Here is a 56728-nt window from a genome sequence, read left to right on the forward strand (position 1 = left end):
AGGCCCGCGGCGACCGGATCGATCGTGTGCAGATGGGCGATGGTTTCGTTCATCGCTTCGAAATAGCGGCGGCGGTCTGCGGTGGGGACGTCGGGGAAGGTGCCGTCCCAGATGACGCGGCCTTCCACGCAATCCATCACATAGAACCATGTGCCGATCACCGATTCGTCGGTGCACAGGCCGAAGGTTTCGGCGACGGGGAAGCCCTGTGCGAACAGGGCGGTGATCACCTTATATTCGCGATCCACCGCATGGGCGGATTTCAGCAGGGTGCCGGGCGGCTTGCGGCGCAGCACATAGGCACGTTTGGGGGTGATCAGCTTGTAGGTGGGGTTGGACTGGCCGCCCTTGAACTGGCGGACTTCCAGCGGCCCGGCGTAATCGCGCACATTGGCCTGCATCCAAGCGTCGAGCGCGGCTTCATCGAAGCGATGGGCCTCGCGCACCTCTGCGGTGCCCGAAAATTGTTCCTGCCGGCTGGCCATCCTGTGATCCTTCCTTGTGGCGGCTGATAGGGACGTCAGCCGTCTGCCCGTTCGCGGGCGATTTCGCGCCAGCCGATATCGCGGCGGAAGAAGCCATCGGCAAAGCTGATCTTTTCGACGGCAGCGTAAGCCGTGGCGACGGCCTGTGCGACGGTAGGGCCGCTGGCGGTGACGCCCAGCACCCGGCCGCCGCTGCTGATCAACTGGCCTTGGGCATCCAGCGCGGTGCCGGCGTGCAGCACGCGCGCGCCTGTGGCTTCGGCGGCTTCGAGGTTGCCGATAGGGCCGCCCTTGGCCGGAGTGCCGGGATAGCCTTTGGCGGCCACCACGATCACGGCGGCGGCGGCGGGCTTCCAGCGGGCGGTGTGCCCTGCGAGTTCGCCGTTGGCGGCGGCCAGCAGCAGGTCCGCGAGGTCGCTGTCCAGCAGCGCCATCAGCACCTGGCATTCGGGATCGCCGAAGCGGACATTATATTCGATGAGGCTGGGGCCGCTGTCCGTGAGCATCAGCCCGGCGAACAGCACGCCGGTGAAGGGGGTGCCGCGCGCAGCCATGGTGGCGAGCGTCGGCTCGATGATCTCGGCCATGGTGCGGGCCTGAAGCTCGGCTGTGAAGACACGCGCCGGGGCATAGGCCCCCATGCCGCCGGTGTTGGGGCCGGTGTCTCCGTCACCCACGCGCTTGTGATCCTGTGCGGCGAGCAGGGGCAGGGCGGTTGTGCCATCGGCGAGGACGAAGAAGCTGACTTCTTCGCCGACGAGGCATTGTTCGATCACCACTTCCGCACCGGGTGAAACAAAGAGATCGCGCAGCGCGGATTCGGCTTCGGCGTGGGTGGCGGCGACGGTGACGCCCTTGCCGGCCGCCAGCCCATCGGCCTTCACCACCACGGGCAGCGGGTGTGCGGCGGCATAGGCCAGCGCCGGTTCCAGCGCGTCGAAGCGGCGATAGCGGGCGGTGGGAATCTGCGCGTCGTCACACAATTGCTTGGTGAAGGCCTTGGAGGCTTCGAGGCGGGCGGCATCTGCACTGGGGCCGAACACCGGGATCTGCGCGGCGCGCAGGGCATCCGCCACGCCAGCGGCCAGTGGTGCCTCCGGGCCGATCACGACGAGGCCGATCCGTTCAGCCCGTGCAAAGGCGGTGACGGCGGCGGGATCGAGGATGTCCAGCGCCGGGAGAGGGGTGGCGACGCCTGCCATGCCGGGGTTGCCGGGGGCCACGAACAGGCGGGCGCAGAGCGGCGAGGCGGCGAGCTTCAGGGCGAGGGCATGTTCGCGGCCGCCGCTGCCGAGGAGAAGGATGGGGAAGGCTGTTGAGATGGACATGGCGGGCGGCTTAGGCGTTGCAGGCGCGCGATGGAAGCGGCGCGTTCAATCGGCGGCGATGCGCAGTTCGCTGATGCGGCACACGTCCACGCCCATGCGGATCAGCGGCTCGCCGCTGGCGAACTGGAAGCGCATGTCGAACAGGCAGGCGGATGAGCCGTCATCGAAATTGACCATGGCCGACTGGCCCGGCGCGATGGCGGCCTTGCCGAGCCAATCGTGGCGGCCGAAATAGCGCGCCCCCTTGCGGGTGGCCTTGATGCGCCAGATCGGGCGATCGGTTTCATTGATGACGGAGACGGCGCGGTTGCGGCCATCGTTGCTGGCGCCGGGGCCGCCTTGGGATGCGGGGATGACCTCTGCCGTGGCGGCGCGGTTGCGGCCACCCGGCATCAGGGCGAGCGCCGCGCCCGCCAGCGCGAGAAGGGTCGCCACGATCAGGCTTGTGGTGACGGTGCTGCGCGACATGCTTCGGGTTTCCGGCCCCTGTAAGTTCAGGCCATGGCCTAGCAAAACGCGCGGCGGGTTTGAAGTGGCGCGCTTGCGGGTTTATGTCGGGCCGCATGGCATCGGCAGCCCCAAACATTCCCGAATTCTCCGTGTCTGAACTGGCGCACAGCGTGCGGCGCACGCTGGAGGACCGGTTCGGGCTGGTGCGCGTGCGCGGCGAACTTTCGGGCTTCAAGGTCTATGGATCGGGCCATGCCTATTTCGACCTGAAAGATGCCGACGCCGTGCTGGCGGGGGTGATGTGGAAGGGCAATTATCAGCGGCTGGGCTTTCGCGGGGAAGACGGGCTGGAGGTGATCGCGACGGGGAAATTGTCCACCTATGGCAAATCCTCGCGCTATCAGCTGATCGTCGAGCGGATGGAGGTGGCGGGCGTCGGCGCGCTGCTGAAGCAGATCGAGGAGCGGCGGCGGCGGCTGGAGGCCGAGGGGCTGTTCGATCGCGCCGCCAAGCCGCCACGGCCGTTCCTGCCCGCGCATATCGGCGTGGTGACGTCTCCGCAGGGGGCGGTGATCCGGGATATATTGCATCGCCTGCATGACCGCTTCCCGCGCCGGGTGACTTTGTGGCCGGTGCCGGTGCAGGGCGATGGCGCGGCGGCGCGGATCGCGGCGGCGATCCGGGGGTTCAACGCCATGCCGCAGGGGCAGCGGCCGGATCTGCTGATCGTGGCGCGCGGGGGTGGCTCCATCGAGGATCTGATGGCCTTCAACGAGGAGGCGGTGGTGCGGGCGGCGGCGGCCAGCGCGATTCCGCTGATTTCGGCGGTGGGCCATGAAACGGACACCACGCTGATCGATTACGCCTCTGCGTTGCGCGCGCCGACGCCGACGGCGGCAGCGGAACTGGCGGTGCCGGTGCGGGCGGATTTGCTCGAGACGCTGGCCGATCTGGGGCTAAGGGCGCAGCGGGCGGAGCGGCGGGCGCGGCTGTTGCGGGCCGAGCGGCTGGGCGCGCTGGCGGCGCGGCTGCCGCGCCCGGCGGCGATCGCCGGGATGGCGCGGCAGCGGCTGGATGACGCAGGCGAGCGGTTGCCGCGCGCGTTGAAGGGGCGGGTGCGGTTGCTGCGCACGCGATTCGAAGCGGTGGGCGGGCGGCTTTCCGTGCGGCTACTAACACAGGAGGCCGCGCGCGAGCGGGCGCGGCTGGAGTCGCCCCGGGTGACGCCGAACCCGGCGCTGCTGAGGGCACGGCTGGCGGCGGCGCGGGCGGCGCTGGCCTCTGGTTTCCGGCTGGCGGAGAGCCTGTCTCCACAGGCGGTGCTGGCGCGGGGCTTTACGATGGTGCGGTTGCCGGATGGCTCGCTGGCGCGCAATGCTGCGGTTGCGGCGGGCGCGGCCGAGCTTCGTATCCTGTTTGCAGACGGAGATGTGGCCGCGCGTCCACTGTCTGGCCCGGACGCAGGGCCGGCGGTGAAACCGAGGCCTGCCACCCCGCGAGCATCCGGTGGGACGCCCGGCGACTCTCAGGGTGATCTGTTTTGAATTCCGAATTCTGAAGGATGACGCACATGTTGAACTTCTCTGCCGGACGGCCCGCGAAAATTCGTTATCTTTCAGGGAGTTTCAAGATCATCTCTGACGGAGACCATGTGCTGTGCGCGGTTTCCGGGCAGAAGATCCCGCTGTCTCAACTGCGCTATTGGAGCCATGTTCTGCAGGAGGCCTATGCCTCTGCCGAGCTGGCGGCGGTGCGCTATGCCGAAGCGCGGGAAAAGGGGCTGATCTGAGCGATAGGCCCTGTGTAGGCGGGGATTCGCCGCCGCATTTCGCCACTGTGGCGCTTTGGCAACAGGCGCGCGCAACTATCGGGCGAACCCTCTATGCTGCTTTACAGCATGATGGCTTTTTGGTGAAACCTCCGATCAAGCCAAAAGGCCGACGGTCGGATTCCACATTCTTTTAGGGTTTGTCCCCTGAAGCGCGTGTGAACGATCCGGAACAAAGCAAGGCGTTTCCAGGTGGAGGGATAACCGGCGTTTGCGCCGAGCCGCCTGGAATGCTTCAAAGGAAGGACTGACATACGTGACCCAAATTCTCTGGCACAAGCGCGCCGCCCTTAAGGGCTCGGTCGCTTCGGCTGCTGTCGGCATCGCGATGCTCGCTGGCCCGGCAGCTTTTGCACAGTCCACTGCGGCGGCCGAAACGGCCGACACCGAAACCATCGTGGTGACGGGTTCGCTCATCAAGAACCCGAACCTCGATCGCGCCACCCCGGTGACCGTGACGTCGGCTGACGAAATCAACCTGAAGCAGGTGACGAACGCCGAGCAGGTTCTGCGCGACATCCCCGGCATCGTTCCGTCCATCGGTTCGGCCGTGAACAATGGCAACGGCGGTGCGTCGTTCGTCAACCTGCGCGGCCTGGGTTCCAACCGGAACATCGTTCTGCTCGACGGTCAGCGCCTGGTGCCGGCCGAACTGAATGGCCGTTTCGACCTTAACAACATCCCGCTGGCTCTCATCGAGCGCGTGGACGTGCTGACGGGTGGCGCTTCGACCACCTACGGTGCCGACGCCGTTTCGGGCGTGGTGAACTTCATCACCCGCCGCGACTTCACCGGCGTGGAGCTGAATGCCAACTACGGCCTGACGCAAAAGGGCGACGGCCAGACGCTGAACCTCGACCTCACCACGGGCGCCAGCTTCGACGATGGCCGCGGCAACGTGACCCTGAGCGTCGGCTATCAGGAATCCGATCAGGTTCTGCAGGCCGACCGCGACTTCTCGCGTTATTCCTATGACAGCTTCTTCGGGTCTGCCGGTGGTTCGGGCACGTCCAACCCGTCGCGTTGGTCCAACATCAACCCGACCGCCGGGAACCTGATCCAGAACCCGCTTGAAGGCGCTCAGATCTGCAACGTTCCGAGCGACCCGAACCTTCCGGTGATCCCGGGCGCGCCGAACTGCGTCAACCCGCAGGGTGGTCAGCGTCAAATCACTGCCGACGGCACGGCGTTCCGCCCGGGCACGGCCTATGATGCGTTCAACTTCAACCCGTACAACGTGTTCCAGACGCCGTTCAAGCGCTTCAACATCTATGCGGCCGGCCGCTATGAAGTGAACGAGAATCTGGAATTCTACACCCGTGCGATCTTCTCGAAGAACAAGGTGCAGACAATCATCGCCCCGTCGGGTGCGTTCGGTTTGTCCGTCGTCGTCCCGCTGAATAACCCGTTCCTGACGACCGCTCAGCGCAACGCTTTCTGTAACGTCGATATCAATTCTGGTGTTGGTTACACCCCGCGCTTTACGGCCGCCGAGTGTGCAGCGGCTGCCAATCCGAACCTGAAGCCGGGCGATGCAGACTATCGCAGCGTGAGTGCGGTGGTTTCGCGTCGGAACGTTGAAGGTGGTCCGCGGATTTCCACCTATGACACGACCTTCTTCGACTATCAGGCGGGTCTGCGTGGTGCGATCACCAGCACGATCGATTATGATGTGTCGGGCAGCTACGGCGAATCCGACAACGTTTCCACGGCCGATGGCTACTGGCTGAACTCGCGCGTTCGCCAGTCGATGCTTGCGAACGCCGCGGGCTGCTTCGACACGTCGAACGGCTGCGTTCCGCTGAACCTGTTCGGCGCGACCGGTTCCATCACCCCGGCGATGAATGACTTCCTGAACGAAGCGTCCACCACCAGCAACCGCTTCACCCTGGCGCAAGCCAAGGGTAGCATCTCGGGTGACTTCGGCGTCGGCAGCCCGCTCGCGTCCGACGCGCTCGCCTTTGCGGTCGGCGCTGAATGGCGCAGCTACTCGGCCACCCAAAAGTCCGACCTGCTGTCGCAATCGGGCGATCTGGGTGGTGCCGGTGGTGCGGCTCCGAACATTTCGGGCGGCTTCAACGTCTATGAACTGTTCGGTGAAGTCATTGCGCCGCTGGTGCAGGACAAGCCGTTCATGGAAGACCTCACCTTCGAAGGTGGTGTGCGCTATTCCAGCTACACGGTGGATGCGCCGACGAACCCGACGTTCGACACCTGGACCTGGAAGGTGGGCGGCAGCTGGTCTCCGGGCTTCGGCCTGAAGGTCCGCGGTAACTACGCCAAGGCCATGCGTGCCCCGAACATCGCCGAGCTGTTCTCGCCGGTGAACACGGGCCTGACGAACCTGTCCGACGATCCGTGCGCCAGCCTGAAGGACAATGGCGACTCGCTGGGCCGTCCGACCCCGACGGGTGAATTGCTGGCGATCTGCCTTGCGCAAGGTGCTCCCACCACTTCGATCGGTGCCATCTCGGTTCCGACTGCTGGTCAGGCCAACGCGACCTTTGCCGGCAACGCAGCTCTGAAGCCGGAAAAGTCGACCTCCTGGACGCTGGGCGCAGTGTTCGTGCCGCAGTTCGCGCCGGGCCTCAGCCTGACCGTGGATTACTATAATATCGTAGTGACCGACGCGATCACCTTCCCGACGCCGAACGACGCGATCGAAGCCTGCTTCGGCACGGGTTCGACCCCGGCAGCTGGTGCTCACCTCACCGAGGCCTGCACCAGCATCCGCCGTTCGGACGCCACCGGTTCGCTCTCGGGTGACTCGGCTGAGGTTGGGGGCCTGTTCCTGCCCTATTCGAACCTCGGCCGTCTTGAGACGGACGGTGTCGACTTCACGCTGAACTATGGCACCGATTTCGGTGCCGTGGGCTGGAAGATCGCGCTGACCGGCAACTGGACGGGCAAGTCCGTCTTCCAGGCAACGCCGACATCGTCGTCTATCGATTGCGTGGGCAAGTTCGGCACGAGCTGCGGTTCGATCCAGCCGGATTGGTCCTGGTCGGTGCGGAACACCTTCACGATCAGCGACTTCGACATCTCGTTCCTGTGGCGTCACCTGTCGAGCGTGACCTACGAAGGTGCAGGCGACGTGAACACGGAAGCCTATTCTGGCACGCTGACCGGCGGCAACCTTGCTGGGCAGGAAGTGGACTTCAACCACATCCCGGCCTACAACATCTTCGACCTGTCGGCGCGGTTCCAGGCGAGCGAGACCTTCACGTTCACCTTCGCGATCTCCAACCTCTTCGACAAGCAGCCGAAGGTGGTCGGGAACTCGATCGGTTCCACCTCGTTCAACAGCGGCAACGTCTATCCGTCGACCTACGACGCTCTGGGCCGTCGCTTCAACGTGGGCGCCCGCATCCGCTTCTAAGCGGCTCGGACACCGAAGACACAGCGAGGGGCGGTCCGAAAGGACCGCCCCTTTCTGCATTCGGAGCTTTACGCGGCTGCGTAAGGTAACCGCTGTGGCCGGGGTAATGTGGAACCCACCGGGCGAAATGATCTTCGATCAATAGGATCCAACCGGATTCTGCAGCAGTTCAGGCGGGATTTCGATCAGGGATCGGCGGAGCGGCTTTTTTAACCAGCCGGACCTGCCGGGATCGCTGTGTCAGGGGCTTCTCCGGACGGAGCAAGCGTGACCGGTGGGCGCGGCAGGGCCTTCCGACGCCGACCTCTTGAGCGTTCAGCCGAGCAGGGGGGCGGGGAGTTCCAGCGCGATTGCATGTGTGCGGGCGAGTTCAGCGGCCCAGATGCCAACCTTTTGCACTTCGTCGGCATGGGTTTTCAGGCCGAGTTCGCGGTCTGCGCGGCGATCGTCTGCGGTGAAGCTGCCGCCCGTCTTGCTGTTGCGGGTAAAGGCGGGGCCGCCGACGATCTCGTCGATCTGCGCGGCAGACAGCGCCAGTGTGAAATGGGCGGCCAACGCGGCCAGCGCATCGGCCGGGCGGGCCATCAACTGTTCGCTGTCGAGCGTGCGGATGCGATCACCGAACTGGCCGGCCAGTGCGGCGAACTGGCGTTGTTGCCCCAGCCAGCAGAGCGCGGCGATCTGGATATCGGTGAGCTTCAGCAGCTCGTCGCCCTGCAAGCCGAACTCCAGCAGCCCTTCGCGCCGCAGTTTCACGAACAGGTCGCGCACCCACAGACGCCCCCACAATCCTTTGCGAGCTATGGAGCCAAGGAAATCCTCCAGCGGCGCGTGCAGCAGCAGCGCCCGCGTCTCCGGACGCATACCCAGCATTGCCGGCGCGAGCGGATTGACGAGGTTGGACGGCTTGATCACAACGGCTTCGCCCGGTTGCCACGGCCGCGCCAGCAGGTTCAGCCCCTGATCCAGCACCATGGCGACCCGCGCACCCTCGACAGGGCCGCGATGTCGCCAGCCGACGATGTCATTTAGCAGCACAGGTTCGCTGAGCCCCATGGCAACACCCTCGCGATCCAGCGCGCGCACCAGCAAGGTGGAGCAGCAGAAGGCGGAATGGAAGATATAGCGCAGCGGGGCGGGTGGTATGGCGGCAGCAAGTGCAGCGGCTCGGCCCAGTACGAACGGCGATTTCGCGGCGGGCAGATTTTCGTCTGTCAGGAAGGGGATGGCGCGATGTTGTTCGCGGGGAACGCGCACGAACTGGAAGCGATCGCCGACAGCATCATAGCGGTGGGCGAGCCATTCGGGATTTCGCGACGGATTGTCTGCTTCGGCCATACCGGGCTGATGGCATGGTGCGACGGATGAGCGCAATCGCCCTTCTTGTGCCGCCCATGGGCGGGGCCTAGGACAATCGTTCAATCTGGCCGCAGGATGATGTGGGATGGCGTCGAACGCGAGAAACCTGGACCAGCTGTTGCGCGGCGCGATGGCGGCGCGACAGGCGGGGGATCGAGCGCAGGAACTGGCGTTGCTGACGGAGGCCATGCGGTTGGACGGGGCGCATCCGGTGGTGTGCAACGCGCGCGGGCTGCGGGCGTTGGCCGACGGCGAGTTCGATCTGGCCGCGCAATTGTTCGAACATGCGCTCACGGCGGACCCGGGGCAGCAGCCGTTGCTGATGAATCTGGCCGCCGCCCGGCATGGGCAAGGCGATAAGACGGGCGAACTGGAGGCCCTGAAGGCAGCGATCGCGGTGGATCAGCGGCACCTGATGGCGCAAATCCGGCTGGCCGACTGGTATGAGAATGATGGCAATCTGCCCGCCGCTGCCGAGCATTGGCACAATGTGCTGGCGATGGCGCCCATGGCAGACGATCTGCCCGAACCGCTGATCGCGCGGATCGAGGCCGGGCGGCGCTTTGTTCAGGCGCAGAATGCCGATTTCGCGGAGAAGCTGGAGGCGGGGCTGGCGCAGGCGCGGGCCGGGGTGGATAAGACCAGCAGCAGGCGGTTCGGGGCCTGTGTGGATGCGATGCTGGGGCGGCGGCGCATCTTTGCGAACGAATGTTCAGGGCTGCACTATCCCTTTCTGCCTGCAGATGAATTTTTCGAGCGACGGCTGTTTCCATGGATGGCCGAACTGGAATCCCGCACCGATGTGATCCGCGCGGAGTTCCGCGCGCTGGCGGCCGGAATGTCCGACGCGATCCGGCCTTATGTGCGGCAGGAGGCGGGAACGCCTGCGAACAAGTGGAGCCCGCTGGACAATCGGCTGGACTGGGGGGCGTGTTTCCTGTGGGAGTATGGCGCGCCCAATCAGCCGGTTCTGGATGCCTGCCCGGAAACGGCGCGGGCGTTGGCGGCGTTGCCGCGCAATCATATTCCGGGCCGGGCACCAAGCGCCTTCTTCTCTCTGCTGAAGCCGCGAACGCGAATTCCGCCGCACACCGGAGTGACAAACACGCGCGCCATCATTCACCTGCCGCTGATCGTGCCGGGTGATTGCGGTTTCCGGGTGGGCGGCGAAACACGGCAGTGGCGCGAAGGAGAGGCCTTCGCGTTCGACGACACCATCGAACACGAAGCGTGGAACGACGGCGATGAGTTGCGCGTGGTGCTGATCTTCGACGTGTGGAACCCGCATCTGAGCGAGGAGGAGCAAAAGCTGCTGGTGCAGTTCTTCGCGGCTGCGGATGCGGGCGGGCACAATCCGGCTGGCATGTCGCGCGGAGGCTGATAGACACGGAGGCCCCCTTTTGGCGGGGCTTGTTGTGTGGAGATGTTGATGCGTGCGCTGATTATCCTGTCTCTGTTGCCCCTGCTGGCGTTGCCTGCGCTTCCGGCCGCCGCCCAGAAGGCGGATCAGGCTGTGGACAATGGCGATCTGGATCCACGGCATCCCGATTTCGTGCGCTGCCGGAAAATGCCGGTGCCCGGCTCAACATTCCAGAAGAAGCGCATCTGCAAATCCAACCGGGACTGGCAGCGGGACCTTGAAGAGGCGCGCGGCCAGACCGACGACATGGCGACACAGGCGCGCAACAGCCGCAAGGATTGTTATGGCAGCGGCATTTATTGTTGATCGCGCCGACGGGCTTTGGCTGCGGCTGAACGCAAATGGCATTGCGGCGAGTCGCTAAATCGGCGAGACTCTGTTAGCATGTGCAACATGTGGCCATGGACTCGGTGTGTTCGGCGCACCGTCCGTGTTGCCGATCCTGTTCTGGAGGTTTGAATGCGGACTGTTCTGACTGCCGCCGTGCTGTTGGCCGCCGGCGTTGCCTTTGCCCCCGTCGCGCCGCTGCACGCGGCGCCCTCGACGGAAACCGGCGCGGAAAAGCTGGATCCGAAGGATCCCAACTATGTTCGTTGCCGCAAGATTCAGGTGACGGGTTCGCTGGTGAAGAAAGAGCGTATTTGCCGGACCAACGCCGAATGGGCGCGCGCCAGCGAAGATGCGCAGAAGAACGCCGGTGATCTGATCGGGCGGAATCGCACCGGGACCAACGGGCAGTAAGCCCGGGTGAGGGTTGTAGGGGTGGGGATGTTGGCGGGTTTGACCCGGCGTTGACACCCCCCTCTCCATCTCTCCCCCTTGCAGGGGGAGAGCGCCTCGTAGCGCCGCAGGCAATCGAATCTCGTTACGTCCACGACGTGGGAGTTGCAGCGCTCCGCCAATTTTGAGGGTGCAGGGAAATCACTTCCCTGCCGGGTTCCAAGGGCAGAGCCCTTGGTTCTTTCTTTTTACTGGCAACGCAACAGGGCGCAGAGCCCAAGGCCCCGCGCCCCGCGTGGGGTTCAGGCGGCTGCCTGAACCCCGGCTTCGGTGGAGACAGCCAGTTGTAGCTGGCCGTCTCCGTCTGTCACGGTGACGGTTGCGCCATCCGGCACGTCGCCTGCCAGCAGCAGTTCGGCCAGCGGGTCGACCAGATGCTTCTGGATCGCCCGTTTCAGCGGCCGGGCACCATAGACCGGGTCATAGCCGACGCGGGCCAGCCAGCTTTGCGCGCCTTCGCTGAGGACGAGGGAAATCTTCCTGTCTTTCAGCAGCTTGCGCACATGGTTCAGCTGAATGTCCACGATCGCGCCCATATGTTGCAGGGCGAGGCGGTGGAACAGGATGATTTCATCCAGCCGGTTCAGGAACTCGGGGCGGAAATGCCCGCGCACCACGTCCATCACTTGCGCCTCCGCCTGTTTCACATCCGCGCCATCGGGCAGGGCGGCGATGAACTGGCTGCCGAGGTTCGAGGTGAGGATGATCAGCGTGTTGGAGAAATCGACGGTGCGGCCCTGACCATCCGTCAGGCGGCCGTCATCCAGCACTTGCAGCAGGATGTTGAAGACATCGCTGTGCGCTTTCTCCACCTCGTCGAACAGCACCACCTGATAGGGGCGGCGGCGGACGGCTTCGGTGAGGACACCGCCTTCGTCATAGCCGACATAGCCCGGAGGCGCGCCGATCAGGCGGGCGACCGAGTGTTTTTCCATGAATTCGGACATGTCGATGCGGACCATCGCATCGGATGAATCGAACAGGAAATCGGCCAGCGCCTTGGTGAGTTCCGTCTTACCGACGCCCGTCGGCCCCAGGAACAGGAAGCTGCCGAGCGGCCGGTTGGGATCCTGCAACCCGGCGCGGGCGCGGCGGACGGCCTTGGAAACCGCCTTCACCGCATCATCCTGCCCGATCACCCGCTTGCCGAGTTCGGCTTCCATGTTCAGCAGCTTCTCGCGCTCGCCCTCCATCATTCGCGTGACGGGGATGCCCGTCCAGCGGGAGACGACGGCGGCGATGTCCTCGCTCGTCACTTCCTCACGCACCATGGCGGATTCGGAGGCCTTTTCGGCGTCCGCCAGCTTCGCTTCCAGATCGGGGATCACGCCATAGGTCAGCTCTCCGGCGCGGGCGAAATTGCCCTGCCGCTGCGCCTGCTCCACTTCGAAACGGGCCTGATCCAGCGCCTCCTTGATCTTGGTGGCGTTGGAGAGCTTCTCCTTCTCGCCCTCCCAGCGGGCGGTGAGGTTGCCGGCTTCCAGTTCAAGGTCCGCCAGTTCGGCTTCCAGCGTGGCGAGGCGGCCGCGCGAGGCGTCGTCCTTCTCTTTCGTCAGCGCTTCACGCTCGATTTTCAGCTGGATGATGCGGCGATCCAGCGCCTCGATTTCCTCGGGCTTGGATTCCACCTCCATGCGCAGCCGCGAGGCGGCCTCGTCCATCAGGTCGATGGCCTTATCGGGCAGGAAGCGATCGGAAATATAGCGATTGGAGAGCGTCGCGGCGGAAACCAGCGCGCTGTCGGTGATGCGAACCCCATGATGGAGCTCATATTTTTCCTTCAGGCCGCGCAGGATGGAGATGGTATCTTCCACCGTCGGCTCGCCCACGAACACGGGCTGGAAGCGGCGCTCAAGTGCCGCGTCCTTCTCCACATGCTTGCGATATTCATCCAGCGTGGTCGCGCCGATCACATGCACTTCGCCCCGGCTGAGCGCGGGCTTCAGCAGGTTGGAGGCGTCCATCGAGCCTTCGGATTTGCCCGCGCCCACCAGCGTGTGCATCTCGTCGATGAACAGGATCACCTGCCCCTCGGCGGCCTTCACTTCGTCGATCACGGCCTTCAGCCGCTCTTCGAACTCGCCGCGATATTTCGCGCCCGCGATCAGCGCGCCCATGTCCAGCGCGAACAGTGTCTTGTCTTTCAGGCCATCCGGCACGTCGCCCTTGGCGATGCGCAGGGCGAGGCCTTCGGCGATGGCGGTTTTGCCGACGCCGGGTTCGCCGATCAGCACGGGGTTGTTCTTGGAGCGGCGCGCCAGCACCTGAATCGTGCGGCGGATTTCCTCGTCGCGGCCGATCACCGGGTCCAGCTTGCCGTCGCGCGCGACCTGCGTGAGATCGCGGCCATATTTCTTCAGCGCGTCATAGCTTTCCTCCGCCGACGCGGAGTGCGCAGCGCGGCCCTTGCGCAGCTGCTCGATGGCGGCGTTCAGGCCCTGCGCCGTCACGCCCGCCTCTTTCAGCGCCTTGCCCGCCTCTGTGTCGGGCGCGAGCGCCAGCGCCAGCAGCAGCCGTTCCACGGTGACGAAGCTGTCGCCCGCCTTGCTGGCGATCTGCTCGGCCTGATCCAGCAGGCGCGCGACATCCTGATCCCATTGCATCTGCGCCCCGCTGCCGGACACCTTCGGCAGCTTCGAAACCGCCGTGTCCACCGCGACGCGGGCGCGCTTCGCGTCTCCGCCAGCGGCCTGAATCAGCCCGGTCGCCATGCCCTGATCATCATCCAGCAGGGCCTTCAGCAAATGCCCCGTGGTCACGCGCTGATGCTGTTCGCGCAGCGCGATGGTCTGGGCCGCTTGCAGGAAACCCTTGGCCCGGTCGGTGAATTTCTCGATGTTCATGCCCGCTGGAAACTCCTTTTCCCGACCAATGTAGTGTTGTATTTTTGCCACACAACAGGTCTGCCACAAGAATCGACAGCTGGTTTCCCCCGCCGCGCGATGCTTGGCTGCCGCCCAGCATAAAAATGGGGAGTGAGGCGATGAAGGGCAACCGTCTGTGCGCGATGCTGGGCATCGATCGGCCGATCATTCAGGCACCGATGGGGTGGATCGCGCGGAGCCAGCTGGCCTCTGCCGTGTCCAACGCGGGCGGGCTGGGGATCATCGAGACCAGTTCCGGCGAGCTGGACGCCATCCGCGGCGAAATCGCCAAAATGCGGCAGCTGACGGACAAGCCCTTCGGCGTGAATGTGGCGCAGGCATTTGTGCGCGACCCGGATATCGTGAAATTCATCATCGGCGAAGGCGTGCGCTTCGTGACCACCTCCGCCGGGGACCCAAACCGCTTCTGCGGCGAGCTGAAGGCCGCCGGGCTGACGGTGTTCCATGTGGTGCCCAACCTCGCAGGCGCGCTGAAGGCGCTGGAGGCAGGCGTGGACGGGCTGGTGGTGGAAGGCGGCGAGGGCGGCGGCTTCAAGAACGGCCGCGATGTCTCATCCTTCGTGCTGCTGCCGCTGGTGCGCAGCATCACGGATAAGCCCATCGTCGCGGCAGGCGGAATGTTGTGCGGGCGGACAATGGCCGCCGCCTTCGCACTGGGTGCGGACGCGATCCAGCTGGGCACCCGCATGGTGAGCGCCGAGGAAAGCCCCGTGCACGCGAACTGGAAAAACGCCATCGTTGCCGCGCGCGAGACAGACACGGTGTTCCTGAACCGCCACGGCCGCGGCCCGGCGCTGCGTGCCCTGCGCACGGAAAAAACCACTCGGCTGGAGCTGGAACCCGGGGGCAATATCATGGCCGAATTCGGCCACGCGCTGGACCTCTATTTTGGCGGGGATATGGAGGCCTCCATCGCACTGTCCGGGCAAGTGGCCGGGCGGATCGACAGCGTGCGGCCGGTGAAGGCGATTCTGGACGAGATCATGGCGGAGTATGCGGAGGTGGTGGCCGGGTTGCCTCGGTAGGTTGGGGGTGTTTGCCTCCGGCGGCCAAGGGCTTCGCCCTTGGAACCCAGCAGGGAAATGATTTCCCTGCACCCCCAACATTGGCCTCGCGCTCCAACTCCAACGTCGTGGACGTGATCAGATTTGATTGCCTGCGGCGCTACGGAACTCTCTCCCCCTGTAAGGGGGAGAGTTGGAGAGGGGGTGTCAACGCTGGGCCTGATCCGCAACCGTCGAACAAGCGCGGCGGGAAGCGCCGCAGGCACTAATCTCTAACCTCGCGCCAAGCCGAGAACCCCCACCCCAACCCCTCCCCTGACAGGGGAGGGGCTAAAACGTCGGGGATGCGAGCGGCGTCACGCCCCTGCCGGGGTGAAGGGGCAGAGCCCCTTCGAAAACCTCTACGCCGTCCGCTTCCGATCCAGCCACGCGAACACCAGCCCGCCCACCAGCCCGCCCAGGCTCATCACCAGAAACCCGGCCGGGGTGCGGGCGCCTGCCAGTGGGGAGAAGCCGAACGACAGGCGCATGGCGGCGAGTGCGAGGGCGATCGCGGCCCAGCCTGCCAGCGGGTAGGCGAAGGGGGCGAGCCAGCCTGCGCGCGGGCGCAGCCATCCGGCGATCAGGAAGGCGATCAGCAGCGAGCCGAGCACCACCGGGCCGAGCGTGGGGATGAGGCCGACGAAATCGCGCAGCATCGCGCCGAGGCGGATGTGGATCGGCAGGTTCGTGCCCAGATCCGCCAGCGCGGCCTGCACGAACAGGCTGTGGCCAAGGCTGACGAGTGCGGTTGTGACCAGCGCGGAGATCAGAAAGGCGAGAAGCCGCCGCCACCATGTTTTCATGCGCCCAGCTTTCCGATCAGATCGTGCATATGCTTGTTCCCTCGCCCGGATTGCGGCAAGTCTAGCGGAGAAATCGGCGGGACGGGAGAGTGGATATGCATGTGCTGAAGGCTCTGTCCGTGGCGTTGGCCATGCTGGTTGCCGGGCCGGTGGCGGCCGCCGTGGAGCCGCGCGTGGAACTGGTGGCGACGGGGCTGAATCACCCGTGGAGCATCGCTTTCCTGCCGGGCGGCGGCGTGCTGGTGACGGAGCGCAACGGCGGGCTGCACCGGCTGGAGGGCCTGCGCATGAGCCGGGTGAGCGGTGTGCCGCCCGTGTTCAACGACGGGCAGGGCGGGCTGTTCGACGTGGTGGCCGATCCGGGCTTTCAGCAAAATGGCATCATCTACCTGAGCTATGCCCATGGCACGCGATCCGCCAATGGCACGCGAATCGCGCGGGCGAAGCTGGTGGGCAATAGCCTGCTGGAGGTGACGCCGATCTACACCGCGACTCCGCTGAAACGCGGCAATGTGCATTTCGGCGGGCGGATGGCCTTTCTGCCGGACGGGACTTTGGCCTTCACCACCGGCGACGGCTTCGATTTCCGCGAGCAGGCGCAGCGGCTGGACAGCCCGCTGGGCAAGGTGATGCGCATCACGACGGACGGGAAAGTGCCGCAGGACAACCCCTTCCTCACCGATTCGGCGGCTCTGGGCACTATTTACAGCCGGGGCCATCGCAACCCGCAGGGGCTGGCGTTCGATCCGGTTCGCGGCCTGTTGTTCGAGCATGAGCATGGCCCGCGCGGCGGTGACGAGGTGAATGTGATCCGGCCGGGCAAGAATTACGGCTGGCCTGTCGCCACCATGGGGCTGGATTATTCCGGCGCGACCGTTTCGCCCTATCGCCGCTATCCGGGGATGGAGGACGGACTGGTGGTGTGGGTGCCGTCCATCGCGCCGTCAGGGCTGGCAGTCTATCGCGGGGCGATGTTCCCGGAATGGAACGGCGATCTGCTGGTGGGGGCGCTGGTGGACAAGGAGGTTCGGCGCGTGCGGCTTTCGCCCGAGGGCAAGGTGCTGGGGCAGGAAAGCCTGTTCCGTTCCATCGGCGAGCGGATTCGCGATGTGCGGGTGGCACCCGACGGGGCGATCTGGGTGACCACCGACGACGACAAGGGCAAGGTGCTGCGCATCAGCCGCTAAAACGCGGCCGTCAGGCGGGCGGGTTGTTCGCCTTCCAGTCCGCCGTGACGGCTTGCAGAAACTCGGCGCCCGGCGTGCTGGCGACCAGCATTTTCAGGAAATGCCGGATCGCGGCCAGCCGCCTTTCGCGGTTGGCGGCAATGCTGTCCTGCTGAAGCACCCCTTCCAGCAGATAATGCACGATGTCGCGCGAGAGCTGGAAATCCTCCGGATCGTAGCTGCCTTCGGGTAGCACCCGTTCGGCGGCGGCGCGGCGGCTTTCATCGAACGCGACCAGCACCGGGCTGGTGATCGACCGCAGTTCCGAGTCTGTCCGGGCGGCGGCGACCAGTTCGGTGAAGGCGGCGAAATCCGGGCCTTGCAATTGGTTCCACAGCGTATCCACCAGCGCGGCGCGGACCGCCTGCCCCTTGTAGCCCGGCTCGATACTGATGTCTGCCAGCGCGGCTTCGAAGACTTCGATCCGCTGCCGGGCCAGATGGTGGACGGTGGCCTTCACCAGTTCCAGCCGCGATCCGAAATGATAGAGCATCGCCGGGCGGGTGAGCCCGGCCCGCTCCGCCACCGCCAGAGTGGAAAAGCGCGAATAGCCCTGCGTGGCCAGGATATCCCGTGCGGCGTCCAATATCCGTCGGCGCGTGCTTCTGCTTTTGGCCAGCTCGTTGCCGGTCAACGCGGTTGGATCGGGGACGGATTCCAGAAAATTTTTCGGTTCGTTACGCAATACAGCCCCCCAAGCAGAAGGAAATTCAATCTATAGCGACCATCCGCCTAATATGCGAGCCGTATGCGGCGCGCTTCAAGCCAGATGAATTCCATGCGAATATTTCCGATCCGGTGTGATCGAGCGCGATCAGGCCGCCATTTCCGCCGAAGGATTTTACGCGCTGCAGCATGGTTTCTGCGGCTGTTCCAAGCTGGATGTCGCCATAGCGAAGTTGCGCCGCCACATCGCCTGCACCGCCCGCGCGGATGAAATGTTCCCCAACGCCGGTGCAGCTGATGGCGCACAGATCATCCGCCCATGTGCCCGCGCCGGGCAGCGGCGTATCCCCCACCCGGCCGGGGCGCTTGCCATAGATGCCGCCGGTGGAGGTGGCGGCGGCAAGGCGGCCTTCGCGATCCAGCGCCACCGCGCCCACCGTGCCATGGCCCAACGCATCCGCCGGAACATCCAGATCTTCAGGCTCCACGCCGATCGCCAGCCGGAAGTAATCCCGGTCGTTGCCGATTGCGGGCAGGCCGATATCGCGGGCGAAGGCGGTGGCCCCGGCGCCCGCCAGCAGCACATGCGGGGTGCGTTCCATCACCGCGCGGGCAGCGTGGATGGGGCTACGCACATCCTGAATGGCAGCGACGGCCCCTGCGCGGCGGCTGGGGCCGTCCATGATGCTGGCGTCGAACTCCACCTCTCCGGCGCGGTTCGGCGGGGAGCCACGACCTGCGGTGTAAAGGCCGGAAGCCTCCAGTTCGGCGACGGCCCATTCCACCGTATCCAGCGCGGACGCGCCTTCAGCCAGCCGGGCTTCGGCTGCGGAGACCAGTTCGCCGAGATGCGCCTCAACGGGGCGGTAGTCGCGACCGGGGGTTACCCCGGCCCCCCCATGCAGCGCGATGGCCCAGCGGGATGTCATGGCACAGGGCTAGCGCCAACGGCCGTGCCTGCGCAAGGCTCAGTTGGCAGCTTTTAGCAGCTCCCGTGCCGTAATCATGCGCATGACTTCATTCGTGCCTTCCAGAATGCGGTGCACACGCAGATCCCGCCACAATTTTTCGATTGGATAATCCATCAGATAGCCATAGCCGCCATGCAGTTGCAGCGCGCGGTCCACCACGGCGGAGCCGGTATCGGTGGCGAAGCGCTTGGCCATGGCGGCGAACTTCGTCTTGTCCGGCGCGCCCGCCGTCACCTTGGCGGCAGCGAGGTAGAGCAGCGCCCGGGCGGCCTGCAATTCCGTTTCCATATCGGCCAGCGTGAACTGGGTGGCCTGAAAATCGGCGATGGCCTTGCCGAACTGGCGGCGATCCCGAACATAGGTCAGCGTTTCGTCGATGGCGCGCTGCGCCCCGCCCAGCGAGCAGGCCCCGATGTTCAGCCGCCCGCCATCCAGCCCCGCCATGGCGATGCGGAAGCCTTGCCCTTCTTCGCCGATCAGGTTTTCCGCGGGCACGCGCACGCCGTCGAAATGCACCTGCGCGGTGGGTTGGCTGCGCCAGCCGAGCTTGCGCTCGTTCGCGCCGAAGGAGACGCCGGGCATGTCCTTCTCGATGGCGAGGCAGGAGATGCCGCCCGCGCCGTCGCCGCCGGTGCGGACCATGGTGACATACAGGTCGTTCGCGCCGCCGCCTGAGATGAAGGCCTTGGAGCCGGTGACGATATAATCGCCGCCATCCTTCACGGCGCTGGTTTTCAGCGCCGCCGCGTCAGAGCCCGCCCCGGGTTCGGTCAGGCAATAGCTGGCGATGATATCCATCGGGATCAGGCTGGGCAGATATTTCTGCCGCACCGTTTCACTGCCGAAGCTGTCGATCATCCAGCTGGCCATGTTGTGGATGGAGATGAAGGCCGAGGTGGAGGGGCAGCCATAGGCCATCGCCTCCATGATGAGCGCCGATTCGAGGCGGCCGAGGCCGATGCCGCCCGACTCTTCGCGCACATAGATGGCGCCGAAGCCGAGCTCTGCCGCCTTGCGAATCGTTTCGCGCGGGAAGTGATGCTCCTCATCCCAGCGCGCGGCATGCGGGGTGATTTCGGCGGCCGTGAAGCGGCGCGCGGTGTCCTGGATGAAGATCTGGTCTTCCGTGAGATCAAACTGGGTCATATGGCTGCCTTAGACATATTTGCGCCGCCGATGCACCCACAGCAGTCACAGGTTTCGGGCGCGTGCGGCGTTGACCTTGGCGGTCGTCTTCGCTATGGCGCGCGCTCTTGTCGGCGGTTTTCCGCTGGCTGCATGCTATTCCGTTCTTTTAAGGCTGATCCGATGAAGCGCACCTACCAACCTTCCAAGCTCGTCCGTGCGCGCCGCCACGGCTTCCGCGCCCGCATGTCGACTGTTGGTGGTCGCAAGGTGCTGGCCCGCCGTCGTTCGCGCGGCCGCAAGGTTCTCTCGGCCTGAGCCGAGTTGCCCGGCTTCTGCCGGACATCTTTCATGACGGATGATCGACACGCGGCTGGGCTGACCCCGGCCGCGTTTCCTTTTGCCCCAATCTCCATCGCCCGAATCAAGGTGCGGCGGGATTTTCTGGCCGCCAATTCCGGCATTCGCGTGCCGATGCCGCCCTTCATCCTGCTGGTGAAGCCCACCGCGCTGGGCGTGCCGCGCGCCGGGTTTACGGTGACGAAGCGCATCGGCAATGCGGTTGCCCGCAACCGGGCGAAGCGGCGGTTGCGCGAAGTGGCACGGCTGGCGATGCCGGGGCTGGCGGTTCCGTCTGCCGATCATATCTTCATCGCGCGGCCGCAGGAGGCCGAGCTTCCGTTCGAGGAGTTGCTGGCGATGACGGTGAAGGCGCTGGAAAAGGCGCAGAAGAAGGTGGCGGCGGCATGAAGCTGGCCGAACTGCCCGCCCGCGCCATCGCCGGGCTGATCCGGCTGTATCAGCTCACGCTCTCCCCCTTGCTGGGGCCGAGCTGCCGATTTTCGCCCAGCTGTTCCCATTACGGGATCGAGGCCCTAAAGCGGCACGGGCTGCTGGCCGGATTGTGGCTGACAGTCCACCGGATCGGCCGTTGCCACCCCTGGGGCGGATCGGGCCACGATCCGGTTCCAGACCAGTTCCATTTGTTCCGCCGGGCACAGCGCCCGGCCATCCGGGAAGAGTGAGCCTGAGCCAGTGACCCAGGAAAACCGCAACCTGATCCTTGCCGTCGTGCTGTCGGCACTGGTGCTGTTCGGCTGGACGTTCGCGTCTGAACGGCTGTTTCCCGCGCCCAAGACGCCGCCCGCCGCAACGGCGACGGCTGCGGCGGGCGGCGGGCCGGTGCTGCCCGGCGCTGCCGCCAATGTGCCGGTGGTGGCCCCTTCGGCCGACACGCTGGCGGCGGTGGGCGCACGGGTGCGGATCGAAACGCCGCGGCTGGAAGGCTCCATCAACCTCACGGGCGCGCGCTTCGACGATCTGGTGCTGAAAGACCATCTCGTCAGCCTGCCGCCTTCCAAGCCGATCCGGCTGTTCTCACCTTCGGGTTCGAAAGACGCCTATTTCGCCGGTTACGGCTGGGTGGGGCCGGGCGCGCCGCCTGCGGACGCTGAGTGGACGGCGAATGCCGCCACGCTTTCTGTGGGCAAGCCCGTGACGCTCAGCTGGCGCAGCCCGCAAGGGCTGATCTTCCAGCAGATCGTTTCCGTTGACGCGAATTTCCTGTTCACCGTTGAGCAGCGGGTGGCGAACGCCTCTGCCGCGCCGGTTTCGCTGCGCGCCTTTGGCTATGTGAACCGCACGGGGCGCGGGCCGGACAAGAATGGCATCAACCTGCATGTCGGCCCCATCGCTGTGCTGGACGGCAAGCTGCTGGAAGGCGACATCGATTACGACAAGCTGCGCGACAAGGGCCCGCAGACAATCAATTCCAAGGGCGGCTGGCTGGGCATCACCGACAAGCATTGGCTGGCGGCGCTGATCCCGGATCAGCAGGCGGCGATCGAAGCGCGCTTCACCGCCGCCGACGCCGAGCGTTATCAGGTGGACTGGCTGAAAGCCCCCGCCACCGTGAACACAGGCGAAGCCGCCATCACCACCAGCCACCTGTTCGCGGGTGCGAAAGAAGTGCGGCTGTTGAATCAGGTGCGCGACGAACTGGGCGTGCCGCTGTTCGACCGGGCGCTGGCCTGGGGCTGGTTCTGGTTCATCGCCCAGCCGATCTTCGGGCTGCTGGCGTGGCTCTATGGGCATCTGGGCAATTATGCGCTGGCCATCGTGGGGCTGACGCTGATCGTGCGCGCCGTGCTGTTCCCCATTGCCAACAAACAATATGCCAGCATGGCCAAGATGCGCATCTTCGCGCCGAAGATGAAGGAAATTCAGGAAAAATATAAGGACGACAAGCAGAAGCAGCAATTCGAGCTGATGGAGCTGTACAAGAAGGAAAAGATCAACCCGCTGGCGGGCTGCCTGCCCATTCTGCTGCAGATTCCGATCTTCTATGCCTTGTATAAAACCCTGCTGATCACGGTGGAAATGCGCCACCAGCCCGCATTCCTGTGGATCAAGGATCTGGCCGCGCCCGATCCGTTGACGCCGCTGAACCTGTTCGGGCTGCTGCCGTTCGATCTGCCGCCCTTCCTGCATCTGGGCATCCTGCCGATCATCCTGGGCGTGACGATGTGGGCGCAGTTCAAGCTGAACCCGCAGCCGATGGACGAGATTCAGGCCAAGGTGTTCGCCTTCATGCCGTGGATCTTCATGTTCATGATGGCCCCGTTCGCGGCGGGCCTTCAGATCTACTGGATCGTGAACAACCTTGTTTCCATCCTGCAGCAGTGGATTCTGCTGAAGAAATATCCGGCCCCCGCGCCGGCCCCGGCGGCGACCAAATGACGGACGCCGAACAGGCCGACCTGATGGAGGAAGCCCGGCGGCTGTTCGCCGGGCCGGTGGAATTCCAGCTGTCTGCGCCGAAGCTGCAGTTCCTGCCGGATGCAGACCTGCCGGAGATCGCCTTCGCCGGGCGCTCCAACGTGGGAAAATCCAGCCTGATGAACGCTTTAACGGGGCGCAACGGGCTGGCGCGCACCTCTAACACGCCCGGCCGCACGCAGGAACTGAACCTGTTTCTGGTGGGTGATCCGCCGGTGCTTCGGCTGGTGGACATGCCCGGTTATGGTTATGCCGAAGCGCCGAAAGACATGGTGCGGCAATGGGCGCATCTGGTGAATGATTATCTGCGTGGCCGCCCCACGCTGAAGCGGGTGCTGGTGCTGGTGGACAGCCGCCACGGGCTGAAGCCGGTGGACCGGGAGATCATGGCGCTTCTGGACAAGGCGGCCGTCAGCTACCAGATCGTGCTGACCAAGGCGGACAAGATCAAGCCGACGGCGCTCGCGGTGGTTTCGGCGCAGGTGGCGGAGGAGGCGCGCAAGCACCCCGCCGCCCACCCGCTGCTGATCCCCACCAGCAGCGAGACGAAAGACGGAATTGCCGACCTGCGCGCAGCCGTGGTGGCCGCCGCCTTTGCCTGAAAGGAAGCCGGGGAATGCAGCCTGATCTGCCGCCTGAAGCCCGTGTTCTGGGATTGGCCGGGGACTATTTCATCAGCCGCGCGCTGCATGTGGCGGCCGAACTGGGGCTGGCAGATGCCATTGCCGATCAGCCGTTGAGCGCCACGGCCATCGCCGCGACGGTGGGGGCGGATGCCGGTGCCGTGGAGCGCATCCTGCGTGCGCTGGAAACGCGCGGGATCTTCACCCGCACGCCCGAAGGCTGGGCGCACAGCCCCGCGTCTGACCGGCTGCGCCGCGCGCACCCGCAGACGCTGGCGGATTTCGTGGGCATGCTGGGCAGCGAGGCGAACTGGTTGTCTGCCGGTGCGATGGCCGATGGCGCGCGCCATGGGCATTGCCCGGCGGAACAACTGTTTGAAGGCGGGCTGTGGGGGCATTTCCGCCGCAACCCGGCGGAAAGCGCGCAGTTCGATGCAGCGATGCTGGCGAAATCCCATGCGGAGATCGCGGGCGTGACTCCGGTGCTCGATCTGGAAGGTGTATCCCTGCTGGCGGATGTGGGCGGGGGGCGCGGGCATTTTCTCTGCGCGCTGCTGGATCGTCACCCCGCCCTGCAGGGGCTGCTGCTGGATCAGCCGCAAGTGGTGGCGGGCGCGCTGCCGCATCCCCGCATGCAGACGGCGGGGCTGGATTTCTTCGCGGACGATCTGCCGGTGGCAGACGCCTATCTGCTGGCCAATGTGATCCATGATTGGGACAAGCCGCGCGCACTGGCCATCCTGCGGGCCGTGCGGGCGGCGGCACCCGCCCATGCGCGGCTGCTGCTGGTGGAGATGGTGTTGCCGCCCGTGCCGGTGCCGCACCCCGGATTCTCGCTGGACATGGTGATGCTGGCGACGACCGGCGGCGAAGAGCGCGACGCGGCGGGCTATGCCGCGTTGCTGGCGGAAGCGGGCTGGGCCATGCAGGGGGTGACGCCCACGCAATCGCCGGTTTCGATTGTGACGGCAGGCCTGATGGCCGCGAAATAAGGCGCGGCTGGTTGCTGAATTGCTGTTAAAAGGCCGAAAGCCTTAAGGGGAGATTGAATTGAAGGCTCTGAGTGCATTCACCGTTGGCGGGCAGACGTTCCTGCCGCTTGTGGAAGGCGGCAAGGGTGTGTCCGCCACGAACCATGCCTCGGCCGGGGCGTGGGCGAAGGCGGGCGGGATCGGCACCGTTTCCGGCGTGAACGCCGACAGCACGGACGAGAATGGCGACATCATCCCGCAAATCTATCACAGCCGCACCCGCGAGGGGCGGCATGAAGAGCTGGTCGCCTATGGCATCAGCGGCGCGGTGGAGCAGGTGCGCCGCGCCTTCGATATCGCGGGCGACGAAATCCGGGCCGGTCGCGGCGCGCTGAACATCAACGTGCTGTGGGAAATGGGCGGCGCGCAGCGGATATTGGAGGGCGTGCTGAGCCAGACCAAGGGCATGCTGCACGGCGTGACCTGCGGCGCGGGCATGCCCTATAAGCTGTCTGAAATCGCCGCACGGCATCAGGTTTATTATTACCCGATCATCTCCTCCGGCCGGGCGTTCCGGGCGTTGTGGAAGCGGGCCTATTCCAAGGCCAGCGAATGGCTGGGCGCGGTGGTGTATGAAGACCCATGGCTGGCGGGCGGACACAATGGCTTGTCCAACGCGGAAGACCCAAGGCAGCCGCAAGACCCTTACCCCCGCGTGAAGGAACTGCGCGAAGTGATGCGCGAAGGTGGCATCCCCGACAGCGTGCCGATCGTGATGGCAGGCGGCGTCTGGTATCTGCGCGACTGGGCGGACTGGATCGACAACCCGGAATTGGGCGCGATCAGCTTCCAGTTCGGCACCCGCCCGCTGCTGACGAAGGAAAGCCCCATCCCCGAAGGCTGGAAGGCGCGCCTGCCGACGCTGGAGGAAGGGGATATCCTGCTGCACAAATTCTCCCCCACCGGCTTTTATTCCAGCGCGGTGCGGAACACGTTCCTGCGCAACCTTGAAGGGCGATCACAACGGCAGATCGCCTTCAGCACCGAGGCAGCCGGGGATCATCAATACACGCTGGACGTCGGCGTGGGCCGCAAGACCTATTATGTGACGCGGGACGATCTGAACCACGCGCGCGAATGGAACGGCGCGGGCTATGATACCGCGCTGAAAACGCCGGACAATACTTTGGTGTTCGTCAGCGCGGCGGAATCGAAGGTGATCCGCAAGGATCAGGCCGATTGCATGGGCTGCCTGTCCCACTGCTCGTTCAGTGCGTGGAAGGATCATGACGATCACACCACCGGCTACCTCGCCGATCCGCGCAGCTTCTGCATCCAGAAAACCCTGCAGGATATCGCCCACGGCGCAGACCCGGAGAACGAGCTGATGTTCGCCGGCCACGCAGCGTTCAACTTCAAGACCGACCCCTTCTATTCAAACGGCTTCGTGCCGACGGTGAAGCAGCTGGTGGATCGGATCCAGACGGGGGATTGACGCGGGGGCGCTGGGGGTTCGCCTCCGGCGGGGAGGGCTCTGCCCTCCACCCGGCAGGGACATGATGTCCCTGCACCCTCAAAGTTGGCGTTGTGCCTGAACTCAAGCGCCGTGCGGATGATCGGATTCGATTGCCTGCGGCGCAACCCAGCCCTCTCCCCCCGCTGGGGGGAGAGTTGGAGAGGGGGGAGCAACGCCGGGCCAAACCCATCACCCTCCCCACACCCACAACCGTCACCCCGGACTTGATCCGGGGGCCAGCTGTTATTCGGCAACGTGGGAACAGAAAAGCTGGACCCCGGATCAAGTCCGGGCTGACGCCGCGTTTGCGGATGCCGTGAGACCAGCGATCCACCGCCCGCGCCTCTCATCGATGACAGCCTGCCGCAACGGAAGGGCGCACTGCGCGTTGACTCGTGCCGCAGCCTTCCCCATGGGTTCCGCGCAAATTCATGTGACCGGGGAGCGATCTGCCCATGAAAATTCTCGTGCCCGTAAAGCGGGTGGTTGATGCCAATGTGAAGGTGCGGGTGAAGCCCGACCAATCCGGCGTCGAACTTGCCAATGTGAAGATGAGCATGAACCCCTTCGACGAGATTTCCGTCGAGGAAGCGGTTCGGCTGAAGGAAAAGGGTGTGGCGACGGAAGTCGTCGTCGTGTCCGTCGGCCCGGCGCAGGCGCAGGAAACGCTGCGCACGGCGCTGGCGATGGGCGCGGACCGCGGCATTCTCGTGACGACCGACGGCCCGACGGAAAGCCTCGCGGTTGCGAAGCTGCTGGCCAAGATCGTGGCCGAGGAAGCGCCCGGCCTGGTGATCCTTGGCAAGCAGGCGATCGACGACGACGCCAACCAGACCGGGCAGATGCTGGCCGCGCTGCTGGGCTGGGGGCAGGGCACCTTCGCCTCCAAGGTGGAGCCGACTGCCGACACCGTGTCTGTCACGCGCGAAATCGACGGCGGGCTTGAAACCGTCGAGCTGAAGCTGCCGGCCGTGGTGACAACCGACCTTCGCCTGAACGAGCCGCGCTATGCCAGCCTGCCGAACATCATGAAGGCCAAGGCGAAGCCGATCGCGAACAAGACGCCCGCCGATTATGGCGTGGACGTGACGCCGCGCCTGACGACGCTGAAAGTGACCGAGCCGCCCAAGCGCAGCGCGGGCATCAAGGTGAAGACTGTCGACGAACTGATCGAGAAGCTGAAGAATTCGGGAGTGATCGCATGAGCGTTCTGGTTCTTGCCGAACATGACAATGCGTCTTTGAAGGACGCGACGCTGAACGCGGTGACGGCTGCCAAGGCGCTGGCCGGGTTCGCCGGTGGCGACGTGCATGTGCTGGTGGCGGGCAAGGGCGCGCAAGCCGCTGCCGATGCCGCCGCGAAGATCGACGGCGTGGCCAAGGTGTTGCTGGCCGACGATGCCGCCTATGGTGACGCGCTGGCCGAGAATGTCGCGCCGCTAATCGCCGGGCTGCTGGCCGGTTATGATGCGCTGGTGGCCCCGGCCACGTCGCGGGGCAAGAACATCGCCCCGCGCGTGGCGGCGCTGGCCGATGTGGCGCAGATTTCCGAAATCCTGTCTGTCGAAGCGGCCGACACCTTCACCCGGCCGATCTATGCCGGGAACGCCATCGCGACCGTGAAATCGGCCGATGCGAAGAAGGTGATCACGGTTCGCGGCACCGCCTTCCCCAAGGCGGCCGCCACCGGCGGTTCGGCGGCTGTCGAAGCGGTTTCGGGCAGCGGCGACGCCGGGCTGTCCAGCTTCAAGGGTGCGGAACTGACGGTTTCCGCGCGGCCGGAACTGACGGGCGCGAAGATCATCGTCTCCGGTGGCCGGGCGCTGGGGTCTGGCGAAGCCTTCACCCAATATATCGACCCGCTGGCCGACAAGCTGGGTGCAGCCGTTGGCGCGTCACGCGCGGCGGTGGATGCCGGTTATGTGCCGAACGACTATCAGGTGGGGCAGACGGGCAAGATCGTCGCGCCGGAACTTTATGTCGCCATCGGCATTTCGGGGGCGATCCAGCATCTGGCGGGCATGAAGGATTCCAAGGTGATCGTGGCGATCAACAAGGATGAAGAAGCCCCCATCTTCCAGGTGGCGGATTACGGCCTTGTGGGCGATCTGTTCACGCTGGTGCCGGAGCTGACTTCGAAGCTCTGAGCCTCTCGACGGCGCTGTGCCAAGGCAATAGGCTCCCCCGGAACTATCCGGGGGAGCCTTTGCATGTCTGGAACGGTGCTTGTGACGGGGGCGTCCGGCTATATCGCCGGGTTCACCATCCGGCAGTTGCTGGCGGAGGGCTGGCAGGTTCGCGGCAGCATCCGCAACCTTGCCCGCGCGGACGAGGTGCGCGCGACGCTGGGGGTTTCGGCGGCGGAGTTGCCGCTGGTTGCAGTGGATCTGCTGTCGGATTCGGGCTGGGCGGAGGCTGCCGCCGGTTGCACGCACCTGCTGCACATCGCCTCCCCGGTGCTGGCGGGCGTGCCGACGCATGAGGATGATCTGATCCGGCCCGCGCGCGAGGGGGCTTTGCGGGCGCTGGCGGCGGCGAAAGCGGCGGGCGTCGGCCGGGTGGTGCTGACGAGCAGCGTGGCGGCCATCACCTATGGCCATGGCAAGACGGACAAACTCTATACCGAGGCGGACTGGACCGACCTCGCCTCGCCCACCACCGGGGCCTATGCGAAATCCAAGACCATCGCCGAACGCGCCGCGCGGGACTGGATGGCGGCGAACGGCGCGGGGATGGAGTTTGCCACCATCAACCCCGGCATGGTGCTGGGGCCGGTGCTTGGCCCCGATTTCTCCGCCTCTCTGGAAGTGGTGAAGCGGCTGATCGACGGCTCCATGCCCGGCCTGCCGCATGTGGGCTTTTCCATCGTCGACGTGCGCGAGGTGGCGGATGCGCATGTGAAGGCGCTGACGGTGCCGGGGATCGACGGCGAGCGCTTCATCGTCGCCGGCGACGAATTCCTGTGGTTGGACGAGATCGCCGCCCTGCTGAAAGCGCGGCTGGGGCCGCGCGCGGCCAAGGTGCCCAGCCGCCGTCTGCCCGATTTCGTCGTGCGGCTGGCCAGCCTGTTCAGCCCGCCGCTGCGCTTCGTGGCATCGGAACTGGGACGCCGTCGGGCGCTGAGTTCGGCCCATGCCAAGGCGCGGCTGGGCATCCGGTTCCGCGCGTCGGCAGACAGCCTTGCTGATGCCGCGAATAGCCTGATTGACGCAGGGATTGTGAAGGTGTGACTCCGGCGCTAACCCCGCCCTGACAGCAGCGAAAAGGATGGGCGAATGAAGGTTGGCGTGATCGGCGCAGGCATCATGGGATCGGGCATCGCGCAGGTGGCCGCCGCCGCAGGCCATGGCGTGACGCTGTCTGACATTGCGCTGGACCGCGCCGAAAAGGGCAAGGCGGGAATCGCCAGGCAGTTGGACCGGCTGGTGGCCAAGGGCACGCTGGACGCCGCCGCCGCAGAGGCCACGCTCGCCCGCATCACGCCTGCCGGGGACAGCGCCGCTTTGTCCGACGCGGATTTCGTGATCGAGGCCGCGACCGAGGGCGAGGAGCTGAAAAAGAAGATCTTCGCCGGGCTGAAACTGGCCCCGCACGCCGTGCTGGCCAGCAACACCTCCTCCATCTCCATCACCATGCTGGGCACCGCGACGGACCGGCCGGACCGCTTTCTGGGCCTGCACTTCTTCAACCCGGTGCCGGTGATGAAGCTGGTGGAAATCATCCCCGGCCTCGCCACCTCGGCCGAAACCCGCGCCATCGCCCGTGATTTCATCGCCACGCTGGGCAAGACCCCGATTGTTTCCGAAGACAGCCCCAGCTTCATCGTCAACCGGGTGCTGTGCCCCATGCTGAACGAGGCGATCTTCGCGCTGGGCGAAGGTGTGGGCAGCGTGGAAGACATCGACACCGGGCTGAAGCTGGGCGCGAACCACCCCATGGGGCCGCTGACGCTGGCGGATTTCGTGGGCCTCGATACACTGCTCGCCATCATGCATGTGATGCAGAAAGCCACCGGAGACCCGAAATACCGCCCCGCGCCGCTGCTGACCAAATATGTGGAAGCCGGTTGGTATGGCCGCAAATCCGGCCGGGGATTCTATGATTATTCCGGCGAAAAACCCGTTCCCACGCGCTGATCCCGTTGCCCCCAAAGGAGGTTCCTGATGTTGAAGGCAGCCCTTCCGATTTCCGCCCTGCTCTTGCTGGCTGGTTGCGCCAGCAACAATGACAGCCCCGCCAACCGCACCGTCTGGGTGGAGGACGGACCGCCGGTGAACTGCATCAACCGCAATCAGGTGCGCAGCTTCCGCGTGATCGATGACCGCACCATCGATTTCGAACGCAACCGCAATCAGGCCTGGCGCAACAACCTGCCCATGCGCTGCAGCGGCCTGACTTTCGGACAAGCGATCCAGATCAACAGCCGCACCAGCCAGATCTGCAGCTTCGACAGCATCACCCCCCGATCCATGGGCAGCGGCCCCAACGCCATGCGCTGCCAACTGGGCCAGTTCCAGCCGATGAAGCGCGTGCCCGTGCCGGAAACCAAGCCGGCGGGGTGACGTTGAGGGCAGGGGGCTTTGCCCCCTGTACCCCCAGCAGGAGGGTGACCCTCCTGCACCTCCGAAGTTTTTGAAAAAGAATAATATTCTTTGCAGAGCCGTTGGCCTGCACCGCCGCTCATCTCCCCCGCTCAGGCTGAGCTTGTCGAAGCCCGTGGAGAATGCACTCTGGCTCGGCCGTTGTGCTTTCACGTTCGGGGCTTCGACAAGCTCAGCCTGAGCGGGCGGAGAGGCGGCAGGATAGAAGACAGGCAAGCGCTGGCTAAAGCCAACATCTGCCGGGAGGCCTTTTAAAAAACTTCGGGGGTCAAGGGGCGTCACGCCCCTTGCGGGGTGCAGGGGCAGAGCCCCTGCCTCCACCGTCACTCGTCGTCGAGGATTCGCGGCGGGGCGCGGTCTTCGAGGTCGCGGGCGACTTTGGGGGTGCGCAGCAGGGCGTCGATGCGGGCGGCTTCGGCGTAGCTGTCGTCCACTTTGAAGTGGATGTCGGCGGCATATTTGGTGTTCACGCGGCGGGCCAGTTCGCCTTTCAGCTGGCGGGCGTGGCTGTTGAGCGCGCGCAGAACCGCTTCCTGATCGGCGGGTGTTGCGCCCACGGGCATGATGAAGGCGGTGGCGTGGCGCAGATCGGGGGAGACGCGCACTTCGGAGACGGAGACGATGTGCTTATCCAGCACATCGTCCCGTATGTCTCCGCGCGCCAGTACGTCGGCCAGCACGTGGCGCATGGCCTCGCCCACCTTCAGGGTGCGGACGGAGCGGCCGTCCGCCGAGGAGTGTCCGCGTTTCACAGCTGGCGCAGACGCTCTTCGATTTCGAAGGTTTCGATGGTGTCGCCTTGCTGGATGTCCTGGAAGTTTTCCAGGCCGATGCCGCATTCATAGCCCTTTTCCACCTGCGTGACGTCGTCTTTGAAGCGACGCAGCGAGGCGATGGAGCCATTGTAGACGATGACATCGTCGCGAAGGACGCGGGCCTTGAGGTTCCGCTTGATATAGCCTTCGGTGACGAGGCAACCGGCGGCCTTGCCGAACTTGCCCGCCTGGAACACTTCGCGGACATCGGCGCGGCCGACGACATTTTCGAAATATTCCGGCCCCAGCTTGCCGGCCATCCCGGCCTTCACTTCATCGATCAGGTCGTAGATGATGTCGTAATATTTCAGCGGCACCGCGCCGGCGTGGGCAGCTTCGCGGGCCTTGGCGTTGGCGCGCACATTGAAGCCGATGATGACCGCGCCGGAGGCCCGGGCGAGCGTGACATCGGATTCGGTGATAGCCCCGACTCCCGAGTGCAGCACGCGCACCTTGATTTCGTCTGTGGAGAGCTTGTTGAGCGCCGAGACGATGGCTTCGGTGGAACCGTGGACATCCGCCTTGACGACGACGGGGAATTCCATCGCCTTCTTCTCGGCGAGGCCTGCGAACATGCTTTCGAGGCTGGCAGGCGCCGCGGTGGTGCGCTTCGTCAGCGCGACCTGCTGGCGGTAATCCGCGACTTCGCGGGCGCGGGCTTCATTTTCCACGACCGAAAGGATGTCGCCGGATTGCGGCACGCCGGACAGGCCGAGCACTTCCACCGGCATGGAGGGGCCGGCTTCCTTGATGGTCTGCCCCTTGTCGTTGACGAGGGCGCGGACCTTGCCCCACTCCACACCGACGACGAAGATGTCGCCAGCGCGCAGGGTGCCGCGCTTGACGAGAACGGTGGCGAGCGGGCCACGGCCCTTGTCCAGCTTGGCTTCCACCACAATGCCTTCGGCCATCCGGTCCGGATTGGCCTTCAGCTCCATGATTTCGGCTTGCAGCAGGATTTTTTCCGTCAGTTCGTCGAGGCCGGTTTTCTTCAGCGCGGAGACTTCGACGTCCTGCACGTCGCCGCCCATTTCCTCCACCTGGATGTCGTGCTGCAGCAGTTCGGTGCGCACGCGGTTCGCGTCTGCGCCGTTCTTGTCCATCTTGTTGATGGCGACGATCATCGGAACGCCCGCCGCCTTCACATGGTTGATGGCTTCGATCGTCTGCGGCTTGATGCCATCGTCTGCCGCCACCACCAGCACGACGATATCCGTCGCCTGCGCGCCGCGGGCGCGCATTTCGGTGAAGGCTTCATGGCCCGGCGTATCGAGGAAGCTGATCTTGTCGCCGGATTTCAGCGTGACCTGGTAGGCCCCCATATGCTGGGTGATGCCGCCGGCTTCGCCCTTCACCACATCGGTGCCGCGCAGGGCATCCAGCAGCGAGGTCTTGCCGTGATCGACATGGCCCATGATGGTGACGACGGGGGGGCGCGGCTTCAGATGTTCGTCCGCGTCGGCCTCGCCTTCGATGCCGATTTCCACGTCGCTGTCGGACACGCGCTTGATGATGTGGCCGAATTCGGTGACCAGCAGTTCGGCGGTGTCCTGATCGATGAACTCGTTCATCGTGGTGGGCATGCCCATCTTGAACAGGGCCTTCACCAGATCCGCGCCGCGTTCGGCCATGCGGTTGGCCAGTTCCTGCACGGTGATGGCTTCGGGCACCTGCACTTCGCGGCTGGTGCGCGCCTGCGCGGCCCCGCCGCCGCCATGGGCGGAGCGCTTCTGCTTTTCATTGGCGCGCCTGAGCGAGGCGAGCGAGCGCGAGCGCACGCCGTCTTCGTCACCCAGCGCGCGGTTGATGGTGAGCTTGCCCGAGCGGCGCTCGTCGCCGCGGCTGCGCGACGGCTTGGCAGGCTCGGGCGCGCGGCGCACCGGGCCACGGCCGGGGGCCGCCCCGCGCGGGCGGTCGTCGTCGTCTGCTTCGGCGGCGGGCGGCGGCGGAGGCGGGGCCTCTGCGGCGCGCTTCGCTTCCTCGGCGGCGCGGGCGGCTTCCTCGGCTTCGACTCGGGCCTTTTCCTCCAGCCGCGCGGCTTCGGCTTCAGCTGCCTCGGTGCGCTCGCGGTCTTCGCGGATGCGGACTTCCTCGGCGCGTTGCAGACGCTCTTCCTCGGCGAGGCGCATCATCAGCTGCGTCCGCTCACGCGGGGTCAGCTTGGGATTTTGCAGCGCCTTTTGCACGGCGGTGAGTTCGGGCTTTTGCGGCGCGGGCTTGGGGGGCGGCGCAGGCGCGGGTTTCGGCGCTGCGGCGACAGGAGCGGGCTTGGGCGCTTCGGCCACGGGCGCGGGCTTCGGTTCCGGCACGGGGGCGGGTTCCGGTTCCGGCGCAGGGGCGGCTTCCACCGCCACGGGTTCGGGCGCGGGTTCTGGCGCAGGCGCAGCTTCCACGGGCGCGGGGGCTTCGGCTTCCACCGGCTTCGGCGCGGGCTTGGCCGGTTCACCCTTGTTCAGCGGCTCGTCCGTCACGACCACGAACGGCGGCGGCGGGGCCACCGGCATTTGCGGCTGGGCAGGCGCGGGCGCGGCGACGGGCGGCTCGGGCGGCAACGGGGCCTCGACGGCCGGTGCATCCACCAGCACATCGTCCATCTCCGCTTCCTCAGAAGCGGGGATCGGGTCTCCGGGTTTGCGGAACACCCGGGCCTTCTTCGTTTCCACGACGACCTTGTGCGTGCGGCCATGGCTGAAGCTTTGCTTCACCTGGCTCACTTCAGTCGTGCGCTTTACGCCGAGTTGCGGCCGGAGGCCCAGCTTCGGCTTTTCGTCTTCGCTCATTCCCGTCCTTCGTCGTTCCGCCGCTCGGGAAGGCCCCGACCGTCGTTTGAAATATTGCTGTTGCCAAGAAAGGCAGCCCAGCGCGCAACCTCGGTTGCGATCCGCGCCGCTGCCTTGCCATTGGTGACGCCCGAATGCACTATATTCTCACGCCCGAGCGACCGAGACAAGGCGTCCCGCCCGGCCGGCAGCGTGAGAACCTCCGCCATATCGCCTTCGTTGCGGTCATAAGAGCCGACGCGGAAGGCCTGATTCAGTTTCGACGTTCCATCGTCCGCCGCATCGGCTGCGTGCATCAGCAGGTAAACCCGCCCGGCGCGCGCCCATTCGGCAATCTTGTCTGACCCGAATATAAGATGCCCGGCGCGATGTTCGAGACCCAGCCTGTCCAGCGCGCGGCGTTCCAGCCCGTCGGCGATGCGCTGCGGCAGATCGGCTGGCACCTCGACGGGTTGGCGGAAGGCGCGGGCGAGCGCGCCCTTCAGCTTGCCCTTCGCCAGCGCCGATTCCAGCGCGGGTTTGTCCACCCCGATCCACGCCCCCCGGCCCGGCAGCTTGGCGGCCAGATCGGGCCATGCCGCCCCGTCCGGCCCCAGCGCCAGCCGGATCAGCGATGCACGTTCGCCATGCACCCCCGTAAGGATGCATTTCCGCTCAGGCGTGTGCCCGAGGGGAAGATCGACTTCTACAGTCGCATCTGGGGTGTCATTGGAGGACATACGCGGTTGCGCCCTCCCTGACTGCGGGGTGGATGGGGTGGCTCATCTCAGGCCTCGGTTGCCTCGTCCGTCACTTCATCGGCGAACCAGTGCTGGCGGGCGGCCATGATGATGGCGTTGCCGTCGTCCTGCGAAATGCCGAACGAAGCGAGCAGCCCGGCCGGAATTTCGCGGCGCTTGTCGCCCTTGCCGATCAGTTCGTCGGTGGAAAGGTCGGCGAGGTCGTCCAGCGTCTTGATGCCCTTGCTGCCAAGCCGCACCAGCATTTCCTCGGTCAGGCCGGGGATTTCCGACAGCGCATCTTCCACGCCCAGCGCGCGACGGGCGTCGCGGTAGCCGGATTCGCGGCGCTCCAGCGCTTCCACCGCGCGGCTTTGCAGCTCGGCGGCGACGTCTTCGTCCAGACCTTCGATGGAGGCGAGTTCGTCGGCCTCCACATAGGCCACTTCCTCAAGGCTGGTGAAGCCTTCGGCGACGAGCAGCTGGGCCAGCGTTTCGTCCAGCTCCAGTTCCTTTTCGAACAGTTCGGAGCGCTCGACGAATTCCTTCTGCCGCTTTTCGCTTTCGGCGGCTTCGGTCATGATGTCGATCTGGTGGCCCGTCAGCTGCCCGGCGAGGCGGACATTCTGCCCCCGGCGGCCGATGGCGAGGCTCAGCTGATCGTCCGGCACCACCACTTCGATGCGGGTGTCCTCCTCGTCGATGACGACCTTGGAAACTTGCGCCGGTTGCAGCGCGTTCACCACGAAGGTCGCAGTTTCGGGCGACCAGGGGATGATGTCGATCTTTTCGCCGGCGAGTTCCTGCACCACCGCCTGCACGCGGCTGCCGCGCATACCGACGCAGGCGCCGACCGGATCGATGCTGCTGTCGTGGCTAAGCACGCCGATCTTGGCGCGGCTTCCCGGATCGCGGGCGCAGGCCTTGATCTCGATGACGCCGTCATAGATTTCCGGCACTTCCTGCGCGAACAGCTTCTTCATGAAATCGGGGTGGGCGCGCGAGCAGAAGATCTGCGGCCCGCGATTTTCCCGCCGCACCAGCGTGATCAGGCTGCGCACACGGTCGCCCACGCGCAGCACTTCGCGCGGGATTTGCTGGTCGCGGCGGATCACGCCTTCGGCGCGGCCCAGATCGACGACGATGTGCCCGAATTCCACCCGCTTCACGAGGCCGGTGATGATCTCGCCCTGACGATCCTTATACTCGTCATACTGGCGCTCGCGCTCGGCATCGCGCACCTTCGTCACGATCACCTGCTTGGCGGCTTGCGCGGCGATGCGGCCGAACTCGATGGGGGGCAGCGGGTCGACGATGAAATCGCCCAGCTTCACGTCGGATTCGCGCTCCTTCGCGTCGACGAGGCTGATCTGCTTGAAATAATCCTCGGGTTCTTCAACCACTTCCAGCACGCGCCACAGGCGCAGGTCGCCGCCACGCGGATCGATCTTGGCGCGGATGTCATTCTCGGCCCCGTAACGGGCGCGGGCGGCGCGCTGGATCGCCTCTTCCATCGCCTCGATCACGATCATGCGATCGATCGACTTTTCGCGGGCGACCGCATCGGCGATCGCGATCAGTTCGGCCTTGTTCGCAGCAATGGGGTTCATGCTCGTCCCTCAGTTCCTGATCTGGTCCGGCTCGTCGCCGGAATCGTCTTCAAATTCGTCAAACTCGTCCGCGCCTTCGTCCGTCAGCAGCGTCGCGGTTTCGGCGATCAGCCGGTCCGTCAGCAGCAGCTTGGCGGTGCGGATCGCGGCGAACGGCAGGGCGACTTCGCCCAGCCCCTCCACCTCGATGCGGATATCCTCGCCGCTGGTGCCTTTCAGCGGCCCCTGAAAGCGCTTGCGGTCCGCGCCGTTCATCGGGATTGCTTCGGCCAGTTCCAGCTTGGCGTCATGCCCGGCCCAGCGGTCGAAATCCTTCAGCCGCGTCAGCGGCCGGTCGATCCCCGGCGAGGAGACTTCCAGCATATATTCGCTGTCGATCGGGTCCGTCTCGTCCAGCAGCAGGGAGATTTTGCGCGACACGCGGGCGCAATCATCCACCTTCATCTGCCCGGTGGCGGGATCTTCCAGCATGATCTGCAGCGTAAGAGACGGCCCTTCGATCAGCGCCACGCGCACAAGTTCGAACCCGGCATCGGTGACGATGGGTTCGATCAATGCGGTCAGCTGTTCGAGATTGGCCATTCGTTTCTCCTGCACCCGACTCGCAAAGCCCTTTTGGCCCCGCGGCCGTTGGGCCGGAGGTTCCTGTGAGGCTGGGCTGTCAGGAAGTGAGGGGCATATACGTTGCTTGTGCGGTTGCCGCAAGTGCCGGGGCAGTGCATAGCCCGCCCGCCATGCAACAACTCGTCATCGCCCTGCCGAAAGGCCGAATCCTGAAGGAAGCCCTGCCGCTGCTGCGGGAGGCTGGCATCCATCCGGAAGCCGCGCTGTTCGACGAGGACAGCCGGGCGCTGCGCTTTGCCACCAACCGGCCCGATGTCTCGGTGATCCGCGTGCGCAGCTTCGATGTGGCCACCTTCGTGGCCTTTGGCGCGGCGCAAATCGGCATCGTCGGCAATGATGTGCTGGCCGAATTCGATTATTCGGAGCTTTATTCGCCGGTCGATCTGGGCATCGGCCGCTGCCGCCTTTCTGTCGCGGAACCGCTGGGCACGCCGCCCATCACGTCGGAAAGCCATGTGCGGGTGGCCACCAAATATCCCCACCTCACCAAGCTGCATTTCGCGGGGCAAGGCATTCAGGCCGAGTGTGTGAAGCTGAACGGGGCGATGGAATTGGCCCCGCTGCTGGGCCTCGCCCCGCGCATCGTCGATCTGGTCTCCACCGGCAAGACGCTGAAAGAGAACGGCCTTGTTGAGCGCGAGGTGATATTGGAAGTCACTTCCCGGCTGATTGTGAACCGGGCCGCCTTCAAGACCATGCCCGAAGTGGCGCGGCTGGTGGATGCATTCCGCGCCGTGCTGGGTAGGGCGGCGGCCTGATGCAGCGGCTGGACAGCCGGGACGCCGGATTCGCGGCCAGCTTCGCCGCGCTGGTGGCCGACACGCGCGAGCCGGACCGGGGCGTGGCAGGGCAGGTGGCCGCCATCCTTGAGCGGGTGAAGCGCGAGGGCTTCCGCGCGGTGGCAGACCTGACGGAAAAGTTCGACCGCGTGCATCTGAGCGCGGGCAGCGCGGAAATCTCCGCTGCCGAACGCCGCGCGGCCATCGCCCGCGTGCCCGCCGATCAGCGCGCCGCGCTGGAACTGGCCGCCGCGCGAATCCGCGCCTTCCATCAGGCGCAGCGCCCGGCCGACGGCAGCCACAGCGACGAAAGCGGCATCCGCGCGGGCTGGCGCTGGACGCCGGTGGAGCGCGCCGGCCTCTATGTGCCGGGTGGCCGCGCGGCCTATCCCTCCTCCGTGCTGATGAACGCCATTCCGGCGCAGGTCGCGGGCGTGGACGAGCTGGTGATGGTGACGCCCACGCCCGGCGGCGAGCTGAACCCGCTGGTGATGCTGGCGGCCGAACTGGCGGGCGTTGAGCGGCTGTTCCGCATCGGCGGCGCGCAGGCCATCGCCGCGCTGGCGTTCGGCATCGATCCGCTACCGAAATGCGACATGATCGTGGGGCCGGGCAACGCATGGGTCGCGGAAGCCAAGCGGCAGCTGTATGGCACCGTCGGCATCGACATGGTGGCCGGGCCGTCGGAAATTCTGGTGATCGCCGATGCCTCCGCCCGGCCGGACTGGATCGCCGCAGACCTGCTCTCGCAAGCCGAGCATGACCCGGTGGCGCAATCCATCCTCATCACCGACAGCGCCACACTGGCCGACGCCGTGGCCGACTGGGTGCAGAAGCTGCTGCCCACCCTTTCCACGCAGGAAGCCGCGCGCGAAAGCTGGGACGATTATGGCGCGATCATCCTGATCGGCGACATGGCCGAAGCCCCTGCACTCGCCAACGCGCTGGCCGCCGAGCATGTCGAACTGATGCTGGCCGATCCGCAGCCGATGTTCGCCGCCATCCGCCATGCCGGATCGATCTTCCTCGGCACCCACACCCCAGAACCCATCGGCGACTATATCGGCGGACCCAACCACGTCCTCCCCACCGGCCGCCGCGCCCGCTTCTCCGGCGGGCTGGGCGTGCACAATTTCATGAAGCGCACCACATGGCTGGACGCCGGCGAACAAGGCTTCGCCGCCGTGGCCGACGCAACCGCCACACTGGCCGACGCCGAGGGGCTGCCCGCACACGCGCTGTCTGTGCGGATCCGGCGGGGGTGAGCGGGCTGCGCGGGTAGAGCGGGTATTCGCGCGCCGGGGGGGCAAGGTTCTGCCCGTTGGCGGTACGGCTCCCCGGTTTTTTGCCTCCGGCGGGCAGGGAAATGATTTCCCTGCACCCTCAACATTGGCGTCGCGCGGCAACTGCAGCGTCGTGGACGTGATCAGATTCGATTGCCTGCGGCGCACCGCGGCCCTCTCCCCCGTGCCAAGGGGGAGAGTTGGAGAGGGGGTGTCACCGCCGGGCCTGATCCACAACATCCCCACAAGCCCGCTATCATCCCAACCCACTTTCCAACCCGCTCAGGCTGAGCTTGTCGAAGCCCCCAACGCGAAAGCGCAACGACTAAGCCCGGGTCACACCACATGGGGCTTCGACAAGCTCAGCCTGAGCGGGGAAGGGTGACGGGACCACTGCCCAAAAGCGCCGCAGGCAGTAAACCCCCACCCTCGCGCCAAGCGGAGAACCCCCACCCCAACCCCTCCCCTAAAGGAGGAGGGGCTAAGTAAAAAGTTCGGGGGTGCAGGGGCGTCACGCCCCTGCCGGGGTGAAGGGGCAGAGCCCCTTCGGTTACCTAATCACCCCCGCTTGCGAACCGGCTTCTTCGCAGGCGGTATCTGCACCGGCTCCGGCTTGGCGGCGGTCGGGGCGTTGGCGCGCATCAGCAGTTGCAGGCACTCCCCGGCGGCGAAGTCGCGGCCGTCTGGCAGGCGGGCGTCGGCGTGTTTCGCCAGCGGGGCGGCACCCGGTTGCGGGTAGAACCACAGGTCCAGAATGCAGCCGCCTGCAAATTGCAGCTGGCGGGCTTCGCCTTCGCGCTTGTCCAGCCGGGGTTTGCCCAGCAGGTTGAGTGCGGTTTCGGCAGGGTGGCCCAGCAGCAATTCCATGCCCGGCGGCGGGGGCGGGGGCGGGGATTCAAGGGGGACGGCGGGGGCCGTGGCGCAGCCGGCGAGCAAGGCGAGGCCGAGGAGGGGAGCGATCCGCATGGTGTCTGCGTCTAGCCTTGGGGGCGGGGCAATGCTAGCGGCCGGAAAACAGCCTTCCGCATCAGGAGACCGACTTGTCCGACCCGTATGACGTGATTGCGATCGGAAACGCGATCGTCGACGTGCTTTCCGCGCATCCGGATGAATTTCTGGCGGAGAAGGGTATCCCCAAGGGGTCCATGCGGCTGATTTCCGCCGTGGAAGCCGCCGAGCTGTATTCGAAGATGGGGCCGGGGCGCGAAGTGTCGGGCGGCTCTGCGGCCAACACCTGCGCCGGGATCGCCGCGCTGGGTGGCAAGGCGGCGTTTGTGGGCCGGGTCTCCAACGATCAGCTGGGCAAGGTGTTCGCGCATGACATCCGCGCGGCGGGCGTGGACTATCGCACGCCGCCCGCCGAAAGCGGCCCGCCCACCGGCCAGTGCCTGATCATCGTCAGCCCGGATGCGCAGCGGACGATGAGCACCTATCTGGGATCCTGCCAGGAGGTGGACGAGCCGGACGTGGACGAGGCGATGGTGCGGGCCGCGCAAGTCACCTATTTCGAAGGCTATCTGTGGGATCCGCCCGCGCCGATCCGCGCCATCCGCAAGGCCAAGGCGATTGCCCGCGACGCCGGGCGGCAGGTGGCGCTGACGCTGTCTGACGTGTTCTGCGTGGAGGGGCATCGCGCGGAATTCATCGAGATGATGAAGGCGGGCCTCGTCGATATCGCCTTCGCCAACGAGAATGAGGCCAAGAGCCTGTTCCAGACGGAGAGTGCCGAGGCCGCCATCGAGGGGCTGGCGCAGATCGTGCCGCTGGCGGTGGTGACGCGTTCCGACAAGGGGGCCGTGGTGGTGCAGGGCGCGGCGCGGGTGGAGGTGCCGATCACCCCTGCGCTTCGCGTGCTGGACACAACCGGCGCGGGCGACCTGTTCGCCGCCGGCTTCCTGACAGGCCATGCGCGCGGGCTGTCGTTGAAGGACTGCGCGGTGATGGGCACCATCGCGGCCGCCGAGATCATCGAACATTATGGCGCGCGTCCGGAAGCGGATTTGCAGGCGCGGGTGCGCGCGGCGGGGATCGCCCTTTAGATCGGCGGAATGGTGGCGAGGTGGACGGAGACGGCCGCCATCGCCCAATCCCTGAACTGCGGCAGCACCACGGCGCAGGCGGCCGGGTTTCCGGCCTGGAAGCAGCCCATGGCGGCATCCGCCGGCACCACCAGCCCGCTGCGGATGGCGCTGACTGCGGCATAGCTGCGGCCGCGCGTCATGTGGGTGAGGAAGACATAATCGGTGCGCAGCTGGTTGGGGCCGACCTGCTGCGGCGCGCCGAACGCCTTGCGGTTCACCATGAAGCCGTCCGGCCGGGAAACCGGGGTGAGATAGGTGAAGCTCGGGTCCGGCGGCAGGCCGGCCGGGAAGATGGCGGCGAAACTGTGTTCGAACATCTGCGAGACATTCTGGATTTCGGCCTGCATCGCCGGGCCGGACGTCTGGCTGGCGCGGTGGGTGACGATGCTGATGCCGACATGCGGGCCAACCTGCACGATGCAGCCGACCGCGCCGGGCGTGATCGCCGAGCCAGCGGGCAGGGGAATCGCGGCCCCGGATTCCAGATCGACCCAGACATCGAAACGCGCTTTGTCGGGATCGCCCAGTGCGCCGCCGACTGCGCCCAGCACCTGTTGCAGCCCGCGCGGATCGTCGGTGCCGCGCGACAGCTCTGCCAGTGAAACGGTGCGCGAGCGGGTGAGCTGGAACGGGCCGCAGGCCACCTGCTGTGTCTGCGCCTGCGGGGCCTGATCGGCGAAGGCGAGGCCGCTGCTGCGGGCGAGCGCCTTCACCGTGGCGACCGGCCGCCAGTTGCCGCCCTGAACCAGATAGCGCGCCCGCACCGCCCAGACGATGCCGCTGGCCCCGTCCTGCAAGCCGCCTGCGCCGATGGCGACGACGCTGCCATCGGAGGAGAGCAGCGGCGCGCCGGACAGGCCGGAGACAAGGTTGCCGTCCAGCCGGAGGATCGCGGTGTCCAGCCGCCATGGGCCATTGGCCTGAATCTGCTGGCTGATGTGCGCGGGCAGCATGTCGCGCAGTTGCGCGCCGGGTTCCTGATTGGCCGCGGTGACGGTGAGCAGCTTGTCGTCTGGCGTGGGCGCGCCCACCGCATAACCCACGGCGGCGACGCGGGAATGGACGGGCGGCAGCGCCTCGCGGATTCTTACCGGGGCGAAGCCGCTGCTGGCGGACAGCCGCAGGATCAGCAGATCTTCCGAGACCAGCTCGCGTTCCGGGGAGGCGATGATCGGGGCGCGGCCGGGGAATTGCACCCGCATACGCTGGCACCCGGCCACAACATGCCGCGCGGTGACGACGCGGTTGGAATCCGGCCAGACGAAGGCGGTGCCGGTGCGGGTGCCGCCGCTGCCGCATTGTTCGGCGATGACTTGCCCCACCTGCTTCAGCGCGGCCTGCACCAGCGCCGGGGAGGGGGTTTGCGCGGCGGCGGTTGCCGCCGCGAGGGCAGCAAGGGCAATCGCGGCGAGGCGCGCGATCACCGCGCCGCCGCCGGGCCGCAGCGGCGCTGGTAGGCGGCTTCTGCAAAAGCGGCGCGTTCGGCGGCGGGCTTCGCCTTGCCTGCCCGGCCGATGGAGGCCCATGGCTCGGCGGATTGCGCCATCGCCTCCAGCCGCTCGTTCGGATCGGGGATGTAGCGGGCGTTCAGCAGGCCGCAATTGGCGTCTGCGCTGTCCTGATTGAAGTTGAAGGCGAAGGGCGAGGTGGCGGGCACGGCGGTGGGGGCTTCCACATCTGCCAGAAAGCCGGTGCGCAGCCCCAGCTGTTCGTAAATGGCGAGATCCTGCGCCTTGTCCGGCGACAGGCCGCCTGCTTCGAACCGGGCGACGCGCTGCTGGAAATCCGGGCCGAGCGAGCCATGGGCACGGACCGCGATGCCCGCCAGCAGCGCCGCCGTCATGGCGAGGCCGAACCCCACCATCCGCGCGCCGCTGACATTGGCCCTGAGCGCGCCGATGCTGCCGCCGAAGCCGAAAAAGGTGACGAGCAGCGCCAGCACCGCTGCTGCCGCCGAAGCCGCGATGGGGCTGGCCGACAGGCCGACCAGCAGCCCGACAAGGCCGCCAAGCGCCGCGCCCGCCAAAATATTGAAGGCGGTGCCGCCCTGCGGGCCTGTGTCGCGCGGGGCCGAGTCGGCTTGGTCGGGCATAGCGATCCTCCTTCGCCGACTATGGAAGGCCTGCGAGGGAAGGCAAGGCCCTTCCCCCGGCCTTTACAGCGGCTTCAACTGGCTGAAGGGGGTGTCCTTGTCCGGCCGCAAGTCTCCGGGAAGGCCCAGCACGCGTTCGGCGATGATGTTGCGCAGGATCTCGTCCGTGCCGCCTGCGATGCGAAGCCCGGCTGACCACATATAGCTGCCCTGCAGCTTCTCGAGGTCGGAGCCGGGTTCGACGGCGAAACCGGCGGATTCGGCCAGATCGAGCGCGAAGGCGGACATGTCCTGCAGCGTCTTGGCGACGACCACTTTGGAGATGGATTGCTCCGGCCCCGGAATCTGCCCGCGCGAAAGGGCGGAGAGCGCCCGCATCTGCGTGAGGCGGATGCCTTCATCGGCGATATAGGTATCCGCGATACGGTTGCGCACGTCCGTCTGCTGGATGGCGGGGCCGGTGTCTGTCTCCAGCGAATTGGCGACGTTCAGCAGCGTCTGGTAGCCGGGCGCGTTGCGGGGCTTGCCGCCCACCGCCAGCCGTTCGTGCATCAGCGTGGTGAGGGAGACCTTCCAGCCTTCGCCCACCTCGCCCAGCCGGTGCGTGTCTTTCACGCGCACATCGGTAAAGAACACCTCGTTGAAATCGCTGCCGCCCGACATCTGCTTGATGGGGCGCACCTCCATGCCGGGGGCGTGCATGTCCACGATGAACATGGTGAGGCCCTTGTGCTTGGGCGCATCGAAATCGGTGCGCGTCACGACGATGCCGAAATCGGACTTGTGCGCGAAGCTGGTCCACACCTTCTGGCCGTTGATGACCCATTCGTCGCCGTCCTTCACCGCCTTGGTGCGGATGGAGGCGAGATCGGAGCCCGCGACCGGCTCGGAAAACAGCTGGCACCAGACTTCCTCGCCCCGCAGCGCCTTGGGCACATAACGGGCGGCGATCTCCGGCGAGCCGTGGGTGAACACAGTGGGGATGCACATGCCAAGGCCGATGGAATAGAGGCCGGTGGGGACGAAGGTGCGGCTTTCTTCCTGATTGAAGATGATCTGGTGCATGGGCGTCAGGCCCTGCCCGCCGATCGCCTTGGGCCAGGTGATGCCCACATAGCCGGCTTCGAACTTCTTCAGTTGCCATGCCTTTGAGCGGGTGACGAAATCCTCCAGCGCCCATGGTTTGGCGGGGGGCTGGAGATATTCGGCGGCGGCCTCTGCCAGCCATGCCTTCACCTTGGCGCGGAATTCGGCCTCGGCGGCCGTGTCATTGAAATCCATCGTTCGTCCCCCATTAGGCCGCAGCCCGGTTGCGCTGTTCCAGCGCCCGGACGAGACGGTCGGACCAATGTGCGCGGCTGCCGATGAGGGCGGCCAGCAGGCGGTTGCGGCGGTAATAGAATTGGCAGTCCTGCTCCCATGTGAAGCCGATGCCGCCGTGCAGCTGCACCGATTCCTCGGCCGTGAACGCCAACGCATCGAGGCTGGCGACGCGCGCGGCGGAGGCCGCCTGCGCCAGTTCGGGGGCGTCTGCCTCCCACGCCCAGCAGCCGTGTAGGGCGTGCGCGCGGGCCAGTTCGGCCTTGATGAACATGTCCGCCAGCTTGTGCTTCACACCCTGATAGCGGCCGATGCGCTGGCCGAAGGCGACGCGATCCTTCGCATAGGCGACCGTCATGTCGCGCGCGGCATCGGCCGTGCCCAGCGCTTCCCATGCGGACAGCACGGCGAGGCGCTCCGTCAGCTTCACCCAGTCAGCCGCCGTGCCCAGCCCTTCCGCCGGGGTTCCGGCGAAGGAGAGGGTAGCCGAGGGGCGGACGAGATCGAGCGTGTCCTGCTTCTCCCGCGTCACGCCCTCCAGCGATGCGATCGCCATGGCGGGTCCGTCCGGCGTAGCGATGGTGACGATGGCGACGGTGGCCACCAGCCCGTCGATCACCGGGGATTTGCGGCCGCTGAGCTTGCCGCCCTCCAGCTTCGTGGCGGGGGTTTGCAGCGGCGAATTGGGGCCTTCGGCCCATGCGATCACGCCGACAGCTTCGCCAGAGGCCAGCTTCGGCAGCCATTCGGCCTGTTGCGCCGCGCTTCCGGCGATCAGTAGCGCCTCGATGGCGGACAGCGTGGACATCAGCGGCACGGGGGCGAGGCTGCGGCCGATTTCCTCGGCCAGCACACAGGCTTCATCCGCCCCCAGGCCAAGGCCACCATGCGCTTCGGGCACGCGGGCGGCGGGCCAGCCCTGCTCCACCACCTCGGCCCACAGTTTGGCGTCGTGCGTCTGCCCGCTGTCCATCACCTTGCGGGCGGCCGATGGCCCGGCGCGAGCATCCAGAAATTTGCGCGCCGCCTCTTTCAGGGTCTTGGCGTCATCCGACAGGTCGAAATTCATGAACCTCTCCTCCGGGCACCGGAGTAATGCGGGAGAGGCTGTTCAGCCGCCTGTCGATTGCGCCAGCCTTTGGTTGGCGATTATGTTCTTTGCAAACTCGGCGGCTTCCCGGCCGTACCCGCCGCTCTCCTCACTCCGCTCAGGCTGCCCCCCCGCTCAGGCTGAGCTTGTCGAAGCCCAAGGAGCATGTCCCCCATCTCAGCCATTGCGCTTTCACGTCCGGGGCTTCGACAAGCTCAGCCTGAGCGGGTGGAGGCCTGTTTGCAGAAGATGCAATCGCCCTTTGGCCGCTCACCACTTCCCGCTGCTGCCGCCGCCGCCGAACGAGCCGCCGCCGCCTTTGAAATCGTCGTCGTCATCCTTGTTGTGCTTGTGGCGGTGGAAGAAGCCGCCCTCTTTCTCGGCTTGTTCCGCTTCCTCGCGGCGGCGGCGTTCCTCGCGCTCCGCCTTCGAACTCTTGCGCACGCCACCGCCCAGCAGCGACAGCAGGATGAACAGCACAAGGATGATGACAATGGTGAGAAGGATCATGCCGCCCTCATCGATCGTTCCCGATACCATTTGGTGATGACATATTTGGTGCCTCTATAGACCTTCATGCCGGAATGCAGCGTGGCATAGTTGGGGCGGCCCTGACCATCCAGATTGCACCAGGCCAGCAATTTTCCGGTTTCCGGCTGGAAGATCTTGCCAATCTCTTTGAAGCGCGTCGCGCCGCCTTCTTCAGGTTCGTTCAGATAGACCATCATCGTCCATGTGCGCTGGCCGCCGATACGGGTGTTGGTTTCCCAATCCGGCCCGCTCGATTCGAAGTAATCGGTGTGTAGCTTGAATTCCTGCCCCGGCGCATAGCGCTGGCCCTGCAGCACCTCGCCATGATCGGCCGGCTGGCCAGAGGTGGCGTCCAGCAGGGCGTTCACCCCGTCCACCAGTGGGTCTCCGCCGAACAGGTCGCAGGTTTCGGAGGTGCGGTTGAACGGGTCTCCGTTCGCATCGGAGATGGTGGAGGGGCGGCGGCTGGCATCGATCCGGGCCATCAGGTTCGCGCAGGTGGTGGGATCAAGGAAGTTCTTTTTCTGGTAGAGGGTGAGCTGCTTGCCGGGGAATTTCTGGCAGCCGGTGAAGGGCGGGGGCGAGGGAAGGGGCTGGCTCATGGCCCGGTCCGATAGCCGATCTGTCGGGGTGTGTCAGGCGGTGGGTTTGGTTGTGTGGGCTTTTTCGGGGTGTTCCGCCTATCTCTCCACCAACCACACCGTCACCCCGGACTTGATCCGGGGTCCAGCTGGTCTTCTTCGACGTTGGAGTAGAAAGCGGGGCCCAGGATCAAGTCCGGGGTGACGGTTGTGGGTATGGGGATGGTTGTGGATCAGGCCAACCGGTGACACCCCCTCTCCAACTCTCCCCCTTGCAGGGGGAGAGAGCTTCCGTTGCGCCGCAGGCAATGAAATCTCATTCACTCACACGGCGCTGCAGTTCAGGTGCAGCGCAAATATTGAGGGTGCAGGGAAATCATTTCCCTGCCGGGTGCAGGGCAGAGCCCTGCCCGCCGGAGGCGATATCCCTTACGCCGCCGCGCGTGCCGCCTCTCCCGGCCATCTCGCCCACAGCGCTTTGCGCTTGCTCTCCACCGCCTGTTCGGCGGCTTCTTTCACCGGGCCGAAGCCGCGGATGTCCAGTGGCAGGCGGGCGATTTCGGCGGCCAGTGCCAGATTGTCGCTGGTCAGGCCTGCCAGCAGCTTGTCCACCTCCGCTTCGTAGGCGGGGATGGCTGCCTGCTCGCGCTGCCGTTCGGCGGTGCGGCTGAACGGATCGAAGGCGGTGCCGCGCAGGCCTTTGCCGGCGGCGAGCAGCTTGAACAGCGGCTCGATCAGCCAGCCGGGCATGGCGTATTTCTTCGGGCGGCCGGTTGCCGGATCGGTCTTGGCGAAGATCGGCGGGGAGAGGTGATAGCTGCGCTTGCTGGCCTTGCTGAAGGTTTCGCCCATCAGCTGGTCGAAGCGGCCGTCCGTCATCAGCCGGGCGACTTCATATTCGTCCTTATAGGCCATCAGCTTGTGCAGGCTGCGCGCGACGGCTTCGGTGAGGGCTTCGGAGCCGGGGCGCAGCGCGGTTTCTGCGGCGCGGGTTTTGCCCACCAGCGCGCGGAAGCGGGCGGCCCATTCGGCGTTGCCCCATGCGGCAAGGTCTGCCGCGCGGGCGTCGATCCGCGCATCCAGCGTCTGCGGGGTTTGCGGGGCGGGGGCCAGCAGCGCCTCCACCTTGGCCGGATCATGCGCCAGCAGGCGGCCGAGGTTGAACGCCTCCTTGTTGAATTTCACCGCGACGCCGTTCAGTTCGATTGCGCCCTCCATGGCCGTCAGCGGCAGCGGAATCAGCGCCTTCTGCCAGGCGTAGCCCATCAGCAGGATGTTGGCGGCGATGGCGTCGCCCATCAGCTGGGTGGCGATGCGTTCGGCGGCCACGAAGTCATGCTGCTTTGTGGCCTGCTCAACCGCCTTCACCACCTGGGCTTCGCGGAAATCCAGATCGCGGTTGCGCACGAAATCGGCGGTGGGGGCGATGTTCGCATTGGCCACCACATGGGTGCGCACGGGTGACATCAGGTTCTGCGCGGCCTTGTCCGTGGCGACGACGGAATCGCAGGCGATCACCAGATCGGCCGCCCCGGTCATGATGCGCGGCCCCAGCAGTTGGGCGTTGGAGGGGGCAAGGCGCACATGGCTCCATACCGCGCCGCCCTTCTGGGCGAGGCCCGCCATATCGGCCGTGGTGGAGGCGACGCCCGCCAGATGCCCGGCCATCCCCAGCAGCGCGGAGACGGTGAGCACGCCGGTGCCGCCGATGCCGGTGACGAGGATGTTGCTGGCCTGCGTGAGCGCGGGCACCGCCGGTTCGGGCAAGGCGGCGAAATCCAGCGCGCGCTTTTCCGGCTTGCGGACCTCTACGCCTTCCACGGTCACGAAGCTGGGGCAGAAGCCCTTCACGCAGCTGAAATCCTTGTTGCAGCTGGACTGGTTGATGCGCCGCTTGCGGCCGAACTCAGTCTCCAGCGGCTCCACGGAGACGCAGTTGGATTGCACGGAGCAATCGCCGCAGCCTTCGCAGACGGCGGGGTTGATGATCACCCGCTTGTCCGGATCGGGCATCAGCCCGCGCTTCCGGCGGCGGCGCTTTTCGGCGGCGCAGGTCTGATCATAGATGATCACGGTGCAGCCCGGCGTCGCGGCGGCAGCTTGCGAGATCGGGTCCAGCTGCGCCCGATCATGCAGTTCCACGCCTTCGGGCAGATAGCCCGCCGGGTAGCGGGAGAGATCTTCCGTCAGCACCCAGACCTTCTTCGCGCCTTCGGCCAACACCTGGCGGGAAACTTTGCCCACCGTCAGCTGGCCTTCCACCGGCTGCCCGCCGGTCATGGCGACGGCGTCGTTGAACAGGATCTTGTAGGTGATGTTCACGCCCGAGGCGATGGCCTGACGGATCGCCAGCAGGCCGGAATGTTCATAGGTGCCGTCGCCCAGATTGGCGAAGATATGCTTGTCGGCCACGAAGGGGGCCTCGCCCACCCATGTCACGCCTTCGCCGCCCATTTGCGTGAAGGTCTGCGCCCGATCCATCCACAGCGCCATGATGTGGCAGCCGATGCCCGCCAGCGCGCGGCTGCCTTCGGGCACTTTGGTGGACGTGTTGTGCGGGCAGCCGGAGCAGAAATAGGGCGAGCGTTTGGTGGGCGTGCTGAACTTTGCCAGCAGCGCCTCGCGCTTCTCGAAATAGGCCAGCGCATTTTCGATGCGGTCGGTCTTGTGGAAGTGGCTGAGGCGGCGCGCGATCACCTTGGCGATCATGCCGGGCGTCAGTTCATTGTCGGGGCTCAGCAGCCATTCGCCGCTTTCGTCCTGCTTCCCCACCACCTGCGGACGCACGTTCGGCTTCCAGTTATACAGCTGCCACTTCAGCTGATGCTCGATGAATTCGCGCTTTTCCTCGATGACGAGCACTTCCTCCAGCCCCTCGGCGAAGGCACGCACGCCGTCCGGCTCCAGCGGCCATGGCATGCCGACCTTGTAGAGCCTGAGGCCGATGTCGGCCGCGACCTTCTCGTCGATGCCCAGTTCCTCCAGCGCTTCCAGCGTGTCGGCGAAGGCCTTGCCGGTGGTGAGGATGCCGATGCGCGGGCGCGGGGTGTCCCACACCAGCCGGTCGATGCCGTTGGCCTTGGCAAACGCCATGGCCGCGAAGCCCTTGTAGCGTTGCAGGCGGGTGTCTTCGTCGCGCCAGATGTCGTTCGGGCGGATGTGCAGCCCGCCTTCGGGGAAATCGAACGGCGGCAGAATGATGCCGCGCCGCTCGTTCGCGGTGTCCACCGTGGCGGAGGTTTCCACCGTGTCCGCGGTGGCCTTGAAGCCCACCCATGTGCCGGCAAAGCGGCTCATGGCGATGCCCAGCAGGCCATATTCCACGAATTCATGCACGGAGGACGGCGCGAGGAAGGGCACGAAGGCAGCGGAGAAATTATGATCCGACTGGTGCGGCAGGGTGGAGGATTTCGCGCCATGATCGTCCCCCACGATCGCCAGCACGCCGCCGTTTTTGGAGGTGCCCGCGGCGTTGGCGTGCTTCAGCACGTCCATCGCCCGATCCAGCCCCGGCCCCTTGCCATACCAGAGGCCGAACACGCCATCGACGGTGGCGCGCGGGTTCAGATCCGTCATCTGCGAGCCCCAGACGGCGGTCGCGCCCAGTTCCTCGTTGATGCCGGGCACGAACTGCACATTGGCGGCCGACAGGCGCTTTTTCGCGCGCCACAGTTCCTGATCGAAGGTGCCGAGAGGAGAGCCGCGATAGCCGGAAATGAAGCCGCCGGTGTTCAGGCCCGCAACGGCGTCGCGCGCCTGCTGCACCAGCGCGAGGCGGACGAGTGCCTGCGTGCCCGAGAGGAAGATGCGGTCCGCATCCAGCGCATAACGATCATCCAGTGAAACAGACGTTTGCGCCGGGCGCTGCGAAGCGCTGCCGGCGGTCAGAATCTCGGCCATGTCTCTCTCCCAATATGGGTCAATAATACTGACCTTTCTGTTGGAATGCAATGATTCGCGCCAAACGCCGGATCAGGGCGCTTGCGCAGGCGCGTTGCCCTGTTATAAGCCCGCGCTTCGATTTCTGGCATCGAGTGACGACCCTGCCGGGTTGTCGAGGCGGGTGTGGCGGAACTGGTAGACGCGCTGGTTTTAGGTACCAGTGTTGAAAGACGTGGGGGTTCGAGTCCCTCCACCCGCACCAGCCGTGGCTGAGCCGCTCGAGCTTCATCCCCTGAGCGGCTGAGCCGCTCGAGCTTAATTCCCTGAGAAGGACTGGTTTTTCATGAGTGTGACCGAGACGCTGAACGAAGGCCTGAAGCGCGGCTACAGCCTTGAGATCGCGGCTGCCGCGATCGCCGACAAGGTGGAAGCCGCGATTGCGCAGGTTGCCCCGCAGGTGAAGATGCCCGGCTTCCGCCCCGGCAAAGTGCCCAGCAACCTCATTCGCAAGATGCACGGCGAAGCGCTGCGCCGCGAAGCGCTGCAGGAAGCGATCAACGATGCCGTGAACAAGCTGCTGTCGGAAAACGGCCTGCGCCCGGCGACTCAACCGCAGATCGACATCGACGGCGGGCTGGGCGAAGGCGAAGATCTGAAGATCTCCGTCAGCCTTGAAGTGCTGCCCGATGTGCCCGACGCCGATCTGGACGGCATCACGCTGGAGCGTCTGACGGTGGAAGCGGGCGACGCCGACATCGAGAGCGCGCTGGAGCGGCTGGCCGCGCAGCAGAAGTCGTTCGAGGACGCGCCCGCCAAGCACAAGGCGAAGGACGGCGACCTTGTGGTGATGGATTATGTCGGCACCTCCGATGGCGTTGCCTTCGAAGGCGGCACCGGTGAAGGCATGGAAATCGAGCTTGGCTCCGGCCGGCTGATCCCGGGCTTCGAAGACGGCCTGAAGGGCGTGAAGACCGGCGACAAGACGACGGTGAAGGTGACCTTCCCGGCGGATTATCCGGCGGAAAACCTGGCCGGCAAGGATGCCGAATTCGCCGTGACGGTGACTGCGGTGAAGACCGCCAGCACGCCGGTGGTGGACGATTCCATGGCGACCAACCTGGGCCTGGAATCGCTGGATCAGCTGAAGGCGATCCTGAAGGATCAGGTCGAATCCGAGCTGAACGGCCTGACCCGCACCTATCTGAAGCGCAAGCTGCTGGACCATCTGGCCGCCTCGCACAGCTTTGAAGTGCCGCCCTCCATGGTTGACGCCGAGTTCCAGCAGATCTGGCAGCAGGTGGAAGCCGAAGCGACCGACGAGGACAAGGCGCAGATGGAAGCCGAGCGCGGCGACTATGGCCGCATCGCCGAGCGCCGCGTGCGGCTTGGCCTGCTGCTGTCGGACATCGGCCAGAAGAATGGCGTGCAGGTGACGCAGGCGGAAATGAACCGTCTGGTGGCGCAGGAAGCCGCCCGTTATCGCGGGCAGGAACGCGAAGTTCAGAAATATTTCGCCGAGAACGCCGTGGCCGCGGCCCAGCTGCGCGCGCCGCTGTTCGAGGAGAAGGTGGTGGACTTCCTGCTGGGCAAGGCGACGATCACCGACCGCGCTGTGAGCCGCGCGGAACTGGAAGCCGCGATCGAGAGCGAGGACGAGACGCCGCTGGGCGCTGGCGTTCCGCACGGCGCGCCGGGCCATGTGCATGGGCCGGATTGCAACCATGATCATGACCACAAGCCCGCAAAGAAGCCGGCTGCGAAGAAGGCTGTGAAGGCAGAGGCAGAAGCCGAGGTTGTGGCTGAGGACGCGAAGCCCGCGAAGAAGCCCGCCGCCAAGAAGTCTGCCGAGCCGAAGGCCGAGGGTGAAGCCGCGCCGAAGAAGGCTGCACCGAAGAAGAAGGCTGCTGCCGAGTAAGGCGGGGTTCTGGATCAGGCGCCGGGCTTTGTCCGGCGCTGATCTCGAAGGTCTGAGGGCATGAAAAAGGGGGCGGAGCCAGCAGGCTCCGCCCCCTTTTCGTTTCAGGACCGGCGGATCAGAAAGCCGCGGTCACCGAGAACACGACCGTTTCCTGCGCGGGGCGGTTGAAACGGAAGCCATCGACCTTGTTGTTGGTCAGATTGTTGCCGACATAGGCCACGCCGAAGGTCAGCGCTTCCCACGTTACGTCGGCACCGATCAGCCAGTCCCACTTGTGGGTCTTGGTGCCGGAATCGTCGACAACGAGGCCGCCGCGCTCGTTGCCCAGAACGCCCTTCAGCGTGATGGGCGTGCCCGGGATCGCACCGGAAATCTGGCCGAAGGCATAGCGGCTGGAAGTGGACAGGTTCTTCTGATCCGGTGCCCAGTTCAGGCCGAAGGTGGCCGTAACCGGACCCAGAGGAATAGCGACCGAACCGAACAGTTCGACGATGTTGGTGTTCGAGCCGCCGGGGTAGGTGTAGTAGATCACGCCGGCCGTGGTGGTGGTGCCGGCGATGTCGCCGCTCCAGCCGCCGGTGAAGTCCATTTCCACGGTGGAGCCGTTGAAATCGGCGATGGAGGAGCCCCAGATGCTGGCGAACAGGCCAGTCGAGCTGTTGAGGTTGATGCCGCCTTGCACAGCCGGATCGAGATCCGAATAGCTGATGCCACGGAACCGGTAATCGGTGACGAAGGCGACGTTGCCGCTGACGCTGAGGGGCTTGGCCTCATCTTCCGCGAAGGCGGCGGTCGGGGCCGAAAGGCCTGCAAGCATCAGGGCGCCGGCCAGCACGGCCCGGCTGCTGATGGACGAAACTGCTTTCATTTTCCGCTCCTGGTAGCCCGTGCATCGAGGCACGGGTCTGATTGTCGATGCGCTCGCTTCAGGCATCGTGCCCGGTTGTTGGGCGTGCTGTTGGGCAGGCAATATCCCGCCGGTTTGGCCCATTCAGATTGAACAGATATTGTGCGGCGCACAAGTTGCCAAAGCGTGGTTTCTGCTGTGTGGGCGCAAGACAGTCACGCTATGTGGCTGCACTGCAACAGTCCTGTCATGTGCAACTGGCCCGTTTTCTTCCGCGCGGCCAGCCGCTATGACGGGGCATGACTGATCTTTTCGCCGGTTCGGCATCCGGCGCTGCCAATGCGGCCGGGGGCTATGATGCCTCTGCAATCGAAGTGCTCGAAGGGCTGGAGCCGGTGCGCCGGCGGCCGGGCATGTATATCGGCGGCACCGATATCAACGCGCTGCACCATCTGGCTGCCGAGATCATCGACAATGCGATGGACGAAGCGGTGGCGGGCCATGCCAGCCGCATCGAAGTGGAGCTGGCGGCCGACGGCACGCTGATCATCGGCGACAATGGCCGGGGCATCCCGATCGACCCGCACCCCCGCTTCCCGGACAAGTCCGCGCTGGAAGTGATCCTGACCATGCTGCATTCGGGCGGCAAGTTCACCGCCGGGGCCTATTCCACCTCTGGCGGCCTGCACGGCGTCGGCATTTCCGTGGTGAACGCGCTGGCTGAGGAACTGACGGTGGAAGTGGCGCGCAACCGCACGCTGTGGCGGCAGCGCTATTCGCGCGGGGTGGCGCTGGGGCCGGTGGAGAATATGGGCCCGACGCCCAACCGCCGGGGCACGACCGTTGCCTTCCGGCCGGACCCTGAGATTTTCGGCGCGGGCGTGCGCTTTTCGCCGGACCGCCTGTATCGGCTGGCGCGATCCAAGGCCTATCTGTTCGGCGGCGTGGAAATCCGCTGGCGCTGCGCCCCGGAGCTGGCGACCGAGAAGGTGCCGGAGGCGCAGACCTTCATCTTCCCCGGCGGCCTCGCGGACCATCTGGCGGAAGATGTGGCGGGCGAGGCGACCGTCACCAACCAGCCCTTCACCGGCACCCACGAGTTTGGCCAAAACCAGGGCCGTGTCGAATGGGCGATGCACTGGACTGTCGCGGCCGACGGCGCGCACAGCTGGTATTGCAACACCATCCCCACGCCGCAGGGCGGCACGCATGAGGCGGGGTTCCGCACCGCCATCGTCAAGGGGCTGAAGGGCTTCGCGGCCCTTATCAACAACCGCAAGGCGGGCGAACTGACGGCGGACGACGCGCTGGTGGGCACGCGGATCATGCTCTCCCTGTTCATTCCGCAGCCGCAGTTCCAGTCCCAGACGAAAGACAGGCTGTCGTCGCCTGAAGCGCAGCGGCTGGTCGAAGCGGTGGTGAAGGACCATTTCGACCATTGGCTGGCCGAGGATCAGGAGCGCGGCCGCGCCCTGCTGCAGTTCGCGATCGACCGGATGGACGAGCGCCTTGCCCGCCGGGCCGAGCGCGAGGAAAAGCGCAAGACGGCGACCAACGCGCGCAAGCTGCGGCTGCCGGGCAAGCTGACGGATTGTTCCTCCAACAGCCGCGAGGGCACCGAATTGTTCATCGTGGAAGGCGATTCGGCGGGCGGGTCGGCCAAGCAGGCGCGCGACCGGTCCACGCAGGCGATCCTGCCCATTCGCGGCAAGATTCTGAACGTGGCATCCGCCGCCGCCGCCAAGATCGGGGCGAATCAGGAAGTCGCCGATCTGGCGCTGGCGATGGGTTGCGGCACGCGCGACCGTTATCGCGACGAGCAGCTGCGTTACGACCGCATCATCATCATGACAGACGCCGACGTGGACGGCGCGCATATCGCCACGCTGCTGATGACCTTCTTCTTTCAGGAAATGCCGGGGCTGGTGGCGGCCGGGCGGCTCTATCTGGCACAGCCGCCGCTCTATCGCCTCTCCGCCGGGGCAGAGAGTGTGTATGCGCGCGACGATGCCGAGCGGGAGTATCTGATCTCCACGAAATTCAAGGGCCGCAAGGTGGAAGTGGGCCGCTTCAAGGGCCTTGGCGAAATGGCCCCGGGGCAGTTGCGCGAAACCACCATGGACCCGGCGCGGCGCACGCTGATCCGGGTGACGTTGCCCGAAAGTCATCAGGACAGGCACCAGGTGCGGGACCTTGTGGACCGGCTGATGGGGCGCGTGCCGGAGCATCGTTTCAACTTCATTCAGGCCCATGCAGCCACGGTGGAAGCCGAAGATATCGACGCCTGACGGGAACTCGTCGCATCCGGTTCCAGAAGGCGCGTGACTTTCCGCTGAGACTGCGCCAAGGGGCGGCTGTTCCGACACTGTCAGTTCAAGGAATTTTCCATGCTTGCCAACGTGTTTTCCAGCATCTTCAACTTCGCAATGTTCACCTTCGTGGTGTTCATCTTCGTGCTGTGGCTGTGGCTGCTGTTCTCGGTGATCGGGGACCTGTTCCGCCGCCACGACATCGGCGGTTTCGGCAAGGTGCTGTGGATCATCTTCCTTGTGCTGCTGCCTTACCTTGGCGTGTTCGCCTACATCCTGACGCAAGGGCGCGGCATGGGCGAGCGGCAAGTGGCGCAGATGAAGCAGGCCCAGCATGACCTGCGCGAATTCGTCGGCTTTTCCCCTGCTGACGAGCTGAAGAAGCTGGACGAGCTGAAGGCCGCCGGCAGCATCTCTGCCGACGAATACGGCAAGCTGCGCGCCAAGGTGCTCGGCTGACCGCAATCCGCGCGCGCCGCTGGCCAACCGGCCATCGACGCGCGCGATGCGGCTTTCTATAACGAGGGGCAGGAGAAGACGTTGAAGTCCCTGACCCCTCGCCTGTTGTTTTCGCTGCTGCCGTTGCTGGCGTTCAGCCCGTCCGCCGTGCTGGCGCGCACCGCCCCGGTGATGCCCAGCAGCGATGAAGCCGCCCAGGCCTATGTGCAGGGTCGGCTGGCCATGGCCGACGATGATCTGCCTGTCGCCGCCGAGCTGTTCCAGCGCGCGCTGCTGGCGAACCCGGATGAGGCGCTGATGCGCCGGGCGCTGGATGTGGCGATGCTCTCCGGCGACATGAAGACGGCGGTGCGGCTGGCGAACCGGATCGAGCTTCCGCCTGAATCCCAACCGCGCATGGCGGTATCAGACAGTCTTGTCGCGCTGACCCGAGCCGCGGGCGCGGCCAGCAAGCGGGACTGGCGCGGGTATGAGGCCGCGCGGCTCGCCTTCGAAGCGCCGGGCCGCGCTGTTACCTCCAACCAGCTTCTGGGCACGTTGCTGGCGGCCTATGGGCTGGCGGGGAAGGGCGACCTGAATGGGGCCATCGCGCTGCTGGACGGGCAGACGGAGCGCGGCATCTCCGCCTCTTACATCGCCGAGCATCGGGCGCATCTGCTGGCGCTGGCGAAACGCTGGCCGGAAGCGGCGGACGCCTATGCGGGAATCGTCAACGCCGAAGGCGCGAATGTGGCGCGGCTGCGCATCGCGGCGGCCGCCTCTGCGCTGG

Annotated in this window: 50 protein-coding genes and 1 tRNA gene (2 of these 51 only partly in view); 28 read left to right on the plus strand and 23 right to left on the minus strand. The window is 65.8% G+C overall.

Annotation, left to right across the window (positions count from 1 at the left end):
- The 3 genes in view from FJQ54_RS16590 to FJQ54_RS16600 are tightly spaced (at most 45 nt apart) and all read right to left on the minus strand, a layout consistent with a single transcriptional unit that may run on beyond the window.
- On the minus strand, window positions 1–485 hold the 5' portion of the coding sequence (locus FJQ54_RS16590) for a phosphotransferase family protein (protein ID WP_140929519.1). 598 nt of this gene lie to the left of the window's left edge; 485 of the gene's 1083 nt are visible here — the first part of the coding sequence; it begins with the start codon at window positions 483–485; its stop codon lies beyond the left edge, outside the window.
- 35 nt (window positions 486–520) lie between these two features.
- A complete protein-coding gene (purD, locus tag FJQ54_RS16595) occupies window positions 521–1813 on the minus strand; it encodes a phosphoribosylamine--glycine ligase (protein ID WP_140929520.1) in 1293 nt (430 codons plus the stop codon).
- Between the two features lie 45 nt (window positions 1814–1858).
- Complete coding sequence (locus FJQ54_RS16600) at window positions 1859–2281, minus strand: hypothetical protein (protein WP_140929521.1); 423 nt, start codon at window positions 2279–2281, stop codon at window positions 1859–1861.
- A 95-nt stretch (window positions 2282–2376) separates the two neighbouring features.
- Between FJQ54_RS16600 and xseA the strand changes: the two genes are divergently transcribed.
- The 3 genes from xseA to FJQ54_RS16615 all read left to right on the plus strand — a co-directional run bounded on the left by xseA (window position 2377) and on the right by FJQ54_RS16615 (window position 7470).
- Window positions 2377–3807, plus strand: a complete 1431-nt coding sequence (gene xseA / locus FJQ54_RS16605) for an exodeoxyribonuclease VII large subunit (protein ID WP_140929522.1) — start codon at window positions 2377–2379, stop codon at window positions 3805–3807.
- A gap of 26 nt (window positions 3808–3833) precedes the next feature.
- Entirely contained in the window at window positions 3834–4052 is a 219-nt protein-coding gene (locus FJQ54_RS16610) for a DUF2093 domain-containing protein (RefSeq protein WP_140929523.1), read from the plus strand.
- 367 nt (window positions 4053–4419) lie between these two features.
- Window positions 4420–7470: a TonB-dependent receptor domain-containing protein gene (locus FJQ54_RS16615; RefSeq protein ID WP_140929679.1), complete on the plus strand. Its 3051-nt coding sequence runs from the start codon at window positions 4420–4422 to the stop codon at window positions 7468–7470.
- Window positions 7471–7785: 315 nt separating this feature from the next.
- On the opposite strand, the gene FJQ54_RS16620 is transcribed toward FJQ54_RS16615, so the two are convergent.
- On the minus strand, window positions 7786–8808 hold the full coding sequence (locus FJQ54_RS16620; protein WP_140929524.1) for a hypothetical protein: 1023 nt from the start codon (window positions 8806–8808) through the stop codon (window positions 7786–7788).
- A 106-nt stretch (window positions 8809–8914) separates the two neighbouring features.
- Here FJQ54_RS16620 and FJQ54_RS16625 point away from each other — a divergent pair, with 106 nt between their 5' ends.
- The 3 genes from FJQ54_RS16625 (at window position 8915) to FJQ54_RS16635 (ending at window position 10990) form a co-directional block, all read left to right on the plus strand.
- Complete coding sequence (locus tag FJQ54_RS16625) at window positions 8915–10210, plus strand: aspartyl/asparaginyl beta-hydroxylase domain-containing protein (protein WP_181160200.1); 1296 nt, start codon at window positions 8915–8917, stop codon at window positions 10208–10210.
- Window positions 10211–10258: 48 nt separating this feature from the next.
- The gene (locus tag FJQ54_RS16630) at window positions 10259–10555 is read left to right on the plus strand and encodes a hypothetical protein (protein WP_140929525.1); all 297 of its coding nucleotides are present in this window, start codon (window positions 10259–10261) and stop codon (window positions 10553–10555) included.
- Window positions 10556–10708: 153 nt separating this feature from the next.
- Window positions 10709–10990 carry a hypothetical protein gene (locus FJQ54_RS16635; RefSeq protein ID WP_235890510.1) on the plus strand — a complete coding sequence of 94 codons (282 nt, stop codon included), beginning with the start codon at window positions 10709–10711 and terminating at the stop codon, window positions 10988–10990.
- Between the two features lie 281 nt (window positions 10991–11271).
- Here FJQ54_RS16635 and clpB read toward each other — a convergent pair whose 3' ends face one another.
- Window positions 11272–13872 carry an ATP-dependent chaperone ClpB gene (gene clpB, locus FJQ54_RS16640; RefSeq protein WP_140929526.1) on the minus strand — a complete coding sequence of 867 codons (2601 nt, stop codon included), beginning with the start codon at window positions 13870–13872 and terminating at the stop codon, window positions 11272–11274.
- Between the two features lie 140 nt (window positions 13873–14012).
- On the opposite strand from clpB, the gene FJQ54_RS16645 reads away from it, so the two are divergent.
- A complete protein-coding gene (locus FJQ54_RS16645; RefSeq protein ID WP_140929527.1) occupies window positions 14013–14939 on the plus strand; it encodes an NAD(P)H-dependent flavin oxidoreductase in 927 nt (308 codons plus the stop codon).
- Between the two features lie 380 nt (window positions 14940–15319).
- On the opposite strand, the gene FJQ54_RS16650 is transcribed toward FJQ54_RS16645, so the two are convergent.
- Window positions 15320–15763, minus strand: a complete 444-nt coding sequence (locus tag FJQ54_RS16650) for a hypothetical protein (protein WP_140929528.1) — start codon at window positions 15761–15763, stop codon at window positions 15320–15322.
- 95 nt (window positions 15764–15858) lie between these two features.
- Here FJQ54_RS16650 and FJQ54_RS16655 point away from each other — a divergent pair, with 95 nt between their 5' ends.
- Entirely contained in the window at window positions 15859–16950 is a 1092-nt protein-coding gene (locus FJQ54_RS16655) for a PQQ-dependent sugar dehydrogenase (RefSeq protein WP_140929529.1), read from the plus strand.
- A gap of 10 nt (window positions 16951–16960) precedes the next feature.
- On the opposite strand, the gene FJQ54_RS16660 is transcribed toward FJQ54_RS16655, so the two are convergent.
- The 3 genes from FJQ54_RS16660 to FJQ54_RS16670 are packed head-to-tail and all read right to left on the minus strand — an operon-like array spanning window position 16961 to window position 19772.
- Window positions 16961–17674 (minus strand): TetR/AcrR family transcriptional regulator, encoded by a 714-nt coding sequence (locus FJQ54_RS16660; protein ID WP_207790450.1) that lies wholly within the window; start codon window positions 17672–17674, stop codon window positions 16961–16963.
- A gap of 25 nt (window positions 17675–17699) precedes the next feature.
- The gene (locus FJQ54_RS16665) at window positions 17700–18584 is read right to left on the minus strand and encodes an isoaspartyl peptidase/L-asparaginase family protein (RefSeq protein WP_140929531.1); all 885 of its coding nucleotides are present in this window, start codon (window positions 18582–18584) and stop codon (window positions 17700–17702) included.
- Between the two features lie 39 nt (window positions 18585–18623).
- Window positions 18624–19772, minus strand: a complete 1149-nt coding sequence (locus FJQ54_RS16670; RefSeq protein ID WP_140929532.1) for an acyl-CoA dehydrogenase family protein — start codon at window positions 19770–19772, stop codon at window positions 18624–18626.
- 162 nt (window positions 19773–19934) lie between these two features.
- Between FJQ54_RS16670 and rpmH the strand changes: the two genes are divergently transcribed.
- The 12 genes from rpmH (at window position 19935) to FJQ54_RS16730 (ending at window position 30200) form a co-directional block, all read left to right on the plus strand.
- A complete protein-coding gene (rpmH, locus tag FJQ54_RS16675; RefSeq protein ID WP_140929533.1) occupies window positions 19935–20069 on the plus strand; it encodes a 50S ribosomal protein L34 in 135 nt (44 codons plus the stop codon).
- Between the two features lie 33 nt (window positions 20070–20102).
- A complete protein-coding gene (gene rnpA, locus FJQ54_RS16680; protein ID WP_140929534.1) occupies window positions 20103–20501 on the plus strand; it encodes a ribonuclease P protein component in 399 nt (132 codons plus the stop codon).
- Complete coding sequence (gene yidD, locus FJQ54_RS16685; protein ID WP_140929535.1) at window positions 20498–20776, plus strand: membrane protein insertion efficiency factor YidD; 279 nt, start codon at window positions 20498–20500, stop codon at window positions 20774–20776. Before rnpA ends, yidD begins: the two co-directional genes overlap by 4 nt.
- A 10-nt stretch (window positions 20777–20786) precedes the next feature.
- Complete coding sequence (gene yidC, locus FJQ54_RS16690; RefSeq protein ID WP_140929536.1) at window positions 20787–22490, plus strand: membrane protein insertase YidC; 1704 nt, start codon at window positions 20787–20789, stop codon at window positions 22488–22490.
- On the plus strand, window positions 22487–23131 hold the full coding sequence (gene yihA / locus FJQ54_RS16695; protein WP_140929537.1) for a ribosome biogenesis GTP-binding protein YihA/YsxC: 645 nt from the start codon (window positions 22487–22489) through the stop codon (window positions 23129–23131). The genes yidC and yihA overlap by 4 nt, the downstream gene beginning before the upstream one ends.
- Before the next feature lie 14 nt (window positions 23132–23145).
- On the plus strand, window positions 23146–24144 hold the full coding sequence (locus tag FJQ54_RS16700; RefSeq protein ID WP_140929538.1) for a methyltransferase: 999 nt from the start codon (window positions 23146–23148) through the stop codon (window positions 24142–24144).
- 58 nt (window positions 24145–24202) lie between these two features.
- Window positions 24203–25618 (plus strand): NAD(P)H-dependent flavin oxidoreductase, encoded by a 1416-nt coding sequence (locus FJQ54_RS16705; protein WP_140929539.1) that lies wholly within the window; start codon window positions 24203–24205, stop codon window positions 25616–25618.
- A gap of 476 nt (window positions 25619–26094) precedes the next feature.
- On the plus strand, window positions 26095–26844 hold the full coding sequence (locus FJQ54_RS16710; protein WP_140929540.1) for an electron transfer flavoprotein subunit beta/FixA family protein: 750 nt from the start codon (window positions 26095–26097) through the stop codon (window positions 26842–26844).
- Window positions 26841–27785: an electron transfer flavoprotein subunit alpha/FixB family protein gene (locus tag FJQ54_RS16715; protein ID WP_140929541.1), complete on the plus strand. Its 945-nt coding sequence runs from the start codon at window positions 26841–26843 to the stop codon at window positions 27783–27785. The genes FJQ54_RS16710 and FJQ54_RS16715 overlap by 4 nt, the downstream gene beginning before the upstream one ends.
- A gap of 63 nt (window positions 27786–27848) precedes the next feature.
- Window positions 27849–28868, plus strand: a complete 1020-nt coding sequence (locus tag FJQ54_RS16720; protein ID WP_140929542.1) for an NAD-dependent epimerase/dehydratase family protein — start codon at window positions 27849–27851, stop codon at window positions 28866–28868.
- Window positions 28869–28913: 45 nt separating this feature from the next.
- Complete coding sequence (locus FJQ54_RS16725) at window positions 28914–29774, plus strand: 3-hydroxyacyl-CoA dehydrogenase NAD-binding domain-containing protein (RefSeq protein WP_140929543.1); 861 nt, start codon at window positions 28914–28916, stop codon at window positions 29772–29774.
- A 27-nt stretch (window positions 29775–29801) separates the two neighbouring features.
- Window positions 29802–30200: a DUF6491 family protein gene (locus tag FJQ54_RS16730; RefSeq protein ID WP_140929544.1), complete on the plus strand. Its 399-nt coding sequence runs from the start codon at window positions 29802–29804 to the stop codon at window positions 30198–30200.
- A 362-nt stretch (window positions 30201–30562) separates the two neighbouring features.
- Here FJQ54_RS16730 and rbfA read toward each other — a convergent pair whose 3' ends face one another.
- Genes rbfA through rimP form a run of 5 tightly spaced genes read right to left on the minus strand, consistent with a single transcriptional unit; the run spans window position 30563 to window position 36745 of the window.
- Complete coding sequence (gene rbfA, locus FJQ54_RS16735; protein ID WP_268920595.1) at window positions 30563–30991, minus strand: 30S ribosome-binding factor RbfA; 429 nt, start codon at window positions 30989–30991, stop codon at window positions 30563–30565.
- A complete protein-coding gene (gene infB, locus FJQ54_RS16740) occupies window positions 30988–33834 on the minus strand; it encodes a translation initiation factor IF-2 (RefSeq protein ID WP_140929546.1) in 2847 nt (948 codons plus the stop codon). The genes rbfA and infB overlap by 4 nt, the downstream gene beginning before the upstream one ends.
- Window positions 33831–34553 (minus strand): DUF448 domain-containing protein, encoded by a 723-nt coding sequence (locus FJQ54_RS16745; RefSeq protein ID WP_140929547.1) that lies wholly within the window; start codon window positions 34551–34553, stop codon window positions 33831–33833. Before FJQ54_RS16745 ends, infB begins: the two co-directional genes overlap by 4 nt.
- 47 nt (window positions 34554–34600) lie before the next feature.
- The gene (nusA, locus tag FJQ54_RS16750) at window positions 34601–36163 is read right to left on the minus strand and encodes a transcription termination factor NusA (protein WP_140929548.1); all 1563 of its coding nucleotides are present in this window, start codon (window positions 36161–36163) and stop codon (window positions 34601–34603) included.
- A 9-nt stretch (window positions 36164–36172) separates the two neighbouring features.
- A complete protein-coding gene (gene rimP, locus FJQ54_RS16755) occupies window positions 36173–36745 on the minus strand; it encodes a ribosome maturation factor RimP (protein ID WP_140929549.1) in 573 nt (190 codons plus the stop codon).
- Window positions 36746–36897: 152 nt separating this feature from the next.
- Here rimP and hisG point away from each other — a divergent pair, with 152 nt between their 5' ends.
- Window positions 36898–37545, plus strand: coding sequence for an ATP phosphoribosyltransferase (hisG, locus tag FJQ54_RS16760; protein ID WP_140929550.1), 648 nt, complete (start codon window positions 36898–36900; stop codon window positions 37543–37545).
- Window positions 37545–38831 (plus strand): histidinol dehydrogenase, encoded by a 1287-nt coding sequence (gene hisD, locus FJQ54_RS16765; RefSeq protein WP_408006038.1) that lies wholly within the window; start codon window positions 37545–37547, stop codon window positions 38829–38831. Before hisG ends, hisD begins: the two co-directional genes overlap by 1 nt.
- A gap of 576 nt (window positions 38832–39407) precedes the next feature.
- Here the strand turns inward: hisD and FJQ54_RS17565 are convergent.
- A complete protein-coding gene (locus tag FJQ54_RS17565) occupies window positions 39408–39716 on the minus strand; it encodes a hypothetical protein (protein ID WP_181160202.1) in 309 nt (102 codons plus the stop codon).
- Between the two features lie 173 nt (window positions 39717–39889).
- Between FJQ54_RS17565 and FJQ54_RS16775 the strand changes: the two genes are divergently transcribed.
- The gene (locus tag FJQ54_RS16775; RefSeq protein ID WP_140929552.1) at window positions 39890–40888 is read left to right on the plus strand and encodes an adenosine kinase; all 999 of its coding nucleotides are present in this window, start codon (window positions 39890–39892) and stop codon (window positions 40886–40888) included.
- Here FJQ54_RS16775 and FJQ54_RS16780 read toward each other — a convergent pair.
- The 7 genes from FJQ54_RS16780 to FJQ54_RS16810 form a co-directional block, all read right to left on the minus strand.
- Window positions 40885–42354: a S1 family peptidase gene (locus FJQ54_RS16780; protein ID WP_181160203.1), complete on the minus strand. Its 1470-nt coding sequence runs from the start codon at window positions 42352–42354 to the stop codon at window positions 40885–40887. The two genes, FJQ54_RS16775 and FJQ54_RS16780, sit on opposite strands and share 4 nt — an antisense overlap.
- A complete protein-coding gene (locus FJQ54_RS16785; RefSeq protein ID WP_140929554.1) occupies window positions 42351–43022 on the minus strand; it encodes a hypothetical protein in 672 nt (223 codons plus the stop codon). The genes FJQ54_RS16780 and FJQ54_RS16785 overlap by 4 nt, the downstream gene beginning before the upstream one ends.
- A 63-nt stretch (window positions 43023–43085) precedes the next feature.
- On the minus strand, window positions 43086–44303 hold the full coding sequence (locus FJQ54_RS16790) for an acyl-CoA dehydrogenase family protein (protein ID WP_140929555.1): 1218 nt from the start codon (window positions 44301–44303) through the stop codon (window positions 43086–43088).
- A gap of 13 nt (window positions 44304–44316) precedes the next feature.
- Window positions 44317–45411 (minus strand): acyl-CoA dehydrogenase family protein, encoded by a 1095-nt coding sequence (locus tag FJQ54_RS16795; RefSeq protein ID WP_140929556.1) that lies wholly within the window; start codon window positions 45409–45411, stop codon window positions 44317–44319.
- 291 nt (window positions 45412–45702) lie between these two features.
- The gene (locus FJQ54_RS16800; RefSeq protein ID WP_140929557.1) at window positions 45703–45942 is read right to left on the minus strand and encodes a hypothetical protein; all 240 of its coding nucleotides are present in this window, start codon (window positions 45940–45942) and stop codon (window positions 45703–45705) included.
- Window positions 45939–46565: a prolyl hydroxylase family protein gene (locus tag FJQ54_RS16805; RefSeq protein WP_140929558.1), complete on the minus strand. Its 627-nt coding sequence runs from the start codon at window positions 46563–46565 to the stop codon at window positions 45939–45941. Before FJQ54_RS16805 ends, FJQ54_RS16800 begins: the two co-directional genes overlap by 4 nt.
- A gap of 408 nt (window positions 46566–46973) precedes the next feature.
- Window positions 46974–50444 (minus strand): indolepyruvate ferredoxin oxidoreductase family protein, encoded by a 3471-nt coding sequence (locus tag FJQ54_RS16810; protein WP_140929559.1) that lies wholly within the window; start codon window positions 50442–50444, stop codon window positions 46974–46976.
- Between the two features lie 159 nt (window positions 50445–50603).
- Here FJQ54_RS16810 and FJQ54_RS16815 point away from each other — a divergent pair.
- Window positions 50604–50688 (plus strand) — tRNA-Leu (locus FJQ54_RS16815).
- 81 nt (window positions 50689–50769) lie between these two features.
- A complete protein-coding gene (tig, locus tag FJQ54_RS16820) occupies window positions 50770–52341 on the plus strand; it encodes a trigger factor (protein WP_140929560.1) in 1572 nt (523 codons plus the stop codon).
- Between the two features lie 118 nt (window positions 52342–52459).
- Here tig and FJQ54_RS16825 read toward each other — a convergent pair whose 3' ends face one another.
- Window positions 52460–53212: a TorF family putative porin gene (locus FJQ54_RS16825; RefSeq protein WP_181160204.1), complete on the minus strand. Its 753-nt coding sequence runs from the start codon at window positions 53210–53212 to the stop codon at window positions 52460–52462.
- 278 nt (window positions 53213–53490) lie between these two features.
- Between FJQ54_RS16825 and parE the strand changes: the two genes are divergently transcribed.
- From parE to FJQ54_RS16840, 3 genes are all read left to right on the plus strand, one after another.
- Window positions 53491–55479, plus strand: a complete 1989-nt coding sequence (gene parE, locus FJQ54_RS16830) for a DNA topoisomerase IV subunit B (RefSeq protein WP_140929562.1) — start codon at window positions 53491–53493, stop codon at window positions 55477–55479.
- A gap of 99 nt (window positions 55480–55578) precedes the next feature.
- Window positions 55579–55959: an SHOCT domain-containing protein gene (locus FJQ54_RS16835; protein ID WP_140929563.1), complete on the plus strand. Its 381-nt coding sequence runs from the start codon at window positions 55579–55581 to the stop codon at window positions 55957–55959.
- A gap of 81 nt (window positions 55960–56040) precedes the next feature.
- Window positions 56041–56728 carry the start of a tetratricopeptide repeat protein gene (locus tag FJQ54_RS16840; protein ID WP_140929564.1) on the plus strand. 1067 nt of this gene lie beyond the right edge of the window, so the window shows 688 of its 1755 coding nt (coding positions 1–688); it begins with the start codon at window positions 56041–56043; the stop codon falls past the right edge of the window.

The sequence above is a fragment of the Sandaracinobacter neustonicus genome (genome assembly GCF_006385875.1).
GTDB classification, from domain to species: domain Bacteria; phylum Pseudomonadota; class Alphaproteobacteria; order Sphingomonadales; family Sphingomonadaceae; genus Sandaracinobacteroides; species Sandaracinobacteroides neustonicus.

Coding starts and splice junctions, on each gene's coding strand:
- FJQ54_RS16655 (WP_140929529.1), top strand. CDS start 15,859: ATGCATGTGCTGAAGGCTCTGTCCGTGGCGTTGGCCATGCTGGTTGCC.
- FJQ54_RS16630 (WP_140929525.1), top strand. CDS start 10,259: ATGCGTGCGCTGATTATCCTGTCTCTGTTGCCCCTGCTGGCGTTGCCT.
- tig (WP_140929560.1), top strand. CDS start 50,770: ATGAGTGTGACCGAGACGCTGAACGAAGGCCTGAAGCGCGGCTACAGC.
- FJQ54_RS16620 (WP_140929524.1), bottom strand. CDS start 8,808: ATGGCCGAAGCAGACAATCCGTCGCGAAATCCCGAATGGCTCGCCCAC.
- rnpA (WP_140929534.1), top strand. CDS start 20,103: ATGACGGATGATCGACACGCGGCTGGGCTGACCCCGGCCGCGTTTCCT.
- FJQ54_RS16800 (WP_140929557.1), bottom strand. CDS start 45,942: ATGATCCTTCTCACCATTGTCATCATCCTTGTGCTGTTCATCCTGCTG.
- FJQ54_RS16720 (WP_140929542.1), top strand. CDS start 27,849: ATGTCTGGAACGGTGCTTGTGACGGGGGCGTCCGGCTATATCGCCGGG.
- hisG (WP_140929550.1), top strand. CDS start 36,898: ATGCAACAACTCGTCATCGCCCTGCCGAAAGGCCGAATCCTGAAGGAA.
- FJQ54_RS16795 (WP_140929556.1), bottom strand. CDS start 45,411: ATGAATTTCGACCTGTCGGATGACGCCAAGACCCTGAAAGAGGCGGCG.
- FJQ54_RS16835 (WP_140929563.1), top strand. CDS start 55,579: ATGCTTGCCAACGTGTTTTCCAGCATCTTCAACTTCGCAATGTTCACC.
- yidD (WP_140929535.1), top strand. CDS start 20,498: ATGAAGCTGGCCGAACTGCCCGCCCGCGCCATCGCCGGGCTGATCCGG.
- rimP (WP_140929549.1), bottom strand. CDS start 36,745: ATGGCCAATCTCGAACAGCTGACCGCATTGATCGAACCCATCGTCACC.
- FJQ54_RS16610 (WP_140929523.1), top strand. CDS start 3,834: ATGTTGAACTTCTCTGCCGGACGGCCCGCGAAAATTCGTTATCTTTCA.
- FJQ54_RS16810 (WP_140929559.1), bottom strand. CDS start 50,444: ATGGCCGAGATTCTGACCGCCGGCAGCGCTTCGCAGCGCCCGGCGCAA.
- parE (WP_140929562.1), top strand. CDS start 53,491: ATGACTGATCTTTTCGCCGGTTCGGCATCCGGCGCTGCCAATGCGGCC.
- FJQ54_RS16700 (WP_140929538.1), top strand. CDS start 23,146: ATGCAGCCTGATCTGCCGCCTGAAGCCCGTGTTCTGGGATTGGCCGGG.
- clpB (WP_140929526.1), bottom strand. CDS start 13,872: ATGAACATCGAGAAATTCACCGACCGGGCCAAGGGTTTCCTGCAAGCG.
- purD (WP_140929520.1), bottom strand. CDS start 1,813: ATGTCCATCTCAACAGCCTTCCCCATCCTTCTCCTCGGCAGCGGCGGC.
- FJQ54_RS16600 (WP_140929521.1), bottom strand. CDS start 2,281: ATGTCGCGCAGCACCGTCACCACAAGCCTGATCGTGGCGACCCTTCTC.
- infB (WP_140929546.1), bottom strand. CDS start 33,834: ATGAGCGAAGACGAAAAGCCGAAGCTGGGCCTCCGGCCGCAACTCGGC.
- yihA (WP_140929537.1), top strand. CDS start 22,487: ATGACGGACGCCGAACAGGCCGACCTGATGGAGGAAGCCCGGCGGCTG.
- FJQ54_RS16785 (WP_140929554.1), bottom strand. CDS start 43,022: ATGCCCGACCAAGCCGACTCGGCCCCGCGCGACACAGGCCCGCAGGGC.
- hisD (WP_408006038.1), top strand. CDS start 37,545: ATGCAGCGGCTGGACAGCCGGGACGCCGGATTCGCGGCCAGCTTCGCC.
- FJQ54_RS16635 (WP_235890510.1), top strand. CDS start 10,709: ATGCGGACTGTTCTGACTGCCGCCGTGCTGTTGGCCGCCGGCGTTGCC.
- FJQ54_RS16665 (WP_140929531.1), bottom strand. CDS start 18,584: ATGACATCCCGCTGGGCCATCGCGCTGCATGGGGGGGCCGGGGTAACC.
- FJQ54_RS16730 (WP_140929544.1), top strand. CDS start 29,802: ATGTTGAAGGCAGCCCTTCCGATTTCCGCCCTGCTCTTGCTGGCTGGT.
- FJQ54_RS16725 (WP_140929543.1), top strand. CDS start 28,914: ATGAAGGTTGGCGTGATCGGCGCAGGCATCATGGGATCGGGCATCGCG.
- FJQ54_RS16710 (WP_140929540.1), top strand. CDS start 26,095: ATGAAAATTCTCGTGCCCGTAAAGCGGGTGGTTGATGCCAATGTGAAG.
- FJQ54_RS17565 (WP_181160202.1), bottom strand. CDS start 39,716: ATGGAATTGCTGCTGGGCCACCCTGCCGAAACCGCACTCAACCTGCTG.
- nusA (WP_140929548.1), bottom strand. CDS start 36,163: ATGAACCCCATTGCTGCGAACAAGGCCGAACTGATCGCGATCGCCGAT.
- FJQ54_RS16745 (WP_140929547.1), bottom strand. CDS start 34,553: ATGTCCTCCAATGACACCCCAGATGCGACTGTAGAAGTCGATCTTCCC.
- FJQ54_RS16650 (WP_140929528.1), bottom strand. CDS start 15,763: ATGAAAACATGGTGGCGGCGGCTTCTCGCCTTTCTGATCTCCGCGCTG.
- FJQ54_RS16805 (WP_140929558.1), bottom strand. CDS start 46,565: ATGAGCCAGCCCCTTCCCTCGCCCCCGCCCTTCACCGGCTGCCAGAAA.
- FJQ54_RS16645 (WP_140929527.1), top strand. CDS start 14,013: ATGAAGGGCAACCGTCTGTGCGCGATGCTGGGCATCGATCGGCCGATC.
- xseA (WP_140929522.1), top strand. CDS start 2,377: ATGGCATCGGCAGCCCCAAACATTCCCGAATTCTCCGTGTCTGAACTG.
- FJQ54_RS16825 (WP_181160204.1), bottom strand. CDS start 53,212: ATGAAAGCAGTTTCGTCCATCAGCAGCCGGGCCGTGCTGGCCGGCGCC.
- FJQ54_RS16625 (WP_181160200.1), top strand. CDS start 8,915: ATGGCGTCGAACGCGAGAAACCTGGACCAGCTGTTGCGCGGCGCGATG.
- rpmH (WP_140929533.1), top strand. CDS start 19,935: ATGAAGCGCACCTACCAACCTTCCAAGCTCGTCCGTGCGCGCCGCCAC.
- FJQ54_RS16670 (WP_140929532.1), bottom strand. CDS start 19,772: ATGACCCAGTTTGATCTCACGGAAGACCAGATCTTCATCCAGGACACC.
- FJQ54_RS16615 (WP_140929679.1), top strand. CDS start 4,420: ATGCTCGCTGGCCCGGCAGCTTTTGCACAGTCCACTGCGGCGGCCGAA.
- FJQ54_RS16790 (WP_140929555.1), bottom strand. CDS start 44,303: ATGGATTTCAATGACACGGCCGCCGAGGCCGAATTCCGCGCCAAGGTG.
- FJQ54_RS16715 (WP_140929541.1), top strand. CDS start 26,841: ATGAGCGTTCTGGTTCTTGCCGAACATGACAATGCGTCTTTGAAGGAC.